Origin of the sequence: Shewanella frigidimarina (assembly GCF_003797125.1) — a bacterium.
In the GTDB taxonomy this organism is placed as follows: Bacteria; Pseudomonadota; Gammaproteobacteria; order Enterobacterales; family Shewanellaceae; genus Shewanella; species Shewanella frigidimarina.
Genome location: NZ_RKKE01000005.1, coordinates 115,343 through 173,013, shown reverse-complemented (window position 1 = coordinate 173,013; position 57,671 = coordinate 115,343). Strand labels below are relative to the sequence as shown.

The 57,671-nt window shown below is 41.8% G+C and carries 52 protein-coding genes (2 of these 52 running past the window's edge); 22 read left to right on the top strand and 30 right to left on the bottom strand.

The annotated features are described in order from the left end of the window. A protein-coding gene (locus EGC86_RS15710) for a 3-deoxy-D-manno-octulosonic acid kinase (RefSeq protein WP_123778171.1) crosses the window boundary here: on the bottom strand, window positions 1-37 show its 5' portion. Its footprint begins 692 nt before the window's first position; the window shows 37 of its 729 coding nt (coding positions 1-37); its start codon is at window positions 35-37; its stop codon lies beyond the left edge, outside the window. Window positions 38-147: 110 nt separating this feature from the next. On the opposite strand from EGC86_RS15710, the gene EGC86_RS15705 reads away from it, so the two are divergent. Beyond that, window positions 148-1,182: a glycosyltransferase family 9 protein gene (locus tag EGC86_RS15705; RefSeq protein ID WP_123778170.1), complete on the top strand. Its 1,035-nt coding sequence runs from the start codon at window positions 148-150 to the stop codon at window positions 1,180-1,182. Between the two features lie 78 nt (window positions 1,183-1,260). Continuing rightward, window positions 1,261-2,256, top strand: a complete 996-nt coding sequence (locus EGC86_RS15700; RefSeq protein WP_123778169.1) for a glycosyltransferase family 4 protein — start codon at window positions 1,261-1,263, stop codon at window positions 2,254-2,256. Window positions 2,257-2,323: 67 nt separating this feature from the next. Here the strand turns inward: EGC86_RS15700 and EGC86_RS15695 are convergent, their stop codons facing one another. The 5 genes from EGC86_RS15695 to EGC86_RS15675 all read right to left on the bottom strand — a co-directional run bounded on the left by EGC86_RS15695 (window position 2,324) and on the right by EGC86_RS15675 (window position 7,238). Next, a complete protein-coding gene (locus EGC86_RS15695) occupies window positions 2,324-3,463 on the bottom strand; it encodes a glycosyltransferase family 9 protein (RefSeq protein WP_123778168.1) in 1,140 nt (379 codons plus the stop codon). Window position 3,464: 1 nt separating this feature from the next. Next, window positions 3,465-4,247 (bottom strand): glycosyltransferase family 25 protein, encoded by a 783-nt coding sequence (locus EGC86_RS15690; protein WP_123778167.1) that lies wholly within the window; start codon window positions 4,245-4,247, stop codon window positions 3,465-3,467. Between the two features lie 92 nt (window positions 4,248-4,339). Continuing rightward, entirely contained in the window at window positions 4,340-5,209 is an 870-nt protein-coding gene (locus EGC86_RS15685) for a glycosyltransferase (protein ID WP_342634236.1), read from the bottom strand. A gap of 21 nt (window positions 5,210-5,230) precedes the next feature. Then, window positions 5,231-6,184, bottom strand: a complete 954-nt coding sequence (gene rfaD / locus EGC86_RS15680) for an ADP-glyceromanno-heptose 6-epimerase (RefSeq protein WP_123778165.1) — start codon at window positions 6,182-6,184, stop codon at window positions 5,231-5,233. Window positions 6,185-6,236: 52 nt separating this feature from the next. Next, the gene (locus EGC86_RS15675; protein WP_123778164.1) at window positions 6,237-7,238 is read right to left on the bottom strand and encodes a glycosyltransferase family 9 protein; all 1,002 of its coding nucleotides are present in this window, start codon (window positions 7,236-7,238) and stop codon (window positions 6,237-6,239) included. A gap of 505 nt (window positions 7,239-7,743) precedes the next feature. On the opposite strand from EGC86_RS15675, the gene EGC86_RS15670 reads away from it, so the two are divergent. From EGC86_RS15670 to EGC86_RS15660, 3 genes are all read left to right on the top strand, one after another. Beyond that, complete coding sequence (locus EGC86_RS15670; RefSeq protein WP_123778163.1) at window positions 7,744-8,496, top strand: glycosyltransferase family 25 protein; 753 nt, start codon at window positions 7,744-7,746, stop codon at window positions 8,494-8,496. Window positions 8,497-8,601: 105 nt separating this feature from the next. Beyond that, window positions 8,602-9,108 (top strand): pantetheine-phosphate adenylyltransferase, encoded by a 507-nt coding sequence (gene coaD / locus EGC86_RS15665; RefSeq protein WP_011639335.1) that lies wholly within the window; start codon window positions 8,602-8,604, stop codon window positions 9,106-9,108. Window positions 9,109-9,112: 4 nt separating this feature from the next. After that, window positions 9,113-10,612, top strand: a complete 1,500-nt coding sequence (locus tag EGC86_RS15660; protein WP_123778162.1) for a capsule assembly Wzi family protein — start codon at window positions 9,113-9,115, stop codon at window positions 10,610-10,612. Window positions 10,613-10,706: 94 nt separating this feature from the next. Here the strand turns inward: EGC86_RS15660 and mutM are convergent, their stop codons facing one another. The 8 genes from mutM to EGC86_RS15620 form a co-directional block, all read right to left on the bottom strand. Further along, a complete protein-coding gene (gene mutM / locus EGC86_RS15655; protein WP_123778161.1) occupies window positions 10,707-11,522 on the bottom strand; it encodes a bifunctional DNA-formamidopyrimidine glycosylase/DNA-(apurinic or apyrimidinic site) lyase in 816 nt (271 codons plus the stop codon). Between the two features lie 9 nt (window positions 11,523-11,531). Beyond that, a complete protein-coding gene (locus EGC86_RS15650; protein WP_123778160.1) occupies window positions 11,532-11,990 on the bottom strand; it encodes a hypothetical protein in 459 nt (152 codons plus the stop codon). Between the two features lie 106 nt (window positions 11,991-12,096). After that, complete coding sequence (gene moaA / locus EGC86_RS15645; protein ID WP_123778159.1) at window positions 12,097-13,083, bottom strand: GTP 3',8-cyclase MoaA; 987 nt, start codon at window positions 13,081-13,083, stop codon at window positions 12,097-12,099. Between the two features lie 8 nt (window positions 13,084-13,091). Beyond that, on the bottom strand, window positions 13,092-14,909 hold the full coding sequence (locus tag EGC86_RS15640; RefSeq protein ID WP_123778158.1) for a bifunctional molybdopterin-guanine dinucleotide biosynthesis adaptor protein MobB/molybdopterin molybdotransferase MoeA: 1,818 nt from the start codon (window positions 14,907-14,909) through the stop codon (window positions 13,092-13,094). 17 nt (window positions 14,910-14,926) lie between these two features. Then, window positions 14,927-15,517 carry a molybdenum cofactor guanylyltransferase MobA gene (mobA, locus tag EGC86_RS15635; RefSeq protein ID WP_011639329.1) on the bottom strand — a complete coding sequence of 197 codons (591 nt, stop codon included), beginning with the start codon at window positions 15,515-15,517 and terminating at the stop codon, window positions 14,927-14,929. Next, window positions 15,501-16,250 (bottom strand): energy-coupling factor ABC transporter ATP-binding protein, encoded by a 750-nt coding sequence (locus EGC86_RS15630; protein WP_123778157.1) that lies wholly within the window; start codon window positions 16,248-16,250, stop codon window positions 15,501-15,503. The genes mobA and EGC86_RS15630 overlap by 17 nt, the downstream gene beginning before the upstream one ends. 1 nt (window position 16,251) lies before the next feature. Continuing rightward, window positions 16,252-16,959, bottom strand: a complete 708-nt coding sequence (locus tag EGC86_RS15625; protein WP_123778156.1) for an ABC transporter permease — start codon at window positions 16,957-16,959, stop codon at window positions 16,252-16,254. Then, the gene (locus tag EGC86_RS15620) at window positions 16,956-17,720 is read right to left on the bottom strand and encodes an ABC transporter substrate-binding protein (protein ID WP_404948481.1); all 765 of its coding nucleotides are present in this window, start codon (window positions 17,718-17,720) and stop codon (window positions 16,956-16,958) included. Before EGC86_RS15620 ends, EGC86_RS15625 begins: the two co-directional genes overlap by 4 nt. Window positions 17,721-18,074: 354 nt before the next feature. On the opposite strand from EGC86_RS15620, the gene EGC86_RS15615 reads away from it, so the two are divergent. Together EGC86_RS15615 and EGC86_RS15610 are read left to right on the top strand one after the other, a co-directional pair. Continuing rightward, the gene (locus EGC86_RS15615) at window positions 18,075-19,463 is read left to right on the top strand and encodes a sigma-54-dependent transcriptional regulator (protein ID WP_011639325.1); all 1,389 of its coding nucleotides are present in this window, start codon (window positions 18,075-18,077) and stop codon (window positions 19,461-19,463) included. A gap of 56 nt (window positions 19,464-19,519) precedes the next feature. Continuing rightward, window positions 19,520-21,610 (top strand): sensor histidine kinase, encoded by a 2,091-nt coding sequence (locus tag EGC86_RS15610; RefSeq protein WP_123778227.1) that lies wholly within the window; start codon window positions 19,520-19,522, stop codon window positions 21,608-21,610. A 693-nt stretch (window positions 21,611-22,303) separates the two neighbouring features. Here the strand turns inward: EGC86_RS15610 and EGC86_RS15605 are convergent. Both EGC86_RS15605 and EGC86_RS15600 read right to left on the bottom strand, forming a co-directional pair. Continuing rightward, on the bottom strand, window positions 22,304-22,984 hold the full coding sequence (locus EGC86_RS15605) for a 7-cyano-7-deazaguanine/7-aminomethyl-7-deazaguanine transporter (RefSeq protein ID WP_011639323.1): 681 nt from the start codon (window positions 22,982-22,984) through the stop codon (window positions 22,304-22,306). A 305-nt stretch (window positions 22,985-23,289) separates the two neighbouring features. Beyond that, window positions 23,290-24,672 (bottom strand): isochorismate synthase, encoded by a 1,383-nt coding sequence (locus tag EGC86_RS15600; RefSeq protein WP_011639322.1) that lies wholly within the window; start codon window positions 24,670-24,672, stop codon window positions 23,290-23,292. Between the two features lie 320 nt (window positions 24,673-24,992). Between EGC86_RS15600 and EGC86_RS15595 the strand changes: the two genes are divergently transcribed. Continuing rightward, window positions 24,993-26,186 carry a cyclic di-GMP phosphodiesterase gene (locus EGC86_RS15595; protein ID WP_011639321.1) on the top strand — a complete coding sequence of 398 codons (1,194 nt, stop codon included), beginning with the start codon at window positions 24,993-24,995 and terminating at the stop codon, window positions 26,184-26,186. 31 nt (window positions 26,187-26,217) lie between these two features. Here the strand turns inward: EGC86_RS15595 and EGC86_RS15590 are convergent, their stop codons facing one another. The 4 genes from EGC86_RS15590 to EGC86_RS15575 are packed head-to-tail and all read right to left on the bottom strand — an operon-like array spanning window position 26,218 to window position 30,494. Continuing rightward, entirely contained in the window at window positions 26,218-26,649 is a 432-nt protein-coding gene (locus EGC86_RS15590) for a group I truncated hemoglobin (protein WP_011639320.1), read from the bottom strand. After that, a complete protein-coding gene (locus EGC86_RS15585) occupies window positions 26,649-27,491 on the bottom strand; it encodes a DUF3034 family protein (RefSeq protein WP_123778154.1) in 843 nt (280 codons plus the stop codon). Before EGC86_RS15585 ends, EGC86_RS15590 begins: the two co-directional genes overlap by 1 nt. Continuing rightward, window positions 27,491-29,821, bottom strand: a complete 2,331-nt coding sequence (locus EGC86_RS15580; protein WP_123778153.1) for a putative bifunctional diguanylate cyclase/phosphodiesterase — start codon at window positions 29,819-29,821, stop codon at window positions 27,491-27,493. The genes EGC86_RS15585 and EGC86_RS15580 overlap by 1 nt, the downstream gene beginning before the upstream one ends. Window position 29,822: 1 nt before the next feature. After that, window positions 29,823-30,494, bottom strand: coding sequence for a methylamine utilization protein (locus tag EGC86_RS15575; RefSeq protein WP_123778152.1), 672 nt, complete (start codon window positions 30,492-30,494; stop codon window positions 29,823-29,825). 154 nt (window positions 30,495-30,648) lie between these two features. Between EGC86_RS15575 and EGC86_RS15570 the strand changes: the two genes are divergently transcribed. The 3 genes from EGC86_RS15570 to ccoG all read left to right on the top strand — a co-directional run bounded on the left by EGC86_RS15570 (window position 30,649) and on the right by ccoG (window position 34,543). Then, window positions 30,649-31,287, top strand: a complete 639-nt coding sequence (locus EGC86_RS15570; RefSeq protein WP_123778151.1) for a paraquat-inducible protein A — start codon at window positions 30,649-30,651, stop codon at window positions 31,285-31,287. Window positions 31,288-31,463: 176 nt separating this feature from the next. After that, window positions 31,464-32,906 (top strand): sigma-54 interaction domain-containing protein, encoded by a 1,443-nt coding sequence (locus tag EGC86_RS15565; protein ID WP_011639315.1) that lies wholly within the window; start codon window positions 31,464-31,466, stop codon window positions 32,904-32,906. Window positions 32,907-33,079: 173 nt separating this feature from the next. Next, window positions 33,080-34,543, top strand: a complete 1,464-nt coding sequence (ccoG, locus tag EGC86_RS15560; protein WP_011639314.1) for a cytochrome c oxidase accessory protein CcoG — start codon at window positions 33,080-33,082, stop codon at window positions 34,541-34,543. Window positions 34,544-34,691: 148 nt separating this feature from the next. On the opposite strand, the gene EGC86_RS15555 is transcribed toward ccoG, so the two are convergent. Beyond that, on the bottom strand, window positions 34,692-35,204 hold the full coding sequence (locus EGC86_RS15555) for an aldolase/citrate lyase/malate synthase family protein (RefSeq protein WP_049763561.1): 513 nt from the start codon (window positions 35,202-35,204) through the stop codon (window positions 34,692-34,694). A 153-nt stretch (window positions 35,205-35,357) separates the two neighbouring features. Between EGC86_RS15555 and EGC86_RS15550 the strand changes: the two genes are divergently transcribed. After that, window positions 35,358-36,893, top strand: a complete 1,536-nt coding sequence (locus EGC86_RS15550) for a DUF3612 domain-containing protein (RefSeq protein ID WP_123778150.1) — start codon at window positions 35,358-35,360, stop codon at window positions 36,891-36,893. Window positions 36,894-36,990: 97 nt separating this feature from the next. Here the strand turns inward: EGC86_RS15550 and EGC86_RS15545 are convergent, their stop codons facing one another. The 5 genes from EGC86_RS15545 to EGC86_RS15525 all read right to left on the bottom strand — a co-directional run bounded on the left by EGC86_RS15545 (window position 36,991) and on the right by EGC86_RS15525 (window position 41,647). After that, window positions 36,991-38,331: a sensor histidine kinase gene (locus EGC86_RS15545; protein ID WP_123778149.1), complete on the bottom strand. Its 1,341-nt coding sequence runs from the start codon at window positions 38,329-38,331 to the stop codon at window positions 36,991-36,993. Beyond that, on the bottom strand, window positions 38,295-38,972 hold the full coding sequence (locus EGC86_RS15540; protein ID WP_102035867.1) for a response regulator transcription factor: 678 nt from the start codon (window positions 38,970-38,972) through the stop codon (window positions 38,295-38,297). Before EGC86_RS15540 ends, EGC86_RS15545 begins: the two co-directional genes overlap by 37 nt. Window positions 38,973-39,015: 43 nt before the next feature. Next, window positions 39,016-39,774, bottom strand: a complete 759-nt coding sequence (locus EGC86_RS15535; RefSeq protein ID WP_123778148.1) for a COG4705 family protein — start codon at window positions 39,772-39,774, stop codon at window positions 39,016-39,018. 25 nt (window positions 39,775-39,799) lie between these two features. Next, window positions 39,800-40,609, bottom strand: a complete 810-nt coding sequence (locus tag EGC86_RS15530; protein WP_123778147.1) for a COG4705 family protein — start codon at window positions 40,607-40,609, stop codon at window positions 39,800-39,802. A gap of 180 nt (window positions 40,610-40,789) precedes the next feature. Continuing rightward, the gene (locus EGC86_RS15525) at window positions 40,790-41,647 is read right to left on the bottom strand and encodes a hypothetical protein (protein WP_123778146.1); all 858 of its coding nucleotides are present in this window, start codon (window positions 41,645-41,647) and stop codon (window positions 40,790-40,792) included. Between the two features lie 331 nt (window positions 41,648-41,978). Here EGC86_RS15525 and ardA point away from each other — a divergent pair, with 331 nt between their 5' ends. From ardA to EGC86_RS15500, 5 genes are all read left to right on the top strand, one after another. Continuing rightward, the gene (gene ardA / locus EGC86_RS15520) at window positions 41,979-43,499 is read left to right on the top strand and encodes an acrylate reductase flavoprotein subunit ArdA (RefSeq protein WP_011639306.1); all 1,521 of its coding nucleotides are present in this window, start codon (window positions 41,979-41,981) and stop codon (window positions 43,497-43,499) included. A gap of 28 nt (window positions 43,500-43,527) precedes the next feature. Further along, window positions 43,528-43,881, top strand: coding sequence for an acrylate reductase cytochrome subunit ArdB (gene ardB / locus EGC86_RS15515; RefSeq protein ID WP_011639305.1), 354 nt, complete (start codon window positions 43,528-43,530; stop codon window positions 43,879-43,881). A gap of 291 nt (window positions 43,882-44,172) precedes the next feature. Further along, window positions 44,173-45,417 carry a dimethylsulfoniopropionate lyase DddY gene (gene dddY, locus EGC86_RS15510; protein ID WP_123778145.1) on the top strand — a complete coding sequence of 415 codons (1,245 nt, stop codon included), beginning with the start codon at window positions 44,173-44,175 and terminating at the stop codon, window positions 45,415-45,417. Between the two features lie 40 nt (window positions 45,418-45,457). Further along, window positions 45,458-46,585: a hypothetical protein gene (locus tag EGC86_RS15505; protein ID WP_011639303.1), complete on the top strand. Its 1,128-nt coding sequence runs from the start codon at window positions 45,458-45,460 to the stop codon at window positions 46,583-46,585. Between the two features lie 304 nt (window positions 46,586-46,889). Next, entirely contained in the window at window positions 46,890-48,191 is a 1,302-nt protein-coding gene (locus EGC86_RS15500; protein ID WP_123778144.1) for an anaerobic C4-dicarboxylate transporter, read from the top strand. Between the two features lie 66 nt (window positions 48,192-48,257). On the opposite strand, the gene EGC86_RS15495 is transcribed toward EGC86_RS15500, so the two are convergent. Next, window positions 48,258-49,124 (bottom strand): LysR family transcriptional regulator, encoded by an 867-nt coding sequence (locus tag EGC86_RS15495; protein ID WP_123778143.1) that lies wholly within the window; start codon window positions 49,122-49,124, stop codon window positions 48,258-48,260. A gap of 121 nt (window positions 49,125-49,245) precedes the next feature. Between EGC86_RS15495 and EGC86_RS15490 the strand changes: the two genes are divergently transcribed. Then, window positions 49,246-49,899, top strand: a complete 654-nt coding sequence (locus EGC86_RS15490; protein ID WP_123778142.1) for a TetR/AcrR family transcriptional regulator — start codon at window positions 49,246-49,248, stop codon at window positions 49,897-49,899. A 196-nt stretch (window positions 49,900-50,095) separates the two neighbouring features. Here the strand turns inward: EGC86_RS15490 and EGC86_RS15485 are convergent, their stop codons facing one another. Further along, window positions 50,096-50,620, bottom strand: coding sequence for a helix-turn-helix transcriptional regulator (locus EGC86_RS15485; RefSeq protein ID WP_123778141.1), 525 nt, complete (start codon window positions 50,618-50,620; stop codon window positions 50,096-50,098). 145 nt (window positions 50,621-50,765) lie between these two features. Between EGC86_RS15485 and EGC86_RS15480 the strand changes: the two genes are divergently transcribed. From EGC86_RS15480 to EGC86_RS15465, 4 genes are read left to right on the top strand one after another with little or no spacing between them, the layout of a single operon-like run. Continuing rightward, window positions 50,766-52,004: a TolC family protein gene (locus EGC86_RS15480; protein WP_123778140.1), complete on the top strand. Its 1,239-nt coding sequence runs from the start codon at window positions 50,766-50,768 to the stop codon at window positions 52,002-52,004. Further along, on the top strand, window positions 52,001-53,029 hold the full coding sequence (locus EGC86_RS15475) for an efflux RND transporter periplasmic adaptor subunit (protein ID WP_123778139.1): 1,029 nt from the start codon (window positions 52,001-52,003) through the stop codon (window positions 53,027-53,029). Before EGC86_RS15480 ends, EGC86_RS15475 begins: the two co-directional genes overlap by 4 nt. 1 nt (window position 53,030) lies before the next feature. Further along, a complete protein-coding gene (locus tag EGC86_RS15470) occupies window positions 53,031-56,084 on the top strand; it encodes an efflux RND transporter permease subunit (RefSeq protein ID WP_123778138.1) in 3,054 nt (1,017 codons plus the stop codon). Then, window positions 56,081-56,386 (top strand): DUF3240 family protein, encoded by a 306-nt coding sequence (locus EGC86_RS15465; protein ID WP_011639295.1) that lies wholly within the window; start codon window positions 56,081-56,083, stop codon window positions 56,384-56,386. Before EGC86_RS15470 ends, EGC86_RS15465 begins: the two co-directional genes overlap by 4 nt. A 117-nt stretch (window positions 56,387-56,503) precedes the next feature. Here EGC86_RS15465 and EGC86_RS15460 read toward each other — a convergent pair whose 3' ends face one another. Further along, complete coding sequence (locus EGC86_RS15460; RefSeq protein ID WP_123778137.1) at window positions 56,504-57,547, bottom strand: inorganic phosphate transporter; 1,044 nt, start codon at window positions 57,545-57,547, stop codon at window positions 56,504-56,506. Between the two features lie 11 nt (window positions 57,548-57,558). Further along, on the bottom strand, window positions 57,559-57,671 hold the final stretch of the coding sequence (locus tag EGC86_RS15455) for a DUF47 domain-containing protein (RefSeq protein ID WP_011639293.1). 556 nt of this gene lie beyond the right edge of the window; 113 of the gene's 669 nt are visible here — the last part of the coding sequence; its start codon lies off the right edge, out of view; the stop codon is at window positions 57,559-57,561.

Sequence of the window (57,671 nt, the reverse complement as noted above, 5' to 3'; positions counted from 1 at the left end):
ATGCAATATGGCCAAGTTGGGTGTTTTTTATTTGCATCTAATTATCAATAGCATTGGTTAGATTGTGGATCGAAATAACATTATACCTTAAGATCACTAACTTGCCTTCACCGCCTTAATTCTTCACTCAAGCATATTGGATAATCAATGAAAGCTGACTTTAGTGCGATACGTTCATTATGTTTACTGCGTTTGTCTGCCATTGGTGATGTTTGCCACGCAGTAGCAATGGTGCAGGCTATTCAAAAACAGTATCCAGACCTGAGTATTACGTGGATTATTGGTAAGGTTGAATATCAATTACTCAAGCATTTGCCTGGGATCCAGTTTGTTATTTTCGACAAGTCCAAGGGCTGGCGTAGCTATATTCAGTTACGTCGTGATTTACAAGGCCAACGTTTTGATGTGCTGCTACATATGCAAGTTGCACTTCGTGCGACCATAGCCTCATTAATGATCAAGGCGCGAATTCGGGTCGGATTTGATAAGGCCAGAGCCAAAGAAGGCCAGTGGTTGGTGACCAATCACGCCGTTGACCCCTTGGCCACACCGCATGTATTAGATGGTTTTATGGGCTTTGCTAAAGCCATTGGTGTAGAAGACTTAACTCCACGCTGGAATATTCCTGTACCACAAGCCGACACCGACTTTGCCAAACAACTGGTGGGCGATGATAAAGTCATGGTGATTTGCGCAGCAGCCAGTAAGGCCGAACGTAACTGGCTGCCAGAGCGTTACGCTGCCGTTGCTGATTATGCTATTACGCAGGGATTCAGAGTAATGTTGTGCGGTGGCCCAACAGTGTTAGAAAAAAATCTAGCGGATGTGATTCAATCTCATAGCCAACAGCCATTGGACAACCAAGTAGGTAAGACATCTTTGACTCAGCTGCTTGCAGTGTTAAAACAAGCCAAGCTAGTGCTAGCACCAGATACCGGACCCTTGCATATGGCTGTTACTCAAGGTACGCCAGTGATTGGTCTATATGCTCACTCAAACCCAGGACGAACAGGACCTTACTTTTATCGTCAATACACCGTAAGTGTTTACCCACAAGTGATAGCCAAGCAATTTGATGCTCCAGTGAAATGGGGCACGCGTGCTAAAGGTGAGCATTTAATGGTGATGATAGAAGTTGATCAGGTTATTTCGGCGTTTAAACAACTTTGTGCAGATCAATAAATACTCTCAGTGGGTTGCTTGACGGTGAAATATCGCCGTTTATTTTGTTCCGCCACAGATTCAATATGGAAAGGCTAAATGAAAATCTTACATGTACTACTTTGCCGAGGACCGTTTCCGGCGTTTAAGTTTGGCGGTACTGAGCGCGTAGTATGGTCATTGGCCTCTGCACAAAAGCAGCAAGGACACGAAGTAAAATTCTTAATGCGCCCTCATGATGTCAGGCCTGAAGGAACGCTGTTTTACGATAAAATAAAGTCATTTAATCAACAGATTACCGATTGGCCTGATGTGGTACATTTTCATTGTGCTTTTACTGGTGAATTAGATAAGCCTTTTGTGTGTACCGAACACGCCAATGCAGATGAAGCTAAACAATATGACAGCAACACTATTTTTATTTCCCAGCGTCATGCCAATAATCATCACAGCGACTGCTATGTTTATAATGGCCTTGACTGGTCTGAGTATGGTCAGCCTAATTTTGAATCAAATAACCATTATGTACACTTTTTGGGTAAAGCGACGGTGCGTCATAAAAACCTTAATGGCGCCGCTCAAATTGCTAAAAAAGCGGGTTATAAATTAGCTGTACTGGGCGGCAAACGATTTGAGCTTGGTAAAAAAGGCTACCTTAATTTTGATATGAATATCGATTTTAAAGGCATGGTGGGTGGTGATGATAAATTCAATATAATCAGGCAGTCAAAGGCACTTTTATTTCCGGTAAGATGGCATGAGCCTTTTGGCTTAGCGATTACCGAAAGCCTCTTTTTAGGTACTCCTGTTATTGGTACACCATTTGGATCATTACCTGAGATTATCACCCAACCTGAAATGGGGTTACTGACGACAGATTATAATGAAATGGTTGATGCGCTGAAGCACCTTGATCGTTTTGACCGTAAAGTGTGCCATCAAGTGGCAAGGGATGTGTTTAACGCCGATGTGATGGCGCAGCAGTATCAAGGTATGTATGAAAAGGTGCTCAACGGTGAGTATTTAAATAAGGTTGCACCTTATTCAACCCAGAGTTTGTTAGATTTACTGCCAGTTACCGAATTGACGTCATAACTCGTATTCTTCACAGTTCACAACAGCAATAAAAAAGGCCAATTTGGCCTTTTTTATTGATTCTCAATTATGCTCGTTCAGCTAGTTTGGGCGTGCCACTGAAATGCTGCTGAAGCTGCTTCGTAAAAGCATCCACAATCTGTAGTGGCGTAATCGATTTAGCTTGGCCACTACCGGTTAAAATAATGCTGTCACCTTGTGGTTGCCAAAGAGTTAAATCATTCGACATTATGGTCACTTGTGGTTTACCCATGCATACTGCAAGGTGAGCCGTTGCCGTTTCGGCACTTATAACAATATCGCTTTCAGCAATTAAGGCTGGTAATTGAAAGAAATTTTGCTTGGCAGTAAAGGTGGTCACAGCCAAACGGTTTAAGTCACTATCTTCAGCAACTTGGGTGGTTACTTCATTCAATTTATCTGGCGGACAGTTGAAAATGTACACCAAGTTTTGGTATTTTTTTTCTAGTCCTAGAATGACTTGTTTAAGTTGAGCAAAAGGGTAATCACGCTTATCGGCTGTGGATAAATGATTGACAAAAACAATGAGCTTATTGTTATCGTTTTGAGTTGATTTTTCGATAAGTATGCGGGCTTGTTGCTGATAAACGTCATCAACATTAAAGACTAATTGCTTTTTCCCATCGACTAAATCATCACAAGTAAGATCCAATGCACGCTCAAAACATAGTGAGTATAAATCGGTAATATGTTTACTGCGTTTGGCTATGTCATCGTAACTGAAGTGTGCATCTATGTTTTTGAAATATAGCCATTTTGCAAGCGGGTTACTCAATGGTTTACTTTTCGAGGCCACCACAAAGGCTGATGTTGATATTTTTCGGGCTATTTTTGCAAATTGCTCACTGCGATTCTTACCTATAAATACGATTAAATCATAGTTGAGCGCTTGAGCCTGTTTAATATAGCCTTGTCTTTGAGCAAGGTTGCCCACAATTGGATAAGTATTGTCGATAATACCTAAAGCGTCTATCCATTCGTTGAGCACTTTATTGCGACCAGTTGCCCACGATTGCGGACGACTGCGGCAATCGTCAAACCACACATCAATAACCAAATGCGGATATTTAGCTTTAAGTGCTTTTAACCAAACACTTTGGTAAACAAAATCACCAATGGCTAAGTGTGTCATATACAAAATACGCTGCGCACTCTGTAATTGTGTGTGGCTTATTAATGAAGACACATTAATCCTTTTTTAACGCTTGAGTGAATTGACGAAATTGTTTTTCCAGCTGAGGCGTTGCAATAAATCGCATCAAAGCTCGACTCCAGTTTAACATTAACTTAGTGACGCGACGTTGAGGTGCTCTTTCTAAGTTACCGTCTGGATTAATGTCTGACGGGCCTTCTATGTCGACTGAAATACAATAAGGTAGCAAACCAAAAGGTCTTATTCCGAGAGTCCACCAAGACTTTAAATGACCATCAACTGGCTGGACAATATAAGGCATATGGCTAATCAGCGACTCTGCACCACGACGACTAATGGCTTGAGCCATTGCCCCTAGTGGAAACTTTTTATAAGTTACAAATTCAAACTCACCATATTGCATTGACGACTGAATATTTTTGCGACTTTTTCGAGTCAGTGGATATAACTTGATAAAGTCCCAATCCATGGTGGGTAGATTGAGGATCATGTTAATGGTGGCTGCAAAGTTAGCTTCAAGATGAATATCATCTTCAAACACAAAAGCTAAGTCTAAATCATCATCGATAATTTTTTGCCAAGCTCTTTTATGGCTTAAGCTGCAGCCGATTTCACCTTTACTGAGATCGCGATAATAATGCTGTTTGGCTATACGTGCAGGTGACACCGCTTCGATCTCATCTGCTGATAGCAGCTTTCCTTCAACGGCATCTATGCGTTCGAATTGAATATTGACCTCAGCGAGTTGTGCTGCAATTTGTGTTAGCCTCTCTTGCGAACGGGCCAAATTAATAACAAATACTTTGTATTTCAACATGAATAATTAAGCCTTTTCACTAAATACTTTGCTGCTAAATACGTTAAATCACAATGGCTATTTAGCTAGGTATAAGGTAAATAACCTTTTGGTTAAATTGTCACGAAGCGCTTGGCTATCGCATTGATTATAGGCTTAGGCAGTTTGTAGCGTTGCTGAACTTTGTTGATAAACAGATCCCAGCCACTTTGTTTTATATCAGCTAATACCTGGTCATCAATATGACCTTTGAACAGTTCGCAAAAGTCATTTACAAATCTCACTTCACGCTTAAGTGACGAATTACTGTAGCCTCGCCCCGCGTAGTGAATAAAACTGGCATCGCGATAGTTTTCTGGGCCCATAAAATCCATGCGATTAAACTTAGGCGAAATACTCTGATGCGCTAAGCCGTCTCTGTGCAGCAAGTAGTTTACATATGTTTGCTCGTAATACTTGATGTGGTTGCACAGCAGTTGCAGGTCTTCAAGTTTAGCGATGTCAAACAATCGGCTTTGCTTTGAAATAAGCATGCAACCAAGGTTGTAGTAAACTGAACGATTGTTGACGACCGGCCAATTATCGAGCGGCCCCATAATTGAGGTTATTTTATCAATCACATTTTGACGTTCTAAATGCTCGCCCTCATTAAATAAATAAACCGTGTTTACATCATCATAAACTTCAAAGATATTCTCCGCATCTGGTTGAATGATAATGTCAGCATCGACATATAACACCCGGTCATATTGTTTAAGGAGCTCTTTAATGTACAGTTTTTCTGTCCATGCCGGGCTGGCAGTATGTTGAGGGTCTTTAATGCTAATCGGATAATGAAACTCTTTAGATACAATGAGATCCGCGCCGACTTTTTTTGCATATTGCTCAAAGCTGAGCAGTGCCGCGCGGTACATCGGATTTTCATCACCAATCGCAAGAGTGAAAATAGCTTTTTTCATCATTGTATCCATGTAAAGTAAAATTGAGCTGACAATTGTTTGTTATTATTGACCAATGAAATGTTGGGTTTTAAGCCAATCTAAATATTCAGGTACGGCTTGCTCAACTGTTTTAAACTCAGCTTGGTAACCTGCAGCTCGCAATTGAGTTAAATCTGCTTGAGTATAACTTTGATAAGCGCCTTTCAATTTGTCTGGGAAAGGAATGTATTCAATGTGCCCTTTACCATGATAAGCAATCACAGCATTGGCAACATCATTAAAGCTTTGTGCTTGGCCCGTCCCGCAGTTATATATGCCTGATACAGATGGATTCTGCCATAGCCATAAATTGACGTTAACCACATCTTCGACAAACACAAAGTCACGAAGTTGCTGACCATTTTCATAACCATCAACACCTTCAAACAAACGACACACGCCATTAGCGTTAATTTGATTGTTAAAGTGGAACGCCACACTGGCCATGCCACCTTTGTGTTGTTCACGCGGACCATAAACGTTGAAATAACGTAATCCAGCCACTTGACCAGTGAGTTTTTGCTGTCTTACATATTGATCAAATAAGAACTTAGAGTAAGCGTAGACATTGAGTGGCTTTTCAAGTTCACGTTGCTCAATAAACTTTTCGCTGCCACCATAGACAGATGCAGAAGAAGCATAAATAAATTGGCAGTTATTAGCTTGGCTGTAATGCAATAATGTTTTTGAATACTCGTAGTTATTGGCCATCATAAACTTGCCATCCCACTCGGTGGTCGATGAGCAAGCGCCTTGATGGAAAATGACTTCAAGTTTGTTATCAAAATCGCCCGCTTTGATTTGCTTGATGAAATCATCTTTATCAAGATAATCAGCAATTTCACGATCGGCTAAATTGAACATCTGGGTGCCGTCGGTTAAATCGTCAACGGCGATAATGTCATTTCGGCCCATGGCATTAAGTTGTTTAACTAAATTACTACCAATAAACCCTGCTGCGCCTGTAACCACTATCATAATAATACTTCCAATATTTGTGCTCTAGATGAGCTGGCTGAATCCATTGCGCTTAAAATGGCTTATTTAAAAAGTCTGCAATTTCTTGGGACACTTGATCAAAATCGATTAAAGACATATTACGGCCCGTTTTCTTGCCTATCGGTGGCGTAAAAGTGAGTCGCTTGCTCGATTCTGTTAACGTTTGCCATCTTATATGCGGTGCTGAGCGTCTACCCGCATAAAAACCTACCGTCGGAACATTGTGTAATCCAGCAATGTGCAATGGGCCTGTTGAACCAGCAATAAACATGTCTGCTGCCACTAACGACTCTGCAAAATCGCGCAAACTGGCTAATGGTTTGGCTAACGAAACACGAATAGGTTGGTCTGCTAGTAACGCTTGAATATTTTGGGCTAAAACCAGCTCGTCACCATTATAAGTTAATACAAAATGACAATCGCTCTTTGTAAGACGATTGATATGACTAATCATCTTGGCCAGATCCACTTCTGCCACACTGCCAGAAGAACCTCCAGTACCGGGATGAATAAAAATCAGTTTTTCATCTGCTTGTTGGCCATAATATTGTTGCCACTTAGGCTTGTACTCACTCATATCCCAGTATTGCTTCGGTAAACTAGGGATAGGGTAACCATGGTGCGATAAAAAATGTTCAATCAACATACAACTGCCACGCCAGCAACCTTCGCCTTTCTTATAATCAGTGCTTGCACGGTGCTTGTAAAGATATTGATACCAATTATGTTTTGGCGCCAGCTTATATGGAATGTCGATATTTTTTAAGATCTTATACATTCTCATTTCAGAATGAGCCACAATCACCGCATCGTAATCTTGTTTAGTAATATACTCTGCGATGGCGGCATCATCACCAGAATCTGCAATGGCATTATCGATGTAGGGACATGCTTCAGCAAAAGGTGTAATTACCTTGGCAACAAATACGTCAATAATTGCATCTGGCATGGCTTTTTTTAGCAGATAGAATGCAGGCCATGTCAGCACAAAATCGCCAATTTTATCGTGTTTGATGACTAAGATTTTTTTCATATGACTGTCTGAAAGATAAAATATTAACTTAATTCCATCGGATGATGGGGCTCATTGTATTGTGACTTTTAACGATTTTCTCAACGACCATGATGATTGGCGCAAGAGCTGTCACAGAGTATATCAACTCAAGACCGTTTGTTCATCGTTTGCATGCGGAATTGTATCAAGGGTTAACAAATATCGGTTGCTATTGTTAACTAATCTGGCCATTGTGATGAATTTTTTGACAACAAGCTCAAGCCAGAATATTAGTGATATACTCCCAAACCTCTCACTGTAAAAATGGTGAAATGCATGTGAGTGAAAGGACGCAAAATAGCCATGATTTTATTAAAAGGGCTGTTTTAAATTTATTCAATGGATTAAATCAAATGTCACTCGCAAAAGTAACCTAACGGTAGCATCAACCATTTTATTCAGCAGATGTCGCCATTACTGAATATTCTAGGGTTAAATATCAGTAGTTGAACATGATTAAATTGGGTGTTTGGGTTAGTAATATATGAAATGTAAAGTTTTTCTCATTAATTTAGATAGCAGTACTGAACGATTTACGTTCATGGATGAGCAGCTAAAACAATTAGGTATCGAATACCAACGTATTTCCGCCGTATACGGTAAGGATTTGCACGATACCGATATTGCTAAAGTGTATGATCCTCAAGCAAACCTTCAAAAATACGACAAAAAGCTCAATCTGGGTGAAATTGGCTGTTATCTCAGCCATGTTCAATGTTGGCAAATGATTATTGAACAGCAGTTAGATTACGCATTAATTCTTGAGGATGACTCTGTGTTAGATCCTGCGTTAATGACGGTTATAGAGCACATTGAAAACCTTTCTACTGATTGGGACTATATTAAACTGTGTCATGGGCGTAAACGAAAGGGCGTTGTAAAATCGATAGATCTTGATGATCGTTTTAGTTTGTCGACCTGTTTAAAACTACCGTCATCTACTCGCGGCCAATGTGTATCGCTTGCTGGGGCACAAAAATTATTGGCTACGGCATACCCTATTGCTCGTCCAGTTGATATTGATATTCAGTATTGGTATGAAAAACAATTGCGTTGTTTTGTCGTGAGACCTTTTCCTGTGATTGCGACCGATTTAGACAGTGATATTAGTCGACTGGGTAGACGTAATAACGCTAAGCGTCATCATTTACTGCGTATTTGGCAAAAAGTGAAATACGAGCTGGAGTTGTTAAAACATAAACAACATCTACCATCACTTCCCAAAATACAAAAATAGTTATGTCGCCATGTGACATTAACCCATAGCTAAACCAAATGATGTACATTCTGGTGATAAAAGTCGCTAAACTAGCGGCTACAAATGATGTAAAGGCGAAATATTATGCACAGAAGAGCAATTTATCCAGGTACTTTTGACCCTGTGACTAATGGTCATGCCGATTTAATCGAACGTGCAGCACGCTTATTCAAGCACGTGATTATTGGTATAGCGTCAAACCCTTCTAAGCAGCCTCGTTTTTCTCTCGAAGAGCGTGTCGCTCAAGTTAACTTAGTGACAGCACATTTAAAAAATGTCGAAGTTGTCGGCTTTACTGGGTTGTTGGTTGATTTCGCCAAAGAACAGCATGCGAGTGTGTTGATCCGCGGCCTTCGTGCGGTATCCGACTTTGAATATGAGTTTCAGTTAGCAAATATGAATCGCCGTTTAAGCCCAGATCTTGAAAGTGTTTTTTTGACACCTGCGGAAGAGAACTCATTTATTTCTTCTACGTTAGTGAAGGAAGTGGCATTACACGGGGGGGATGTGAGTCAATTTGTTCATCCACAGATCGCAGCAGCATTAAAGCTGAAAGTAGCCCAAATTCAATTAGATAAAGAAGGTAAGTAATTTCATGATAAAAGGATTTAAGTCAACTAAGGTTGCTGCTGCACTTGGATTAAGCGCGATGATGCTCTACAGCAGTGCTCAAGCTGCACCATGGGTCGATACCTCTGATATCTATTTGCGTGCGGATATTCAAGCCTTAGCAGATGCCGGAGTGATTAGTGGGCCTATTAATACATTTCCATTGATGTGGTCTGGTATTGGAGCTGATTTGGCTCAAGCGGAACCTGCTTTGTTAACGCCTGATTTAGTGGATGCATTTGCACGAGTTAATTTTTACTACCAAAATGCTGTTGGGAATCGTGGAAACACCAGTATAAAAGTAGTGGCTGCATCTGATGAGGCGCGTTTTCAGCATTTTGGCTCTGATTATCGTGAAAAGGGCCAGTTACAAGGCTCACATGAATACACTGGAGAGCGATTTTCTTATAAGATTTCTGCATCGGCAAATTATAACCCTGCGGACGACGAAGAAATCCGTTTAGATGATTCTTATATTGCTGTGGTGTTAGGCAATTGGATTGTCACTGCCGGCAGCGTAGGCCAATGGTGGGGACCGGGATTTGACTCATCATTGCATAAATCAAATAATGCTCGTCCAATGCCATCCTTAATGATTAGTCGTAATAATTCACAAGCATTTGAAACGCCTTGGCTGTCATGGATAGGCGATTGGAGTTTAACTGGTGGCGTGAGTGTGACCGAAGAAGATCGTTATGCTCCACATACCCTATTATGGAATCTTCGTGGGGCAATTAAGCCATTTAGGCAGTTAGAAATTGGTTTGTCTTGGACTACACAGTTTTGCGGTGAAGGCCAAGAATGTAGCTTCAATACCGCGGTTAAATCCATTACTGGTCAGCGTGATTGTCGAGCAGATAATGTCGATGAATTTGGTTGTTCAAACTATGGTAACCAGATGGCGGGCTTTGATGTCCGTTATGCAGATACCTGGTTTGATGTGCCTGTTGGTTTGTACTTAGAACGCACCTGCGAAGATTCAAAAGGTGATCCATGGCAAATCGTTGATTGCGGTAAAATGGTTGGTGCAGACACACGCTTTAATATTTCCAAACAACAGTACAAATTATTTATCGAGTACACAGATACTATGGTGTATTGCGGTGAAGACAAAAACCAGTTTAACTGTTTTTATGAGCATTCTACTTACCAAAGTGGCTCGCGTTACTATGGTCGTGCTTTTGGCAGTACCTATGACAGTGATGCGAATGTTTATGCATTAGGCTTAATTGGGCAGTTCGATAATAGTCATGGTTTTACTTCAATACTCCGTTATGCTCAACTGAATAAAGACGGTGCTAATCGCGGTGGTGTATGGGCTCCACAGCCATTAAAAGAAGATATCATGATGCTGGAATTGTCGTATCGTTTGCCGATGTTTAATGGCATGTTGACCTTAGGTGGCAGTGTGGCTAATTCAGAGTTCGAAGTACAAGATGATGACACTCAAGGCACTGTGTTTTCGACTTACGAATATAAGTTTTAAGCGCTATGGTTGATTAACCCGAGTTGAGGTTGATGTTATGAGGGAGCCAAATGGCTCCCTTTTTTATGTGTAAATTTAGGCGTTATTTATCCGACTAACGTTGTTGGCATAAACCACAGAAAACCGTGGTACGTTGGCCAAGTTTTATCTCACTTAATAAATTGCCACAGGCTGTACAGGTTTCGCCACCACGACCATAAACATGCAGTTTTTGCGCAAAATATCCTGGCTTACCATCGGCATTAGTAAAATCTTTTAATGTTGTCCCACCTTGTTCAATGGCGTGAGCCAAAATTTGCTTAACCTCGCTGACTAGAATCGTTAACCGTTCTAAATCAATGCTTCCCGCCGCGGCTTCAGGATGGATCCCGGCAGCAAATAAAGCTTCGTTGGCGTAAATATTACCGGCTCCAACCACGATGTGATTATCCATTAAGCACAGCTTAATCGCCTTTTTCTTGCCCGCAAGTGCTGCTTGCAATTGCAATGGCGTAAAATGAGGGCTTAGTGGCTCTGGGCCAAGCTTTGATAGTAGTGAATGGGCTTCTTCTGGTAACTCATACCATAACCAAGCTCCAAAGCGACGTGGATCGTTAAAACGTAACATGCGCCCATTTTCGAGTACTAAATCAATATGGTCATGTTTTTCGATTGGGGTATTGCGCGGTAAAATACGTAAGCTGCCTGACATGCCTAAATGCACGATTGTCATCCCTGCATCGGTATCAATGAGTAAGTATTTAGCTCGTCTGCGGACATTGGTAATACGCTGACCAACAATGTTTTGAGCTATAGCCGGTACAGGCCAACGAAGTGAGGCATTGCGCACAATCAATTCACTTACCGTTTGCTCAATAAGATATGGACTGATCCCTAGACGGGTCACTTCAACTTCTGGTAATTCGGGCATAATGACTCATTATTTTGATTGAGGAGGTATGGCTAATATAGGTTGTAACCCAGCTCGTAAACTCGGCGGTACTAGATACCAATTTTGACTGGACGATTGCAACAAACCTTCATTTGGGAAATAGCGCCATAATTGTGTCGTTTGCATATTATCGATGGCAATAGACAGTGTTTGCTCATTAAGGCTATGTTCAGGCTGATTTTTTAATGGTGATACACTAATATTTTGCCACGATAAAACCCATTGCTGACAATTGAGCACCTGCGAATGACACTGCCACTGTCCGTCTTGTTGACTTAGCCAAATACCATCAAGTTGTAATTGTTTCAACGGCAGCTGCGGATCAAATAAAGGCACTGTATCATCTGGGACATCGGCGGTTTTATCATTGATAAAAGACAATACCGCAATCATAAATACACTGGCACCAATAATAATATAGTTCCAACTTTTACGTGACAGAGCCATAAATCACCTTAATGTGGATAAAAACTATCTCAAACTGGTAATGTAACGCGCAAGTTTGAAGTGGCAAATCATGACATAAGTGTACCATTGGCGATAGCAAAAACAATTAGCCGCCAGTGGCATTCATAAAGCGTAGTATTTGTGGAGCAGCGTTGAGGTTAAAGTGGTGAGATTGCGGCTTGTACTGCATTCCATCGGTAATGGCTTGTTTAAGACGTTCAATGTCGGCGGGGAATTGTCGCACAATTGATTTTAAATCAATGGCATTCTCATTACCTAAGCACAACAGTAATTGCCCTTCAACGGTTACTCTTACGCGATTACATTCATGACAAAAGTCATTGCTGTGTGGCGATATAAATCCGATACGAATCGTGCTGTCGGCCATCTTTACATATCGAGAGGGGCCACCTGTGCGTTTAGATGAAGCGATTAAGGGATAGCGCGTTTCAATAATGTTTCGGACTTCGTCACTTGAGCAATGACGGTGACGATGACGATCATCAATGAGTCCAATTGGCATTTCTTCAATAAAAGCAATATCGAGTTGACGTTGGCGGCAGAACTCAACTAAATCTAATACTTCATGCTCGTTTCGTCCACGCAGAATGACCGCATTAATTTTGATGTTACGAAAGCCAGCCGCTATTGCGGCATCAATGCCAGCGATGACACGCTCTAGTTTTCCGTTACGCGTTAGCTGCGCAAACACATCGGGGTTTAAGGTATCAAGGCTGATATTCAATCGGCTAAGGCCATTATCAAACAGTGGCTGCGCTAGCTTAGATAATCGAGACCCATTAGTGGTCATTGAGAGTTCTTCCAGTTGAGGCAGTTTTCTCAATAATTTGACCAGTTTGTCACAGTCGGATCGCACTAGTGGCTCGCCACCGGTGAGGCGTATTTTTTTTACCCCAAGCTCAGTAAAAGCTTGGGCTATCCACGACAACTCTTCCAAACTAAGTACATGTGACTTAGGTAAAAAAGTCGGATCTTCGCTCATGCAATATACACAGCGAAAATCGCAACGATCGGTTACCGATAAGCGTAAATAATCAACTTTTCGCTGAAAGCTGTCGATAAGTTGGCTCATATCAGCACTTACAGTAAATCAGCAAAGGGTTGAATAAACACAGACTCGCCAGCAGGTATGGTGGCAGTATCATCACCAATGACAATTAAACAATTAGCGCTGACCATTGAACTGAGCATGCCAGACCCTTGCGCACCAGTGGTGCTTACCTTGATTCGGCCATCTGAGCCAATAGTATAAATACCGCGTAAAAACTCAGTACGCCCCGTTTTACTGCGTAATGCATGCTGGGCAATGGCAGGAATAAATTGTGGTTGCCAGTGAAGTTCGCCAGCTAATTTACGGATAGCAGGTTGCACAAACTGTAAAAATGCCACCATAACCGCCACAGGGTTACCCGGTAAGCCAAAAAATAGGCTGCGATCAATATTCCCTACCGCGAGAGGGCGACCAGGTCGCATGTTAATTCGCCAAAACTGAGTGTTGCCCACATTGGCGAGTGCCGTTTTAATGTAATCGGCATTACCCACAGATACGCCGCCAGAGCTGATGACGATATCTGCTTGCTCTGCCGCACTGCGTAACGTCGCGGTGAGTATGTGTTCATCATCTTCAATAATGCCTAAATCGATAACCTGACAACCGAGCTTTTTGGCCATCGATAATACGGTATAGCGATTTGAGTCATAGATGCAGTTTTGTTTGAGTATTTGCCCTGGTTGGCTGACTTCATCGCCAGTTGAAAATACCGCGACGGTAGGGCGTTTAACTAAAGGTAGTCGATCAAATCCAAGTGATGCTAGTAGGCCTAGTTCAGCGGCACCTAAGCGTTTTCCTGCCGCTAAAGCGACGTCACCGCTAGCAATATCTTCACCCGCCAGACGTACATGCTGACCTTTAACGATGTGCTCATGCTCAAGAAGGGTTAACAGGTTATCTTGTTCGTTTGCTAGTTCTCGTGGCTGAATGGTGTCAGCGCCTTTTGGCACTGTTGCTCCGGTCATAATGCGCACGGCTTCGCCGTCTTGCAGCATATTGGGGTAATGATGTCCTGCTAATACTTCGGCCACGACTTTAAGAGGCTTATTAGATAAGTTACTAAACGCAAAGGCATAACCGTCCATTGCTGAGTTAGTTTGTTGAGGTACGTTTATTTCAGAAATAATATCATGTGCCAGTACGCGATTATCAATATCGAAAAGACTGACTAATTCAGTGTCCACAATAGGGGTAACTTGGCTTAATACCGCCGCAACGCCTTGGGATACACTAATAGCGTTTGGACTGTTTTCCGTATCGTCCATTTGAGCTGCTTTGCTCGCATCAATCGGCAAGCTGACCTCTTCTGCCTGCCAATTTTGTTGATAGTGTTGTACAAAATCAGCAATTTGCGCCACGTTGTTTAAATCTAATCGCATTAATGAATCAGGTACTGTGGTTTCATCACAACAGGCAATCGCAACGATATTGTCATCATGTATATGAATCAAAGGTTTATTATGTGCTGCACGGTGTAATTCAATTTTAGGTAATGCCAGTTTTTTAAAGCCTTCTACCAGCACGATATCGACTTTGTCGGCTTCAATTTGACGCAGTAAATGTTGTAATTGTGGGTCATCATCAACTGGGTCTTCAGTCATTAATGCCCAGCGTACATGAGATGCTACCAATACTTGCCTTGCCCCAGCTTTGCGCATTTCGAAACTGTCTTTACCCGGAACATCAACATCAAAATTATGATGTGCATGCTTAATAACGGCTAAACGTAAACCGCGTTCAATTAAGGCAGGAATAAGCTGTTTTAGTAGAGTGGTTTTACCTGTGCCACTGTATGCACAAAATCCCAAAACGGGAATGGACAATGGATTAGAAAATAATGCTGTCATGAAGTACCTCTACTGAATTACTTGGCAATTTGCGTTGCTAACTGCTGTTTTTGTTCTGGTGTATTGATGTTAACGAATGCATTGGGTTGGTCAGCAAAACTTTCTACTGCCACTTTATGTTGGCGATACCAAAAATCAATTTTGCGCTCTCCCGCATCTAAAAAAGCCTGCATTGATGCTGCCAGATGTGGTTTTAGCAATAACACTACGGGTTGTTCATATTCACCATCACTAGCAACAGCAAGGTCGGCTTGTTGTTGCTCTAAAGCAGCTAATAATCTTGCTGTTAAGTCGGTTGGTAGCATAGGACAGTCACAAGGGACCACAAGTAAATAATCAGCTTGAGTCTGTTTTAAGGCTGTAACCATTCCAGCTAAAGGGCCTAAATAACCGCTGTCTTGATCGCTGAAAACGGTGTAACCCCATTGTTCATATTGAGCTTGGTTTCGATTTGCGTTAATCAGGATCTGATCCACTTGAGTCGACAGCTTATTAATTGTATGACAAATCATCGCTTGGCCATTGAGATCCACTAAGCCTTTGTCATTGCCGCCCATTCGTCTTGCCATGCCGCCAGCTAAAATCACCGCATCAATTTGAGGTGCCATAATGTAATTCCGTTGTGTGGGTATCATGTAAATCATCTGTTTGGGGTACATGAATACTGGTATGAATTGTGCGTTGCTTTATATGCCAATGTTGTTGACACAACGCGGTCAGGCCACAGGTTTGATGACTGCTAATTAACAGTCCTGTGCCGTCTTGTTTGAGTTGATTAATCATCGCGAGCACTAAGCGCTGTGAGTGCTTATCCATATTCGAGATCGGTTCATCAAGCATTAATAGTTTAGGTTGCGCAATCCAAGCTCTGGCAATGGCAAGACGTTGTCTCTCGCCCCCGGATAGATCGCTAGCATTATGATTCAGTAAATCGGTGAGTTGAGCCATATGAATGGCTTGTTTGATCCGTTTTTTACGTTGTTCCGGCGCTAAAGCCCGCTGATCCAAGGCGTAGGTTAAGTTGTACTTTACTGTGCCTTCAAAAAGATAAGGATGTTGATGTAAATAAACCGCTTTACCTAAAAGAGATGACGGTCGCCACCACGTTTTAGGCGCAAACCCCTGGCTGGTGATCTGACCTTGATTTGGTTTAATTAAACCCGCGAGGAGTTTCATTAAGGTCGATTTACCCGAGCCATTGTCACCTTGCAGGTAAATGACATCACCTTGGCTAAAATGCAAATCGGCTGCGCTAAAGAGTATCTGCTGATTAAAAGATATCAGTAGGTTTTTTGCATGAATACTGGCTAAAGAGCGGTCTGAAGAATGTGATAATGTCATCTTAATGACTCCTTGGGAGGGCTTTGCCTCGCAATGAACCTAAGATGAAGTTTAACACTACCGCTAATATTAATAAGACTAATCCTAGCGCGATAGCTTGTGCAAAATCGCCTTTGCTCGTTTCAAGTGCTATTGCAGTGGGAATATTACGGGTGACATTCATAATATTGCCACCAACCATCATCGAGCAACCCACTTCAGTTAAAATGCGACTAAACGCTGCGATAATGGCGAGCAGTAAGGGGCCTCGTAGTTCACGGCATAAGGTCCAAACCGCGCGTAGCCATGAGGCTCCTAATGTACGAGATGTTTCCCACGCTCTACGATCCACACTGGCAAAAGCGGCCTGTGACAATGCGATTAATACTGGAGCGCAAATTAAAATCTGTCCTAAAATCATTCCTTTTTGGGTGAATAGCCACTTTAAATCGCCTAAGACACCATTGCGAGTTAACAATAAATACACTAATAAACCAATCACTACAGTGGGAATAGATTGCAATGTTTGCACTAAGTTAGTGACGATCCAGCGGCCTCTGAAATGACTAAAAGCGAGGATAAAACCTAACATCATCGACGGAATAATGGTGATCAACAGCGCGGCAAAAGACACCGAAAATGAGATGTTAATAATTGCCCATACATGTGGGTCAAAAGATAGCAGCAAGCTAAATGCTTGCTGCAATAGGGCTAACCAGCCATCACTCATTTTTTATAAGTTGCCTTAAACAATTGCTCTCCTTGCACTTTATAATTATTGATCATAGTTTGTGTTGCAGGGCTGATAAACCAATCGCTTAATGCTCTTGCCCCTTTATGATTCAAGTCTGGGTATTTTGTAGGGTTAATCAAAATAATTTGGTAAGGGTTAGCTAATTCCGCGCCACCTTCAAAACTAATATTAAGGTCTAGCTTAGCTTTATAAGCAATAAACGTACCGCGATCCGCTAATGTATAAGCCTGAAATTCATTGGCCATTAATAAGGTTTTACCCATGCCTTGGCCAACTGAGGTATAGCCAGTAAATTCAGGTTTAACGCCCGCATCTTTCCAAATGGCTAACTCTTTCATATTAGTACCAGAGTTATCACCACGAGAAATAAATTTACTTGGCTTATTAGCAATTTTGCTGAATGCTTCAGTGGCATCTTTGCTCGACTTGAGCCCAGCAGGATCATTTTTAGGCCCTAATACAATGAAATCATTCTCCATAATACCGCGAGGCTCAATACCATAACCGTCAGCAACAAACTTTGCTTCTGCAGCTGGAGCATGAGTCATAACGACATCAACATCTCCCTGACTTGCCAGCTTCAATGCTTTACCTGTACCCGTAGCAATCACTTGTACACTATAGCCTGATTCCGCTTCAAATTTTGGTAACAGCGCCCCAAGTAATCCTGAGTTTTCAGTGCTAGTAGTGGTCGCTAACTTGATCACTTCATTTGCGAGTGCTGTTGGGCTGAACATTGCTCCGCTGAGTACCGATGCTGCCAACAGAATACTAACGCTTGCTTTGAGTTTTAACATTGCCGCTCCTTGATATATTAACAATCATGATGTTCATACTGAAAAACGTGTACAAAACATTAAGCCGTTTTGCTTAATTACCAATGCAATAAGCAAGTTAGATGCCAAGCAGTGTTAATGCAAATACAGTTCACGCATAAAATCGAAACTGTGAACTTGCTCCCAAGCTTTAATCATTTATCTTAGACAAATTGTCCCATGATCACTTTTCTGTGGTTCATAGTGACCAAGTGATGTGAATTCGATGATACAGTGGTGAAAAGCGCGACAAAATGTCCAAATAAGAGTCCATTTATGAGTCCAGATGAACATATCTCCCCAGTAAGCAAGACCACTATGTCGGTTCTTATCGTTGATGATGAGCCCGGTATGCGTAGTTTTTTGATGAAAGCCTTGGCAAAAAAGTTTGCCTTGGTAGAAACCGCCTCCACAATTGCCCAAGCAGAAGAATTACGCAGTCACGGCCATTTCGATTTGCTAATTGTTGATATTCGTTTGCCCGACCGTTCAGGTATTGAGTGGCATGAAGCGTTAGATGATCCCGAACGTCAATCTGATATCATTTTTATGACCGGTTATGCAGACATGGATGTGGCAATCAAAGCATTACGTGCAGGTGCCTCTGATTTCATCATGAAACCGTTTCACTTAGAGCAAATGATTACCGCCGTTGACCGCTGTATCGAAAAACGACTGCTAAAGCGTGAAAACTTTATGTTAAGGCGTGAACTGTCGCACGGACAGTCATCCACCATTATCGGCAACAGTGAAGCCATCCGTGATGTTAAAGAGGTCATTGAGCGAATCGCACCGACTAACGCAGTTGTATTAATTGAGGGCGAATCAGGCACAGGTAAAGAGCTGGTGGCCAGACAATTACATCAACAGAGTGGCCGAAGTGGTGCGTTTGTACCAGTAAACTGTGGTGCCATCGCTCCTGAATTGTTAGCAAGTGAACTGTTCGGCCATACAGCGGGCGCTTTTACCGGGGCTAAAGGTAATCGTGAAGGGTTATTTAGTTATGCCTCGGGCGGCACGATATTTCTGGACGAAATTGGCGAAATGCCGATGAACATGCAAACCGCCTTACTCAGAGTGCTCGAACAACGTGCTATTCGTCCTGTAGGAAGCGAAAAAGAAATCGACATTAATGTGCGCGTTATCGCGGCCACTAATCGTTTATTAATTGATGAAGTTGAAGCGGGTCGTTTCAGACGTGATTTATTTTATCGTTTGAATGTATTGAACATTGTTATTCCATCTTTGCGCTCTCGGCCAGAAGATGTTGTTGAGCTTACCCATTATTTTACCTTGCAGTTGTCACAAGAGTTGGGCATTAAAGATGTTATTTGGAGCCACGAAGACCTACAAGTACTGCAACAGCATGATTGGCCCGGTAATATTCGTGAACTGCGTAATATGATTGAACGATGCATCCTATTAGGTAAACCGCCTGCGGAATATTGGAAGAAACCTGTGTCTGTTATGGTTAATGATGCGATGGGCTATCCGCTAAGTTGGCCATTAAAAGAAGTTGAAAAACAACATGTCACCAAAGTGGTCGATAGCCATAGTGGTAATAAATCTGCTGCAGCGCGAGATTTAGGTGTGTCACGAAAAACCTTAGATAGAAAATTTAAAGATTGGCTAACTCACGAAAAACAAGGTCTTGAGGAAGAATAAAAGTGGTGCATTCTACTGGTATTTTTACGCGAGTTTTTGGTATTAGTTGGCAGCAAATGCAGGCCAAAGTGCGTTATCGCATTTTGTTTTTGACATCATTACCTATTTTATTAACCTTAGTTAGCTTGGTGTTTATTACCATTTATTGGAATGTAATATACACAGGTAAACAATTGTTTATGAAGGTAAAGGCTGACTTGGTTGTCGCGAATAGTACTTTAGTGCAAGTGCAGGAACGCCAACAAGATAAGCTCGACTCGATAAGTGAATCATGGGATTTTCAACATGCATTTAGGCTAATAAAACACAGTGATCAACAACCAAATCCGAGTGCGATTAGTGCGTTAAATATGCTATTGGCGCAACAGCAAAAAGAATTAGGTTTAGACTTTTTACGTTTAATTAGTGTTGCCGATGCCGCTGGAGACCCTGATTTACGTTTGATGTTACATCAAACCAAACAGAAGGTTTTTTCGGGGTTAATGGTATTGCCAGCAAAACGCCTCGAAAGAATTAACTCAAGTTTAGCAAAACAAGCTCAAATTACATTGATCCCGACATTGCATGCGAAAAAACCTAAGCAAAGCATGGAAACCCGTGGCTTATTAAGCCGAACTCTACTGCCAATAGCCGACCAGTCGGGAAATGTATTTTGGTATTTAGATGGTGGGATGTTGTTTAATCACAATACTGACATAGTCGATAATATTCGTGACTTGGTGTATGGCAAAGGCACGTTGCCTGAACGTTCAATCGGTACTGTAACCCTTTTTCTGGATAATATTCGCATTAGTACCAATGTACCGATGGATCTATTTCCTAAAGACAGCAATAAACCCAATAGAGCCTTGGGGACCTTAGTGTCTGATGAGGTTTATCAGCAAGTACTCATTGAAGGCCAAACGTGGATAAATCGCGCCTTTGTTCTTAATGATTGGTATATCTCGGGTTACCTTCCTTTACTCGATGTTCGTGGTAAAAGGATTGGGATGGTGTATGCCGGCTTTTCTGAGTCGCCTTTTTTACATAACTATTTACTCAATATTATCGAGCTCGGCACCATTTTAGTTTTCGTATTATTAATTTCAGGTTTTTTGGTTTATCGCGGCGCGAACAGTTTGCTACAACCTATTGAATATATTCACCAAGTTGTTACTGCGGTACAGTCTGGTCGAAATATCAGAATTGGTAAACTAGACATGAATGGTGATAACGAACTAGCACATTTAGCGGAGCAATTTGATCGAATGTTAGATCAGTTGCAGCGAAGAAATGCTCAAATTCAAGCGGCAGCAGAGCAGCTAGAAATCAAAGTTGAACAACGAACCCGCAGCTTGCAAGATAAAACAGAAGAGCTCGAACGCAATGTGGCGTTGTTGCATGCCACCAGACAGCAATTAGTGACTAACGAAAAACTCACCGCACTAGGCGAACTGATTGCTGGTATTGCCCACGAAATTAATAATCCTACAGCCGTTATCTTGGGAAACATGGAGCTATTAAAATATGAACTCGGTGACAACGCTGCAATAGTCGAAGAAGAAATTGAATTGGTTATTCAACAAGTCGGTAGGATAACGACTATCATCCGTAGCCTGCTGCAATATAGCCGTCCTGGTGAGTTTAATGCGCCAATAACATTACAACCTGTGACGCCAATCGTTGAAGAAATGCTGTTATTAGCTCGTCACTCTATTGAGCAACAAGAAGTGAAGTTGATTAAGGAGTTTACGGCTACAGGTTCAGTAGAAGTCAATCGACCTCAGCTATTACAAGTGCTGATTAACTTAATGGTTAATGCTGCCCATGCGATTGAGAATAAAGGTCGAATTTGGCTACGAACTTACGACTGGCTAGAAGACGGAATCGCTATTGGGGTAAAAATTGAAGTTGAAGATGAAGGGATGGGGATTTCGAAACAAGATTTGAGTCGTATCTTTGATCCATTTTATACCACCCGTAAAGATGGTACTGGTTTAGGGTTATCTCTGAGTTATGGGATTATTAAACGACTTGGCGGTACGATTGAAGTGAATTCGACGGTAGGAAAAGGCACCATATTTACCATTGGGCTTTACCATAAAGCAAAAGATGATCAGCAGCTTGGGCCTTATGAAGGCTTACATTTTGGTGACAGAACACAGTAAAGCACGTGACTAAATAGGCAAGGAATAGACAAAAAATAGGCAAAAAAAAGCCGGGTGATTAACCCGGCCACAAAGAGTGTGTGAGCAATGTCGTGCTTGCGAACTCTGCAGACTAATTAAAGGTGATGAAGTCTCTATTTAGTAAACCGAGTTTTGGAACGCAAGTTAATAATAATTATTCTCATTTGTATTTGCAAGTGTTTATCATCATAAATTTCATTTTTATATTCAACTTATTAAAAATATTACATTAGTCATTGATTAATATAATAAATATTCTTAGTCGATTGGTTTTTTTATCATTCTATTTAGATGAGTTTATGGAATAAAGCTATTTCATTTAGATTTAGGTGTTGTTTAACGTAGAGAGGAATGGGTTTGTGCTGGTTTACTACAGCTATTAGCCTTACTAAAGCTAGCGCGGGGATATATAGAGCGAAGTTTTGTTTAAACCCGTTTTAATTTACAGCTTCAGTTTATATGAGTCCTAAAATGGAAATCTCATGCATTTAGGTTGGGCATCACAATGGTCGAAAACGCTGAATGAATAGAGCGTACCGTCGGCATGACTGATGAAGCCGACGGTACGCTTTTATTGATTAACCACTTTTACATCACCAATTATTTACATTAACCAATTACTTGCACTAACTATTCTAAATAAAACGTTTACGCAATTAATAATGATGATGCTTATTTGGATGCTTGGATAATAACGTTGTCACTATCGCTGCCGCCATTAAGTAAAATTTTGTCTTGCAGGATTTTGAGTAACACACCATATGCGGGTAAAAACAAACCTAGGCTCACTATCAGCTTAAAAGCGTAATCCACCGTGGCTATTTCTGGCCAGTGTGTTGCCATAAACGCATCGTTTGAGGCATAAAACGCTACACTGAAAAACACTAAGGTATCAACTAAGTTACCAATTAATGTTGATGCAGCAGGTGCAACCCACCAAGCTTTGGCCTGACGTAATTTTGCAAATACAGTGATATCCATGAGCTGACCAATTAAGTAAGCCACAAAGCTGGCAAAGGCGATGCGAAATACAAAACTATTCCACTCAGCTAAGGCGCTAAACGCTTGTAATTGACCTTGATGAAACAATACGCCGACTAAATACGACACTACAAGTGCAGGTATCATGGCTTTGAGGATAATGCCTCTAGCGGCTTGCTGACCAAACACTCTCACCGTTAAATCGGTAGCTAAGTAAACAAATGGAAAGCTAAAAGCACCCCAAGTGGTGTGGTAGCTAAACAGCTGAAATGGCAGTTGGACAAGGTAGTTGCTTGCGCAAATAATTAAGATATGAAAACTGACTAATAGCATCAGTGCTCGGCGATACTTCGCCTGGGTTAACGTCAACATATTGTGGCCTTTTTAATTGGGTTAGCGCGGGGTGAGGGAACCCGCTATTAGTTTGGTTAACAGTATTTACTAGTGTTAACGAGGCTATTTAGCCACAGTTAAACAGATAAGCTAATGTCTGTTATAGAGAATATTATTATTTTAGTTTATTGGCAGTGCTTGCTTTAAACACACCTGTTAGCAGGCCTATTTCAAGGCAATACCAAGGTATTGGCAAACACGGGGGCGGGATAATAGCATGTGTTTTGCACAAGCGAAAGATTCTGCTGAGGTTAACATTATTGGTGATGGTCAGTAGCGGAAGACTAAAAGTCGATCAAAATAGACAATACTGTAGCTAACTTATTTTCCAGTTCTTGCCATTCAGCTTCAGGATCTGAGCCCGCAACAATGCCTGCACCAGCAAATAAATTGATTCTTCTAGGTTCTATCAGTGCACTTCTAATTGCGACAGAGAATTCTGATTCATGATGATTTAAATAACCACAAGCTCCAGCATACCAACCTCTAGCATAGCCTTCTCGTTGGCGAATAAAGTTCAGTGCGGCATCGCGTGGTAACCCACCTACGGCGGGAGTTGGGTGCAGTGCACGTAATAATTCAAAATCACTAACACCTGGCTTTAACTGCGCTCGAATAGCGCGGTGCAAATGTTGAATATGATTAAGCTTAAATATTTTAGGTTGCTCATCAGCACCTACATATTGGCTTAACGGTGTGAGCACATCGACAATATGTTTTCTGACCAACTGATTTTCATGGCTATTTTTAATGTCATCTAATAATGCCTGCGCCAGTACATTATCTTCTTCTGGATTAAGCCCTCTGACAGTTGTTCCCGCTAATGCTTCGGTAAACAGTTCCTGTTGGCGGCGTAAATATAACCGTTCTGGTGAGCAAGAAATAAATGCGCGTTCAGGGCTAAATTGGAATCCAAATTGAAAACTATTCGGATTACGACCTTGCCAACATGCTAACACTGTCCAAGGGTCAATATTGTCATCTACATCTATTTGGCTGTGGCGTGACAATACGACTTTAGGTGTTGATTTGATAAAATTTGCTTGAGTGACTTGTTCTACTAATTCTTTCCAGCGTGCAAAATTAGGTAAATCACTCCGGCCCATTAAGTTGAGTTTATTCGGCGGCGACAAGGGACGCGGCTTTTGCACCATTGCGATAGCATTAAGAGCGGATTGTATTTCGTCTTCAGGCTCACCATTTTCAAAATTTAAATTCACCAATACTCTAACGTGATTACCGCTACGGCGTAATTCAATTCTGGGTAATATAAAGTGTGCACGGCCAAATTCAGGCCAACACTCTACGGTGCGATCAAACGCTAAACCGCCATAATAACGAATATCTTGATGATTGGTTTTATTGCGTTGCTGTTGATAAATTTGTGCTAGGGCATTGTCGTCAACTTGGTCGGCAAAATAAAACGTCTTGCACGAGCCGATGGCGGCGACATCTTCGTTTCTATCGCGGCCGTGCCAATAGATTTTTGGGTATAAAGTTTGAGCGCTTAACCAAGATATTAATGGCAGCGCAGGAGCCTCAACAGATAGCTGTACGATAGGGTCACAAATCGGCACATTGCGAAGTTGCTCGAGCTTAGTAATTAATTCGCTAAACTGTGATGAAAAAAAGTGACCAGCCAACCTATACCTCTCGTATAACAACATAAGGTTTAACGTTAATAAACCTAGCAAATAGTGTCAATTGGCAAGATGAAAGCGTGTGATCTGAATTGCTAATATAGCTTACTCTTTACTGGTATCAGTATACGGAAATAATGATCCAATAAGCTGCTCCATATCATCAACAACAGTTTGATTGTTTATCATTGAGGTTTTCTACAGGAATAGTTGTGAACTGTAATGTGACCATACGGTAATATTCTCCTAAAAAGAGTAGGCGAACGAGATAAAGTAGTTCAAAATATAGCTTATATTATGTGAGCAAGATCCCGTTCTTAAATTTCTCTTTCGGAGTAATTGTTACAATGAATGATTCTGTTGAATCAAGCAATGTCATTAAAATCCCCACCGATAAACTTGCTTTAGGCATGTTTGTGACGGCAATAGATCATCAGCAAAGTAAGGTGGCTATTCGTAATCCCGGACAAATCAAACATCGTGATGCAATTTTAAAGTTGAAAAAAAACAACATTTTGCTTGTGTGGGTTGATATTGATCGTTCTTCAGATACTTGCGGGTTAAAAAAAGCGGGTAAATCGAGCTCTGTTAGCAGTTTATTGGTACGTAAAGCGACGGTCACTCGAGATAGTCAGCAAGCGCAGGCTAAAAAGCTACTTGCTGAAGCAAAAGGCTTAATTCAAAAAGTGATGTCTGAAACCTTCAGTGGTAAAGCCATCGAAGTCAATCAATTTGAAGATGTTGCCGACAAAATGATTGAGTCTGTTATGGACGATGCGGATGCATTTAAGTGTATTTCAGCACTGCGTACCAAAGATGCGTATTTACTCGAGCATTCTATTAATGTTGCCTTTTTATTGGTGACCTTTGGCAAACATCTTAAGCTTGATCGCGAACTGCTAAAGCAGATGGCGGTGGGTGGAATTTTACATGATATTGGCAAAATTCAAGTCGATAACGAAATATTGCACAAACCAGGTAAGTTAACCCCAGAAGAGTTTGAACACATGAAATTGCATCAAGTGTATGCAATTGAAATCATGAATGAAACAAAAGGCTTATCGCAAGTGAGTAAAGATGTGTGCTTAATGCATCATGAAAAACTCGATGGCCGTGGTTACCCTAATGGTTTAAAAGATGAACAAATTCCTCAACATGGGCGTATGAGCTGTATTGTTGATATTTTTGATGCATTAACTGCTTCGCGTTGTTACAAAGAAGCCATGAGCCCGGCAGCAGCTTTTAAAATTTTGATGAGCTTGACCCCATTTCATCTTGATCAGAAGCTCGTATACGAGTTCATTCGCTGTGTAGGCATCTATCCAGTTGGTTCATTGGTGCAATTATCGGATGAACGAGTGGGTATAGTATGGGACTCTAAAGGGCGTGATGCGTTGCATCCTGTCGTGAAGTGTTTTTATTCGATTAAGTATAAACGTTACACTGAAGTGACTATGGTTGACTTACTTAAATCTGAATTACATATTGAACGCGGTGTATCACCTGGATCGCTCGATGTAGATCCAAGCCAGTTTTACTAACCGGATATCATCATAAACGGTTTCACAACGACTAATGTTCGATAATATCTTGGTACAGTGGTGCTAATTCAGCCAGTAATGCATTGCGGGTTGCTAGCGGAATATGTTGTTGTTTAAGTGCTTCTATTAAATGACCCACAACGGCATCAAAGTCCGCTTGGCTAATGTGTAATCCAATATGTGCATTGTACATTGATGCACCTTGATACACACATTCACCGCCACTAACGACACATAAATGCTCAATAAGCCGTTGGCGAAAAATTTGAATATCAGTTTGTTCAAAATGATGCAAAATGCGTTTATCTTGGGACAAATTAACTAGAAAGTCATCGGTAATCATACTGACGCCTTTATCCCCTCCAAGTTGCTGATATAAGGTTGTTGGTTGGCTTGCACAGGCAACAGACAGTAATAACAACGCGCCAAAAACGACTACATGATGTTTAACAATCTTAACCATTACAGGGTTCCCTCTACAGATAAATACCACCCCTGTTGTTGCCCAAATCCTGCAATGCTGCCTAAATCAACATAAGCGCCCACAACAGAAAGGTGTTTATTGACAAACCAAGCCATAAAAATATCCTGCCAATCATTTTCTTCTGCAAAACCAAGTTGATCAGGCTTTTGTTTGTATTCATAGCCCAGTGCAATATTATCGGTTAATAACACAGCAATAGAGGCTTCAGCTTGCAGTTGGTAATTGTTGTTTGTAGCAGTGCCAAAACCAAGAAAACCGATTTGATTAGCCTTGGTGGCTCTAAGGGTTAAGTTGGTCACCAGGTTGCGGCCCACAATAGCATCAAAATAGACTTTGCTGGCAGCTAAATAGATATCAACTCCCCAGTCATTCCTTGCCCCAACGGCATGTGGTAACGCAAAATCGTCCACCCGTTTATATTGTAGCCCTAAGCTAATTTGTGGCATGGCGGTATATAACACTTCACCGACTAGTTTGTATTTTACGCCAACAATATCTTGGCCCAGTTTGCCGCCTAGAGTGTCTAGATCAAATGTTTGCTTAGCAATACTGAGTTCAAAGCGATTATCAATGCTTAAGGACGCACCAATAGAATGTAAGGTGAAATCGTCAACATAGACGGCAGTATTCATTGCAGTGAAAGACCATTGGTCTGAGCTTGCATAACCATTAATTACTGCCCACGGCACTATTCCTCCGCCAGCACTGCCCTCAATAGTTGTCGTGCCGCCAGTAGCAATTACTTTGCTTGTTTCAGCTTGAGCACACACGCTGATTAGGCTTAATAGCACCGCTAATATAATGCACATTGGTTGATACATTAGTGTGGCGTATCCTTACTGAGAGTCTGAATATTAGACTGATTAAATTGTTGGAACCACACAATAAAATCATCTGCTTTTAGCGGCTTAGAATACACATAACCTTGAATTATGTCGCAATTGAGTCCACGTAGAATATTGATCCCTTCTACGGATTCAACGCCTTCAGCCACGACGGATAAATTGAGCCCTTTAATTAATCGAATGCTGCTATCCACAATCATTAAATCAGTTGCATCGGTATGAATATCTTTAATAAAACTGCGATCAATTTTCACTTCATTAACGGGCAGTAACTTTAAGTAAGCTAATGAAGAGTGCCCGGTGCCAAAGTCGTCGATGGCAATGGCCAAACCGATATTTCTAAACTGCTGTAAAACAGCAATCACCGTTTGTGCATCTTTCATCACAGCACCTTCGGTTACCTCTATCGACAAAGCATTAATCGGTAAATGATTGCTAATCAGCAACTGTTCAATGTCTAACGGCAGCTGAGGATTAGTGAGATCGTGGGCTGATAAATTAATCGCCACCGTCAGCGAAATACCTTGCAGCTGCCATTGGGCTAGCTGCTTTATGGTGGTATTTAACACCCAGTCACTGATCATCGAGATATTACCTGAGTTTTCAGCTAAGCGAATAAATTCATCTGGCGGGATAAATCCCAATTCCGGGTGTTGCCAGCGGATTAGCGTTTCTGCACCATGGCAATGATTGCTCTGAATATTCACTTTAGGTTGAAACACCAAATGTAATTGCCCTTGTGCTAAGGCAATCGGTAAATCACGAATAATCATTAACTCACGCAGATAACGTTCATCTTCGCCTTGTTGATAAGTGGCAATGCCTAGGGATTCCACTCGGGCCTGATTTAATGCAATTTCAGCATGGCGAATTAACGTGTCGATGTCATTACAGTCATAGTCACTGGATAAATCAACAATCCCTACCCGCACATTGACACTTATTTTTGAGCCCTGAATAGAAAATGGGTTAGTTAATTGACGTAGATAGTTATCAAGCTTTTCAAGCGGAATACTCGGTTGAAATAGCAACAAGAACGAGTCGCCATCCAAGCGCGATATTAATTGGGCCGTTGGGGATAAGCTTTCTAAACGGCTGGCAAACAACACCAATAAATCGTCGGCATTGGCAAATCCAATGATGTTATTTAAATGGCGAAAGTTTTTAATATCTATCATTACTAAGCTGCCATGCATTTTACTGAGCAGCAGGCTGAGTTGTTGTTTAGCAGCCAAGCGATTATATAAACCCGTGAGGTTATCGTGTTGTGATTGATAAACTAAATCGTTTTCGCGCGATTCAATATTTTCACGCATTATCGATAAGGTATTGGCTAATACTTGTAACTCAGCAGGTGCACCTTTAATTGGCGGAGGGTTTTCACCTTGGCCGACTTTGCGTGCAAAATTAACTAACGCATAAATGGGTTTTGTTAAGCCGCCAGAAAACCAAGCGGCAATCATAAACGCCAGTAAACACGTTATCGCGAATATAATTAACATGTTATTGCGCAGCGCATCGTAATTTTGCTGCCACTTAACATTTGATTGATGCAGTACCGCCCACTGATGACCACTATTTTTATCTAACGCAATGGTGGTAGATAAGTAGTTTGATGGTATGTCATCACTGACCTTATCCACTGTTTTTGCTAGTAGGTTAATACGCGCTAACACATCTTGTTGTTGAGCTTGGGCTAGGGTTGAGACAATTTCAATTCTGCCAGCGGACTGGTTGATAAAACTGATATCAATTCCGGTAATGGTTTTGGCTTGGTCTGCGACATTCTTGTCCATAGTGAAGCCCATGCCGACCCAAGCTATTAATGTTGGCGCCTTGACGGGTTGCAACACAAATTGGTAACTACTGTGGTCATAATTAAAAATTTCAAACGTGGTTGAGCGGTTTTTGGTTAATGCAAATAACTCATCAATATTGGCTGCAGTGAGACCTTGTAAGCTTGAAGAAAGTAATTTCCCCTGCGGAGATAATAAAATAGCAGCGTCAGCATTAATGCGCCTGCCATGGTTGGCTAACACTGACGATATTGTATCTTGCTCGCCAGTGGCCACAGCGCGTTTAAAACCAAAGTCAGCACTGAGTAACGACAAACTTTGATTAAGCTGATCGCTTCGATTCGACAACATTTCGACAAAAATATTGGAGCCAATATTAAGATTTTGAGTTTGTTGTTGGCGAAAATCTCGCTGAGTTGCGCTTAATACAAACAACGCAGTAGTTAACTGCATTAAGGTTAATATTAATAGAAAAGCTATTATCAGTCGGTTGCGAAAACTAGTTGGCATGTTATCCCGTGGTATCGCTTGCTTGAAGGTAACTACCAAAGCCGCTAGGTGGTGCCGATGGTTTTTCTTGGTGTTCAACATCAATACTCAGCGTTAGTTGATTATGGTCATTGCTTACTATGACCAAAGATGATGGTGTTGCAGTGATCTGCCAAGGATGCCAAATGTTGACTTGGTATTCGCCTGCAGGTAAATCTGTTAATTGGATTTTACCTTGTGCATCACTCACCGAAAAGTAAGGACTGCTGGCCACATAAATAAAGGCCTGCATGTAATCATGAATATTGCAGCCTATGGCAACTAAACCTGGTTTATCAAAAGTAATCGGGTCTTCAGTTGTGCCTACATACAATTTTAACTCAAATTGTTTGGCTTCAGAAAAAGAATAAACATGGTGCCGAGTACGATCTAAATTAGGAAAATCAACGTTGGCACCTTGTGGTACAGCCAATACAAAAGGTGAGAAAACTCGATTTTGTTGGCGTATTTGGTAATGTGCCAAGGTCGATGGCGTTGTATTAGATGGTGACGTAGAAATTAACTCTACCACGCTATCGCTGAGCATCACGCCTTGCGCATCGGTAACATCAACCGTTAACGTCGCCGCTGTAACTGCCGCTGAAAAAAAATACGTTAAACACAGCAAGCATGTCGTAAATGGATTTATTGGCATGTATTGGCCTCATTATTAAGAGTGTAGCAAGAGTGCCGCGTTGTGGTTAATTATCTACGTAATATGGCATCATAACCTACAAGGATCAAAATACAGCATCATCACAACTTAATGCGACTATTTGTTTCGGTATACATCAGCAAACGAGGTGTTCATGAAAGTGTATTTATCTATCAGTTTAGTACTGATATCGTTAATCCTGCTTATTCCCGGGGTGACAAAACCGATGTTAACGATAACGGGTACCATTGAAAAATCGCAGTTAGTGGATACAGGTAAGGATATGTTAATCCAAGATTTAACGGAAGACTCTCGTGCTAATACCCGTGGAATATTGGATATTGCCGCCAGTATGTTAGGTCTGGATACGCTAGACGGTGAAATAGAGGTTTTTCGTAATAGCCGCAGTATCATCGACACCATTGCAGCACTATATCAGTCACATCATTTTGTCGTGGCCATGTTGGTCGGGTTATTCAGTATTGTGATCCCTGCTGTTAAGTTAATCACCATGCTCATATTACTGCTGCCAGTGACGCCCTTAATTAAGCAAAGATTGAGCAAAATGATCAGTGTTATCGGTAAATGGTCTATGGCCGATGTTTTTGTGGTCGCAATTATTGTGACCTACATGGCAGGTAATGCGTCAGCTGGAATGGGCGACATGCTTAAGACTCAATCCCAGTTTGAAATCGGTTTCTATTATTTTTTAGGCTACTGTATTTTTTCAATCGCCAGCCAGATGATGATCGATATGACACAAACGCAAAAGTCGCAGAATGCCTCTCGCTAATATAGACAGCCGAGGCCGCTAGACTTGTGAGCTGACAACATTGAGATTCAACGTTAATGTAAAAAGGGCCTAAATCAGCTTATTATTTTGATGAGTCATCGAAGTCACGATATTTCGCGACTTATATTTTGCAATGGTTATAATGAGTCTATGCACTAGTAACGTTAAGATTGACCATGACTGACTCTACAACCACTAAATATATTGGCACCGATCATTTTCTGCCTGAAAATACTTTGTTGCTTAATGCCATGACAGAAGGCGTGTATGGTTTTGATTTAGCGGGTAATGCAGTATTTATTAATCCTGCAGCAGAACAAATGACTGGCTGGAAAAGCGCCGAATTAATTGGCAGAAATATTCACGACTGCCATCATCATAGTCATGCCGATGGTAGCCATTATCCTCAACATGACTGCCCCATTTATCGCACCTTACATGATGCTATTCCTCGGCAAGTGAACGAAGATGTATTTTGGCGTAAAGATGGCAGCAGCTTTCCGGTGTATTACAGCTCAACCCCTGTATATGATCAGCAACAACTTGTCGGTGTTATCGCGATATTTCGTGATGTAAGCATGCAAAAACATACCGAGCAATCATTAAGACAAGCATTAGCACAAGTGCAGGCCTTGTCAGAACGGTTAGCATCAGAAAATCAATACTTACTCACTGAGCTACAAGGCCAACAAGGCGCGTCGGGAATATCGGGTAACAGCCAACCTATCAATCAACTCATTCAGCAGATCCACTTGGTCGCTAATACCGACAGTACGGTGCTAATTTGCGGTGAAAACGGCACCGGCAAAGAGTTAGTTGCGCGCAACTTACACAGGCTAAGTCATCGTAAAGACCAGCCGATGGTGAGTGTTAACTGCGCCGCATTTTCGACCGCATTGTTAGAAAGTGAGCTGTTTGGTCATGAAAAAGGCGCATTTACTGGTGCTACAGCACGTCGCAAAGGCCGATTTGAATTAGCCAATAATGGCACTTTATTTTTAGATGAAATTGCCGAACTGAGTTTATCGGCACAATCTAAATTATTACGGGTAATTCAAGAGCAAAGCTTCGAGCGCGTTGGCAGTAGTGAAACCATTAAGGTCAATATTCGCTTAGTGGCTGCCACCCATCACGATTTAGCCGCCCGAGTAGAGCAAGGCTTGTTTCGGATGGACTTATATTACCGCTTGAATGTGTTTCCAATAACGGTGCCGCCGTTACGAGAGCGCCGCGAAGATATTCCGCAATTAGTCAGTGATTTAGTCGCATCGCTGAGTAAAAAGCTTGGTAAAAAAATCACTAAAGTGAGTGCTAAAGGGTTGAAGAACTTACAGCAATACTCCTGGCCCGGTAACGTACGTGAGCTACAAAACCTGATTGAGCGAGAAATGATTTTATCGCAAAGCGGTCATTTGCTGTTTAATACTTTACCTGTAGCGGTTACAACTCCGTTAGCTACCAGCACGTTAACCATGGCACAAGCCGAAGCTGCGCATATTATTGCGATATTAAATGCTAGCCACTGGCGTATTTCTGGTCCGTCTGGTGCTGCTGCGATGTTAGATATGCCTGCGAGTACCTTACGATCTAGGATGAAAAAGTTAGCTATTAGTCGCTAATTTTTTATCATGTATTTTATTAAGTCACGATATATCGCGTAAAAATCGATATGTCGTGACTTGGTTTTATAATCTACTGATTTTAATTGTTGAAAATCAGTAGATTATATTTATATTTGAGTTGGCTTAGTCTTTGCTACAGCAGGGCAATATTGTGTTATAGGAATACATTCATGCCTAAGTCATCATCTCAAACTCCATCAGCGACATCGTCAGTTGATAAAGCTGCCGTTTCACAACGGATTCCAGTGGTGCAAATTGCTACGCCGTCGACAAAAATTCATGTTCGTGAACAGAAAGGCGTATTTCAACGGCTGCGTCAGCACAGTAATACTTTACTGATTGCGATTTTTTTCCTGATCCCATTTATCAATTATCAAGGCCGACAAGCCATTCTGTTTGATGTAACCGAACAGCAATTCTTTTTCTTCAATATCACTTTGTGGCCACAAGACTTTACCGTACTAGCGTGGTTTTTTATGGCTGCTGCTTTTGCATTATTTTTTGTCACCGTTTATTGGGGCCGAGTTTGGTGTGGCTTTTTGTGTCCGCAAACCGCATGGACCTTTATATATATGTGGGTTGAAGCCAAGGTAGAGGGCAATCATCATCATCGAGCGGCATTAGACAAAGCGCCATGGTCACTGAGTAAAGTGCGTAAACGAGTGACGAAGCATGCGGTGTGGATAGTGTTTGCCTTGCTAACCGGCTGCGGGTTTATTGGTTATTTTATGCCTGCACGCGAGTTATATGTTGATATTTTTAGCATGAGTAGTGGTTTTTGGACTGGCACCTGGGTGTGGTTTTTTGCCATATGCACTTATTTAAATGCCGGCTGGATGCGCGAAATGATGTGTTTGCATTGTTGTCCTTACTCGCGTTTTCAAGCGGTGATGTTTGACGCCAACACTAAAACAGTGAGCTATGATGCTGAGCGAGGAGAATCTCGTGGGCCACGTAAGCGCTCACAAACAACGGAGCTAGGTGACTGTGTAGACTGTAATTTGTGTGTTGACGTTTGCCCCACTGGGATTGATATTCGTAACGGCTTGCAATACGAATGTATTAACTGCGGTGCCTGCGTTGATGCATGTAATCAAACCATGGAAAAATTTGGTTATGCCCCCAATTTAATCAGCTTTACCAGCGAAAACGCCTTAAAAGGACAACCAAAAGCCAGCCTGTTGTCGCTAAAATCGCTTGGTTACGCCAGTGCATTACTGATCATGATTGTGCTGATTATTAGTGATTTAAGTCACTTAAGCCATATACAGCTCAATGTGATCCGCGACCGCCAAACCTTATATCGTCAAGTGGGCATCGATCAGGTTGAAAACAGTTATCAACTTAAAATTCGCAATAAAACTCAACAAATGGCTTTTTATCAAATCAGTATCAGCAATGACGATCCCCAAAAGCAAACATTGCAAATAGTCACCGACAGCTTAATTGCGATAAAACCTGCAGAACAACTGGATTATCCGTTGACCCTCAGTGGCCGCCTGAGTGACCGTACGAGTGATAGCACCCAACAAACAGTGCAATTTAAGGTGACCCAAATTCAAAGTTTGGAAAATCCAACGCCAACGGAACCTGCTAATGAGATCTCGCAAACATCACGCTTCTTTTGGCCGTAATCTCAGTATCTCAGTATGACGGCATAAACGCGTGTCGACATTATTGGATGCTACGCAGCAAAGTGGGTAAGTAACAAAAAGGCTTGTCGCATTATTAATGGGACAAGCCTTTTTTGCTAAATAACTACAGTGTTATCGCGATAAACCATTAACGCTGATGTAGTGCGTAGTCGCTACCATCTTTAGCAGTAAACACTTTACAGTTGCCTTCAGTTGGCTGACAACCTGTATGGATTAAGCTAATCCACTGCTTGTATGGCGTCGGCAAATTCTTGATTGGAATCGCAACCTGAATGTCTTCAATATTAGCCTGGTCTGTGGTGCCCATTTGTCCTTGGCGGTCGAAACAAATCTCAACATGGGTATCATTATTCTTTAATACAACAGACGTTGGTTCACTTTTGTGACCAGTCAGTGCCACAAATTGACATGGATTTTGTAAACCACACTGAGAGCCGTCTTTTAAAAATGCCAATAAGTGAGTGTAGTAAACTACATAGCTGCTGACATCTTGGTGCGAGCCTTCAGTTAATGGAAATTGTGCATCCAAAAAGTCTTTGGCGTTTGTGGTGCGATCCTGTTGATTCGTCGTTGCCACAAATTGCTCACCAATGAAGCGGTTAAGGTTTTGGGTGGCAGTTGCGCTTGCTTGAGTAGACATATTCATCGCCTTATTCCTCTTCGTATTGTTGTAGGTCACAAAACCTTTTTCAGTATTGTTTATCATTAAGCCTTGTTCGCAGCTTGATTTTTAGTCTATGCTATTTTTACAAACAATTTCACAATAAAAATTTTACAGTGTGAATTATACAAAATGAGAAATGAAAAAAGCTTAATGCGAAAGACCCATTTTTTGGGCACAAAGATAAGAAACTTGCGTAAACGCAATAACTTAACCATGGAAGACTTGTCTGCTCGTTGTGTGCGTGTTGACTCAGGTAACTCGCCGTCAGTGTCATACTTGTCAATGATCGAGCGCGGAAAACGTGTTCCAAGCGCTGATATGTTGGCGGTAATTGCGGTCGTTTTTCAAAAAGAAGTGGAATGGTTTCTTGATGATGTGCCAGAAGATGAAGCGATTACGCCTGAAAAAGGCAATAAAGGCGGCATTAGTGGTATGCCGCTAGAGCCGAGTTTTTTGTTCTCCAATGACATTTTGCAAATTGCCATCCCTGAAATGTTGTCGCAAACCGGCACCAGTGGCCGCCAATTTGCTCATTTACTGATCCGCGCCCACCAAGAACATCATCAAAACCATTTTCCTGATTTAGAGCGTGCGGCCGAAGAAGTCGGCTTAAAGCGTATGCCGCTTGCCACCGAAGATATTATCGATATTGCCAAAGGCATGGGTTTAAAAATTAAATGGATCGACCGTGCGCCTAAAGAAGTTATCAACGAAATGGGCTTGAGTTCTAAGCAGTTGGTGACCTCATTTTTTGAGCCACCGGGAACCATTTATATCAGTAATATTCTGAAAAATAGACCCAGCAGGTTGAGATATGACTTGGCCGTGCACATAGGTCATTGTGTGTTGCACAATAAAGATGGCTTAAAAAGTGTGATGATGTCTGGTCGCCGTGATGACTTTGATGATGCGCTGGTTCCTCAGTCAAACACCTTGAATGCACAAGATATTTTGCATGCATGGCGTGACTTTGAATCAAGCTTTTTTGCGGGTGCGTTGTTGTGTCCTAAAGTGCCGTATCGACAGTTACTTGACCGACATGGCTATGAGATTAGTGTGCATAAACAACTGCAAGTGTCAGCGTCTGTTGCTATGCGCCGCATGACGGTAGTGTCGCCTTATCCGCACTGGCATTACTTTGATGCCTACGCACCGGGTAAGCTAAAAGCGGTTTATCGTGGTAATGGTATTCCTTTGCCTTGGGGTAACATGCGCCTGGTAGAAGATCCTTGTCAGCACTGGGCTGTGTTTAGAATGATCAACGAGCCAGTTGCAGGTACGTCTGCGCAAATATCGATTTTAAATGTCGGTAATGAACCGCGCATTTATTGCTGTGAATCGATTAAGGTTGATGACTCGGCAGGTAATCCGCATGTGTTATGTGCGGGTATTGATTTAAACCCGGCGATTGAAGCGCAAGGCAAAGATGCGCAGTCGATTGCACATGAATTAAAACAAGCTTGCTCAACGGGCGGCGGTTCAATCATTATCCCCAAACATATCCAAAAAGATCTCACTAGTGTGGCGAAAATCCTTAATATTAACTGGATTGAACGTGGGATTAAAAAAGATGCACAACTAATTTGTTCGCGTGGAGCTGTGTGCCCACGTCAACCAAGCTGTTATGCCACAGGGCGTAATTTATGCGAGGGAGATCAAGGCTAAGTTGACCTTTGTTGATGCCGCATCTGCATAAGTTGATGCCGCATCTGCATAAGTTGATGCGGCTAAACAGGCATTATTAAACGGCACCTCAGTCCTGTTAAAGAGGAAACCGCACCGTAATGCAAAGCCCGCAGTTATTGACGGCATCGGTTGGCGCTAAGCTAATTTTTGCATCCATTTGCTGCACAATACTCGCCACAATCGCTAATCCCAACCCTGAGCCATATTCGTTACTGCCCAATACTCGATAAAAGGGTTCAAACACTTTTAGAGCTTCATCTGTGGCGATACCAGGACCAGTGTCTTTGATGGTCATCTCAATGTATTGATCTGTTTTAGTAATGCTTAAATCAATTTTACCGCCATTTGGGGTGTAGCGAATCGCATTGTCGATAAGGTTGTGAATTAAGGTTTTTAAACGAACGGGATTGGCATTGAGTTCGGCGTCGTTATCTTGGCTAAAGCCCAAATCAATCTCTTTCGCTTCTGCAAGTGGGTACAGATCTTCAATCACCTCAACGAACACCATTTTTAACGATATTTTTTGAGGTTGTTGGACGCTGTTATCTTGTTGACGCGCCATCGACAATAGTTGTTCTAGTAGATGAATACTGCGACCTATTCCAGCTTGTAGTGCATTAAGCTTCTGGCGCGCATCGTCCGTTAACTGTGTCTGCTGAAGACGTTGTGCCTGTAACGACAGTGCAGTTATGGGCGATCTTAATTCATGAGCAGCATCGGCAATAAAGCGCTTTTGGCTAGCAATAACCTGGCTATTTTTGCTGAGTAAACGATTAATTGCCTCAACAAAGGGCACTATTTCACTCGGTAATTGAGTGGTGGGAATTAGCTGTAGGTCGTGCTCAGTTTGACGGTCAACTTCGTGGGCTAAAATACTAATCGGGCCAAGAATTTTGCCTAAAATATACCCCAGTAATAACAGTAAAATTGGAATTAATACTAACAATGGCATCAGAGTGTGCAGCGCGGTTTCAAACGCAATATCGTCACGAATAGCAGTATCTTGGGCGATGGCGATACGTTGAGTGGATGACAAGGTGCGTACAAACACTCGCCAAGATTGGGTGGCTAAATTAACCGTATGAAATCCATCGGTTAAATTGTTCGGCAAGGCTAGGGTATTTTGGGCTAAGGCATTGCTTGCTGAGTTACTACCCAATAACTGCACTGAAACCTGAAACTCCAACTGATCTTGGCTTAACGGGGTGAGTGTTCCGTCGTTTAGCGTAAGCGAGTAATGGTCAAACAGCACGGCCATTTGTTGCAATACATCATCTTGGAGCTCATGGGCTTCTTCAAAGGCACTGCTAAAGGTAAAGCTGGCTGCTATTATCGCAACAGACAAAATGGCTGCTGAAATCCAATAAGATAAGCGTGTTTTTAACGAATTACTGGGGCGTTTTTTGACACCATCCATCCTACACCTCTGACATTTTTAATGGTTTCTGTACCCAATTTTTTACGCAAACAATGAATTAAAAACTCTACAGCATTACTTTCTACCTCTTCACCCCAGCCATAAATTCGTTCTTCTAAATCACTTTTTGAATGAATCGAACCGGGTCGAATAAGCAATGTTTGCAGTAGGGCGAACTCGCGGTTAGACAGTAAAATATTATCTTGAGTGAGGGTTTTGGCTTCATGTGTGGCTGGATTTAGCCAAACAATATTATTGGTTAATTCTGATGTATGTTGGTTGGCATTGCGCCTTGTTACTGCACGGATGCGTGCCAGTAGTTCGGTTATATCGAAGGGCTTAACGAGATAATCATCGGCACCTAAATCGAGCCCTTTGACTCGGTCTTCTAGGCTGTCTCTGGCGGTAATAATGATCACCGCCAGTGCGGGATGCTGAGCTCGAATATATTGCATTACTTGCAAACCATCCAGTTTCGGTAAGCCAAGGTCGAGCAACACCACATCATATTGCTGGCAACGTAAACTGTGTAAGGCCGCTTCACCGTCGCATATCCAATCGACCGCATAGGCGACATCTTTTAAGGCGCTCTGCATGGCATCGCCAATCATTTTATCGTCTTCTACTAATAAAATACGCATAGCACCTCAATCGGACATAATGACACAAAATGAAAAGTCTTTATTAATGATGTGTTGTCGCGGCTTGCTGCTTAAATAGCATTAAACACAACACCATACCAAAGAGTAATGCGGCCGACGCACTAAAGCGACTAAATTCTAATCCACCATGGCTAATGGGTTTATCTAAAAAATCACCCACCACGGCACCTAAAGGTCTGGTTAAAATAAAGCTTAGCCAAAACAACAGAGTGCGAGATATTGAGCTCCAAAGATAGGCAGCTAATAACACTAATAACAGGCTACCAAAGATTAACGCACTGACATCATAACCAAGGCCTGCACTGTCTACTGTCCAGTCGCCTAGCGCTGTACCTAAGGTTTGTGACAGTAAAATCGTCACCCAATAAAAACATTCGGTTTTGGTATTGTTTATCGATTGATTAGACAGGCTACCTGCACTGACGTACCAAATTGAAAATGACATACACAACAAGCTCACTAGTAGCAATGTGCCGCCGGTATAGCCAATGCCTAAAGAGCGGTCGGCAAAGTCAGCCATCGTTGTGCCAGCCGTCGTTGTAGCGATAATGGTGGCCCAATAAATACTCGAAGAATAATGTTTACTGCGAATGTGTATTGCTACCGCTATCGCGAATAAACCGATAAAAATAACTGAGCTAACTAAATAGCCGAGGTTAAGCGACATCGATAAAGCATCTCCTGCCGTTTCACCTAAGGTGGTGGCCAGTATTTTTACCAACCAAAATATTAAGGTGACTTGTGGCACTTTAGTCAGCGCCTGCTTTTGTAGTGTGTCCATATCGATGCTCACTTTTGTTGATAGATTATTGGCTTTTTTGCTGTTTGGCGCGAACTGATAGGTATGCCACAAGTGCAATAATAATCGCTAAAAACACAATGCTGGTGCTGGTGGTACCAAACCCTAGGCCGCCTTTACGAATGGGTTGTGACAGTAAGTCGCCGATAGATGCACCCAGTGGACGAGTTAATATATAAGCCAGCCAAAAGCACAATACGGCGTTCGCCTTGAAGCGATAAAAGGCTAGGCTTATCAGCGTAATTAACCCACCAAATACGATTGCCGACATGCCATAACCTACATTCATATCTTCCGACACCCAATCGCCCACAGCAGTACCAAGTGCGAAGGTAAATAGAATGGCCAACCAATAAAATAGCTCACGTTTAAGAGTGACAATGGAGTGGATAGATAAGGTACGTTCTTTACTGAACCAGTATGAAAATGTTGCCGCTAATAATACGCTAAACACCGCTGTCGATACCGGTAGAGGCACATCGAGTTTGTCTGTGAGAATGTCGGTGACTAAGGTGCCAAAAATACTGATAAGCACCACAACACTCCAATATGCACCTGGGCGATATTGGCTTTGTTTAAGCTGTATCCATAAGGCGAAAAGTAAAAATACTCCCATGATGATGCTGGTATTAATCATGCCTACGTGGAGATGGAAGCTAAGATAATCTGCTGTGGTTTCACCAACGGTGGTCGACATCATTTTTATGACCCAAAAAATCAATGTGATTTCGGGCACTTTGTTGAGCCAACTGTATTGCGGTGCATTGCTGCTATTTGGGGTATTGCTGGTTACTGGTGTTATGACTATTGGTTTCATGTGGACTCCTGATCCAGTAGTGAAACATGCTGTAGTCATATAATGCCGAGCAATACTTAGCCCAAACATAGGGCTAAGTATTAAGTGACTTTTTTACTTATTTTGTAGAGTTAGTCCATGGTGCAATTCTGCCAATACCTTCAGCGGGATGATGCTGAAATACTACAATCGTTTTGCAGATCATTTCAGTTCATCCAACTCTATATACACTCTTGAAACCGTAGTCATTGGACTAGTGGTTTTTAGCTTTGTGCTTGCGGATGATAAAGTCGTGTTTTTAGGTGCCGTATCAGGCAAAGCTGCATGCAGTTGGGCTTCATCATTAAATAACCTTGCCGCATCAATAGGGATAACAATTTCTGCGGGTAAGCTATTGCCGACATTATCGAGGCGTACAATGTGATCGGCATCAGGTCGAGTCGTCAGGCGTTTAACAAGAAACTGCACTTTATCGTCAGGGGTATTATTAACCTTAAGGTAAGTATTGTTGTTGGTTTTTTGTTGTTCGAACTGGATATCTAATTCATTGAATATTATTATTTTATTTACGGTTAACCCTTGGTTTTTCCATTGAATTTCACCGCCGCGTTCAAAATGGCCTTTAACAATATCCACGTTTAAATGTTCAATATGGCTAGGGTGATCAGGAGATAACATCGATAGGTCAAATTGTTGCGGCACTATGGTCCAAATTGGATATCCACTAGCAGCCGATAACGTTAAGCCGTTGATTACTGCAGTGTTGATTTGAGGATCATCAAAGGTTAGCTGTAACACGACTTGAGCATTATGTGGGGTATGAAACATCGGTAAATGCGAGGCAAATAAACCATATTCACTGCCAAACAATAGCATGCCGTGAAGTCCAACTCGAACTTGAGGCGTTATAGGACTATTCGATGAGGTATCAACTTGTGTCGCGTTGGTGGTCAGTGGCAGTAGCATCAAAATGGCCAATAAACTCCGACTGAAATATTTGTAAAAGCGGCGTATGAATAATGGCGAAAACACTGTAGTGATATAGCGATTTAGTAGCATATTAGCGGCTCTTCTGTGTAGATGGCAGATGGGGCCGTCCCCGATGTGAATACCTGTCGATGAAAAGTGGTGCATGTCAGGCTGAGGTCGTCCTCAATGGGTTAATCATATCGATTAAATAAAGAATAAACCAGCTGTTATGCGGGGCGGTTCACAATTTGGATTCAATTCCAAAAGCAAGCCTATGCAGTAATTTCCTTGAAAGTCCTACCTACAATTGATTAGTTGATATTCGCTGTTATTTTCACCAAACATTAACAATAGTTCCCGTTTTGGAATTGATTCCATCGATATGATGAAGCGTCAATAATATAAAAAGGGGTGATAACCTATGAGCAATATAGATCTATTAGGGCGCCGTAAGTTTATTGCAGGTCTAGGTATTGCTGCTGGTGCAGCGATGGTAGCACCAGCAATGGCTGTGTCTGAAAAGGCGGATGGTGTTAAATGGGACAAAGAAGTTGAAATCGTCATTATTGGTTCTGGTTTTGCGGGTTTAGCTGCCGCAATCGAAGCCACCAAACATGGTGCAAAAGATGTCCATATATTTGAAAAAATGTCCTATTTTGGTGGTAACTCGGCTATTAACGGTGGGCTTTTTGCCGCACCAGGCACGCCGATGCAAAAGAAAGAAGGCGTTGAAGACTCAGTAGACAGAATGGTTAATGACCAATTATTGTCTGGTCGCGGCATTGCCGATGAAGGGTTATTACGCCATGTCGCATCTCACGCGGTTGAAGCGTTACAAATGACCTTAGATGCGGGTTCTGAATACCATCCTTACTTACAACAACTAGGCGGTCACTCGGTTGCACGTACTTACCAAACCTCAGTAAGTTGTGGTGCTGGTATCACCCAACCATTGTACAAAGAGTGTAAACGTATTGGTGTAAACACCCACAATCGTTCAAAATTTGAAGGATTTCTCGTCGGTAATAAAGGCGAAGTTGTTGGTGTTAAAATGCGTCAAAACTATCACTTTGGCGAAGACCAGCCTGGTAAAGTCCTCAATATTCGCGCCAAACGTGGTGTGATTATGGCTACCGGTGGCTTTGCGCAAAATGTTGATTTACGTATGGCTCAAGATCCTACTTTAACTGCAGACGTTGGTTGTACCAACGCACCAGGTGCAACAGGCGAGGGCATGTTCGAAATGTTCCGTTTAGGGGCTATCCCTGTGCATTTGGCTCACATTCAATCAGGTCCTTGGGCTTCACCTGATGAAGGTGGCTTTGGTTATGTGTCTAACTATTCAATTTTCAACTTACCTCATTCAATTGCCGTTAGCCGTACAACTGGTCAGCGTTTTATGAATGAAATTGCCGATCGTAAAACACGTGCTGATGCTGAATTAAGTAACCGTGATGAAAAAGGTAATCCTGTACCACCACTGTTGATTTCAAGCTTTAAAGACTCTAAAGCACATCCAAATACCGAAAAAGTGATTAAGTACAATGTCGGTTGGAAGTTTGAAAGCCTTGAAGAGTTGGCAACACACTTTGGTGTGCCTTTAGCCGGGTTAAAAGCACAAATCGCTGAATATAATGGCTATGTAAAATCTGGCGAAGATAAGCAGTTTGGCAAAGATATGACGTTGGCTAAAAATAAAATGATCGAAGCGCCATTTACTGTCGTTCGCTTGTGGCCAAAAGTGCATTACTGCCAAGGTGGTGTAAAAGTTAATACCAAAGCCGAAGTAACAGATAGCTTTACAGGTAAGTCTATTACTGGTCTTTATGCCGCTGGTGAAGTGTGTGGCGGTATTCATGGCGTTAGCCGTTTAGGCAGTTGTTCTATTCCAGAATGTATGGTGATGGGCATGACTGCTGCTAGAAGTCTCATGAACGTTTAACCAGACCAGTGAACAAGAGGAATCATTAATGAAAAACTTTAATATTATACTTGGGCTGGTACTACTTGGATTAACCAGCTTATCAGTACAGTCAGCAGAGATCCGTGACTACCATAAAGAGGTTATCGGTAAAGACTGTAAAACTTGTCATGATAATGGCATCAAGCAGTTTCCATCTGACCAATCCTGTTTGCAGTGTCATGATGTTGATGACTTAGCAAAGAAAACCGCCAGAAGTGAAGAAGACAAGTGGCAGAACCCACACAATAACCTTCACTATGGTAAAGATGTACCTTGCCAAGAGTGTCACAGCGAACATAAAACTAAACAACCATTATGCAGTAACTGTCATACATTTAAGTTTGATAAGCATAAAGGGTAAACTAATTTAAATTGATATTCGTTTTAAAAGCCGCATATTAATGTATTAATATGCGGCTTTTATATTATAGGTGATTATTTTTAATTATTTTTAATTTAGGTTTTAACTTATTAGATGTTAAGTTATTAGATTTTTAATTATTAGAAATTTAAGGTTGAACGCCTAAGGTTTTTACAATCACTTTTTAGATGTTAATTGTATTTTTGTTGTAAGTATGTTGAATGTAATTTTTTGGAATTAATTCCAAGGGTAATATCAATTCGTCTTAAATAATAAAGAAAGATGGATGATATGAGATATAATACCTTGTTAGTTATGATGTTGTTATCTAGTTCTGCTATGGCGAGTGAAATACCTAGTTTTTTAGATAAGAACGATGTTGATAATGCTGAGTTCACTTGTTTAGGAGCGGAATCTCAGTACGATAAAAATGATCAAAAATATGTCGATATTTTATGGAATGAAACACTGCAATATTTACAATCTTACGCGTTAGCATTAACCAATAGTGAAAATGGTCCATGTTTAAATTCAGACCAAGCAATGTACGATTCTACCGAAGGTGGTAAGAATATGTGCATCATGGATCGCAGAGACATGAAGCTATTAGTTAAAAACATTTATCAAGTTATTAATAATCCAGATAAAGCGAAAAAGTGTTTTGGCGCACGCCAAGACGTCGATTGGATTTACAGCCCTGGTGGCCAATTAGCTGAAAAATCCCCCGTAGCTAAATGGCTTAAACGTGCAACATTCGATTCCTTTTTTGACACAAAAGTCACTAATAAAGACGTGCGTAAACTCGGCAAAGAGTTTACTAAAAACTTTACTAAAATGGTGACGGGTGATGAAGTGAAAATGCCCTCAGCTTTCCCAACAGATATTAGTGCCAATGCATTACCTAATTTATGGGCTGCAGCAGGTTGGTACCCAATGTATGCTGAAGAAAGTAAACGCAATGATAAAAACTTCAACAACATTCGTGGTGGTTATGCCTATGCCGAAATTTTTGGTCACTGGGGTCTATTACGCATAGACGAAATTAATGGCGAAAAGGTTGGTGCAGAAGTCGGTATGACAGTGCAATCAGTCGATACCTTATATCCCTATCATAACCATGCAATATCTGAAATTTATTACAACATGCGCGTACCTGCGTGTGCGAATGAGTTTAAGAGCTTTGCCGTGCGTGAAGATTCACCGTTAATTAACACCGTTAAAGAAGACGACAAAGTTAGACAAGTTCAGTTTGATGCAGGTCAACACAATGGGCAGACTATGTGGCTGTCGAGCAGTGCTGATATCGATCCGCTAATGTATTTCCATCAAAATACTATCCATGCCTTTGAAGTCGATGGCAGCTGCGAAGCTAAGCCAGAAGAGCGCGCTATCGTGTCTGTTTGGGCAAGAAGTAATGCCAACGACAAGCGTAATGACTATGGCACCACATTGCTTTGTGAGTCAGCTAAAAACCCCGGTACACCTGCTCATAAAGATGAAGTTATTCAATGTGACTTAACAAAAATAAAATGGTAACGGCCAAGTTATTAATTATCGAATTGGGAAATACAATAAAATGAAATTATTAAAGTTATCTTTATTATCTACTTTAGTATCGCTATGCATGGTTTCTTTTTACTCTACAGCACAAGATGTTGAAGATGGAATTAACGTATCCGGTACCTTAAGAGCTAATTATTCATATAAGCAATATAGTGATAGTTCTAAAGATAAATCAGGTGATTTAACCTTTGAGATGGCATCCGTTAAATTCAACGGTAAATTAGATAACTGGGGGTTATCATCTGAATATCGTTTTTATGATGGATGGGAAGCACTACGTTATGGTTATGCCTTTTATGATTACTCAGAACAATTGCAAATTCAATTTGGTATAAATCAAGTACCATTTGGTAACCCGGGTTTTATTTCAAATAGTTTTTGGTTTGGCGTACCGTATTATTTAGGTTTTGAAGATGATTATGATGCAGGTATTAAAACGGTTTATTCAAATAATGGTTGGGGAACTGAGTTTGCGTTTTATAAAGGCGCTGAATATGGTGCCAGTCGTAATGAACGATATTCAACAGACTTATATTCTGGCCAAGTCAACGGCACTGACTATTACAATGAAGAAACTAACCAATTAAATTTACGCCAAACCTATGCGATGGAGTATGAAGGCGGTAAAACCGTGGTGGGTGCTTCGGTCGAGGTAGGGCAGATTTATAATAGTAATACTGGCAATAATGGTGACCGATATGCCGTCGCGTTACATCTCGACAGCAGTTATAAAGGTTGGGCGCTGCAGTTACAGGCAATGCAATATGAGTACAATGCTGCTGATGCGTTAGACGATAACAAGCTTGCGGTATCGGCTTACGATTGGCAGTACGAAATTGCTTCTAAAGCGCAAGCTTATAGCATTAACATTGCTAAAACGATCACTACCAGTTGGGGCAGTGCAAAGATCTATAATGACTTCGGCGTGGTAACCCCCGATGTTGACAATGAAGGCTATGACAACAGCTATCAAAATGTCACAGGTGTTGCCCTGTCTTCCGGTCCAACGTACACCATGATTGATTTTATTATGGGTAAAAATATGTATGCCTCTACGCGTGATAATGGCCATGTTGGTTTACCTGAAATCGGCGACAGCTGGGATCATCGTATTAATATCAATTTTGGTTACTATTTCTAATCGCTGGTTTTCATCGATAGTTTTAATCGTTAGATAGTTACGTTTCACTTTTATCTCCTTTTAAATGCCAATCATTGATTGGCATTTTTTTATTTCCACTTGGAGTAATCGCTGACTTTTATAACACCTGTAACAACAAAATGGTTAATAAAGCTGCTGATAAAACCCCTCTTATGCCTTTGCGTAGCGTTAATTGATCCACGTCTACATTCGTAAAATCTCAACAGAGTACTATCACGATCTCTAAAGCAGTAATCCCTGCTATTTCATTCAAGACATTTAGGTTTTAAACAGAGTTAACATTATGATGATTTTAGAAATAATTATTGTGCTCGGGGCAATTTATATCGGCGCAAGAATGGGCAGCATCGGGATAGGTTTTGCTGGAGGTGTAGGGGTATTAATTCTTACCGTTGGATTAGGGTTAACACCAGGTGCTATTCCCATCGATGTGATGCTGATTATTATGTCGGTGATTACCGCCATCGCTACGATGCAAGAAGCGGGTGGCATGGACTATTTGGTGTCTATTGCAGAAAAATTGCTGCGTAAGCACCCTAAGCATATTACGTTTTTAGCACCTATCGTCACGTATTTTATGACTTTATTTGCAGGTACTGGTCATACAGCATTTTCGACGCTGCCTGTGATTGCTGAAGTGGCTAAAGAGCAAGGTATTCGTCCATCTCGGCCTCTATCTATCGCAGTTGTCGCCTCACAAGTTGCCATTACAGCATCACCCATTTCTGCCGCTGTGGTGTTTTTTTCGGGTATTTTAGAACCCTTTGGTGTGGATTACTTAGTGTTATTGGCTGTGTGTATTCCATCGACGTTTATTGCTTGTTTAATTGGCGCTGCAGTTGCGTCTATGCTCGGCAAGCCGCTAGCACAAGATCCTATTTATCAGCAGCGTTTAGCCAGTGGATTGGTGAAAACCCGTGGTGAAACTCAAGTGACGTTATTACCGGGCGCTAAGCGATCGGTAGCCATATTCTTAATTGCGATAGTAGCTGTGATGTCTTACGCCACCGTAATCTCTGATAAGGTCGGCTTAATTACGCACCCAGTACTGTCACGCGATGTGGCGATTATGTTGTTTATGCTATCTGCCGCTGCAGCAATAACGTGGTTTTGCCGTTTAGATGCCAGCAAGATTTCTAATGCTTCGACCTTTAAGTCAGGCATGTCGGCGTGTATTTGTGTGTTAGGTGTAGCCTGGTTGGGCGACACTTTTGTGTCTAACCATATTGACGAAATTAAAGACGTTGCTGGGACCTTACTTCAAAGTCAGCCTTGGCTGTTATCGGTAGCATTATTTTTTGCCTCAATGTTATTGTATTCACAAGGTGCGACCACTAAAGCATTAATGCCTGCTGCATTAGCAATAGGGGTGAGTCCATTAACGGCGATAGCGTCATTTGCCGCGGTTAGCGCGTTATTTGTATTACCTACTTACCCAACGTTGTTGGCTGCAGTAGAGATGGACGACACTGGCTCAACGCGGATTGGCAAGGCGGTTTTTAACCACCCATTTTTGATCCCTGGCGTAGTGACAATTGCATCGAGCGTGTTATTGGCCTTTTTGTTTGGCAGCCTAATGTTGTAAGTCACAGTAGAAACGATAGTAGATATGTAGATAGTAGAGCAGGCAGAGTGGTTGGCATGAGAACGGCTAGTCGAGTTGATAGCCCTTTTGCTCAACATTGGCTTTAATCAAATTAATCAGCTGCAACGTAGCGTAGGTTTGTGTATCTGGGTTGAGGTATAGCGATTCATTAAACATGGGCAGTATAGGTAATCCATGTTCAATCGGGTCTAGCACCTGCATTTGGTCAGTGATTCTAAATTCGGCTATTGGCGCAATCACTAAGTCATTCTCAACTGCCATGCACAAGGCTTGTGGTGATGGAGTCGACAGCAACACATTAATAGGTCGCATTGAGAGTCGATGGTTAGCAAACACTTGCGCTCTAATCGGACAATTTTCTGGGTATAATCCCATCGGAATCGTTTTGCGCTTATGAGCGTTGCCTTCGACCGCCGAAACCCATTTAAAACGACGTGTGAAGAGTAACTCGCCGTTCGTAGGCACTTGCCAATGGGTTGCGACAATGACGTCAAATTCCCCTTGGTGTAAGCGTTTGTATAAATTGCCACTTACGTCGGTGTCGATAACAAGCTCTATGCTCGTAAATTCACGGATAAATTCTAACAAGCAGCTGCTTAAGTAACATTTTATAAAATCGGTGGGTACACCAAGGCGGATCACTTCACGGTTTTGACAGTCTTTTAACTCATCAATTGCTTGCGAGTTAAGTTGCATCATTTTATAGGCGTAGTTAAGCAGCGTTTCACCAGACTCGGTCAAGGTGACGCCTTTGTTGTCTCTAATCAGCAAGGTTTGGCCGACACTTTCTTCAAGTTTTTTAACTTGTAGGCTAAGTGTTGATTGGGTTCGGCAAATTTTATCGGCTGCTTTAGACAAGTTGCCGCATTCAGCAACAGCAATAAAACTTTCAAGTAATTCTATTTTTAACATGGGCTATTGAATAAGTTCATAGTGGTATCAGTATTACTCAATAAAGGGTATCCACAAAGCCTGCTATAGTGTAAATGTGAACTGTTAACGCTTTATTAACCCAAATAAGATGAGGCCCGAAATGAGCAGCTGGGAACAACGTGGCAACTATCTGATAGAAGTATCACAACGTTGTTTAAAGGGGCGTAAAACCTTTGATTTGTGCCGCTCGCATTTAGTCCAAGCTAGCCAGATATCCAAAGGCACAATTTACAATCACTTTACTTCAGAAGCAGACTTAATTATTGCTGTTGCCTGTGCTGATTATCGCCATTGGCTAATGCAAGCTGAACAAGACAATCAACAGTATAGCGACCCTTATTTACGGTTTATTTTTCATCATTGCCAGCGTTTGTATCGTATTTTGTCTGAGCAAGCATTTGTCATTGCCCGAGTGGTTCCTAACGAGGCCATTTTATCACAAGCTAGTGATTACTATCGTGAGCGCTTTGAGCGGGTTCTTGAGCAATATCAGCAGTGGAATGCACAAACCTTAATGGAAATTGGTGAGGTCAGTGGCTTTAACCGCAGTGAGTTACTGTGTGACTATTTACGCGGTGCGATGATCAATAGCGATGATGCGCAAAAACATTACAACGATGCAGAAATGTACTATCAACATAGTTTTGCCATGACACAACTGATGGGGCATTCACAAAAGCGGCCCCCTAACATTAAGGTCTTTTTGCAGTGGTTAGCTGAAAAACAGACAGAAAACGCGTCAGTTTCTGGGTAACACTCATCCTTTATCTCATAAGGTTATTTAGCGTTAGAACAATGTTTTCAAGGTAAAAGGCACATATTGCTCTAGCGCCTAAAATGCCAGAATCAGGCCAGAGTCATACCAAGTTTTATCATCTAGCAGCATCGTATAATCAAAGTATTATAGGATGCTGTTTGTAAGCATAAAACTTATGCTTTTTACTTGATAGTTATTGATAGTTATTGACCAAGTCTTGGTCATGTTCTTGAATGAAATCTTCCATAAACCAAGCACAAAAAGTGTGTCGCCCGTCCACAGTCGCTTTACCGTAAATGGATGAAGCTTGTTGTCTTACTGTTTTTTCTTTGGTTTGACGTACTTCGGCAATCTCTTTAAAGCTAAGGCCTTTTAACAATAAAAATGCCACTTGTTGTTCGCTTTTGGTAAAGCTCCATGTATGAAATTGGATCGACACGGCTTTACTGTACTCTTGTCTCGCAGATCGCATATGGCTCGAGAGGTTGTCGATTTTTTTATCTGCATTGATGAGTTGTTTCGCTAACTGTTTCATTTCTCGTGAGCGACGAACTAAATCATAACTCAAATAAATTGTTCCAATTGCAGTTAACAAAATCAGCATAATTTCTAGCAATATATGCAATTCTGGCGCGCCAAATTGGGCGTCAGCGATGGTGTCAAAAAGTTTAAACAATATGTTTAATCCTAGCAAAGAGATAATGACAACATCCTTCATGACAACTCCTAAATAAATGTAATATCAATCAATTAATTTATAGGACATATGTACCATAGAACCTTTTATGATACATATATCCAAAGATTTTCAAGCTGTTAACACCGACAATAAAGACATACTGTATTACTCAAAGAAACGTCTTATGTTTAAAAATTCGTCTGGTATCAATATAGGTTTGTTGGCAGTGTTTATCTGTAGCATTGGCCTTAGCCATGCCGCTGACAATACTGAGCTGGGACAGCTACTCAACATGAGCCAAGTTCGATTAAATAATCCTACCCAAACGAGTAATAGCCATTCAGTAATGACCGTAAGCAATGAAGCAAATTTAACTAGCTCTACTTGGCTTAACGGTTTACCTAATATCAGTTTAAAGCACCTCGGTAGCACCGATAATAGTAACATTCATGAGCAAGAACTTTCACTTAATTTGCCCATAAAATCCCCGAGTTTATATGCCAGTGATAAACAGCTAAAGCAGCTCACGCAAGCCATAGTGGCTCAACAACGGGCCTTACAAGGTTTGTATCTCTCGGGCTTACTCAGACAAAGCTTGTGGGACCAACGCTTAGCCTCGGTAAAATTTTCCCAGCTTTTACGTAAAGCAACATTACTTAATAAATTGTACGCCCAGCAAAAAAAATTAGCGGAGGTGGGAGAGCTGCCTATTGCTAATTCTTTATTGCTGGAACGAGAATTAATCGACATTGATCTTGAAAAAATAATCATTAAACAGTCGAAAAATGAAGCGATGACCTTATTTACTCAACTTACTGGCCAAAGAGATGTGCCGCAGAAAATTGCCGAAACAGCCCGCTCTCTAGTGGGCTCTTCTCAAATAGAAAATGATCTGAGTCAACATCCATTATGGCAATTACAGGTACTGCAACAGCAACAACAAATGCTGATCATTAACAGCCAACAAGCTGGCGAACAAGACCCATGGACGGTGTCATTAACCGCTAAAAACACCTCAGATGGGCCTGTTGATGATCAACAATTGGGTGTCGGTATCACAGTGCCTATCACGTTTGGATCAGCGTTATCACAAAGCGAATTATCTGGATGGCAACAATCTCAAGCCGAACAAATGATTAATCGCGATCGCACTTATTTAGAATTAACCAACCAGATTGAGGTATTGCGTCAGCAGCAACAAAATTTGCTCGACCAACAAGCATTACTCACCCGCGCACTATCGCTTAGTCGCACCATTACCGAAGAACTTGCCAAAGTAAAAGATCAAAGCCAAGTCAGTTATGAGGTGTGGCTGCGCCGATATATGGACGCCCTCGATACTGAGTCTCGTCTGGCCATTAATATGGTCATGCAACAGCAACTTCATTCCCAGCAACTTCAAGCTTTAGGTATCCCATTATGATGGTCAAATACGGCGTAGGCCTTAGTTATTTAATTGCCAGTATTTTCAGCCTAGCTCAGGCCGAATCTATTGATATCAAGTCATTAGGTAATATTCAGCTTAGCTATGCGCAGCCGCAAAAAGTGGCCAGTTATGAAGGTAGTGCACTGCCAGCACAAATTAGCATGCTACCCGGTAGTGAATATTGGGTCAGCACGCCGGAAAATATCCAGCAAGTCAGTTTTTTGGTTACTCAAGGGCAAATGGTCAGCAAAGGCCAGGCGATTGTTAGGTTAACGGGTCCTGAAGTGTTTCATTACCTCGCCCAAGTCGAGGCTGCGAGCAATTTGTATCAACTGGCCAACACTCGTTATGAACGTAATAAATCCTTATTCAAAAATGGCAGCATTAGTGCTGATAAGTGGCGCGAGATAAGCCAAGACTATTTTGCCAGTTATCTAGAATACGAGCATATGCATCATTTCATGGAGATTGTGCTAAGTACCGATGCTGCAACCGACTCTTTTATTGTCAGTACCCCAATGGCAGGCATGGTGAAATTCAACTTACTTAGTGGCCCATATATGACGGGATCGCAGCTTTTTTCATTGGTGCCCAGCGACAGTGTGCGTGTCAAAGTTAATGTGCCGATGAGTCAGTCTTTATCACTTTCTGCAGTGAACATTAACCAATGTCATATTGCCATCGATTCCATTTCGGCAATCGCAGATGGCGCATTTGTTACTGCATGGTCATTGCCTGTGCCAAAGGAGTGTAACTTACTCTTAGGTCAGCAACTTACCGTCATTCCTGAGTATCAAAAATCTGTGTATATGTTGCCAAAAAATAGTGTGTTTAGTTGGGACCAAGACAGCCAAATATTGACCAAAACAGGCGAGACATTGACGTCCCTCACGATTGATATTTTAGGTTCTACACCAGAGCAATACATTGTTGCCAGTGACCAAGACCTCAGTAAAATTGAGGTGTTAGCGGAATCGGTAGCGGCAGTTAAAGGGATATTACTTGGCTTAGGAGGCGAATAATATGCTGACATCGGTGATCCGATTTTCGCTTACTCAGCGTTTATTTGTGTTAATTGTGGCGCTGTTTCTAATGTTAGCCGGTGTTCGTTCTTGGTATTCCATTCCATTAGATGCCTTTCCTGATATTTCGCCAACACAAGTGAAAATCATCTTAAAAGCGCCGGGGATGACACCTGAAGAAATCGAAGCGCAGATTACGGTGCCGATTGAAACTGAGCTGTTAGGCATTCCCAATCAAGCGATTCTGCGCTCTACCACTAAATATGCCATCAGCGACATCACCTTAGACTTTGTTGAGGGCACCGACATCTATTGGGCTCGTCAGCAAGTTAGCGAGCGCATTTCTGCTGTGTGGGGGAGTTTTCCTGAAGGGGTTACTGGTGGTGTAGCGCCGATGAGTACACCGCTGAGTGAAATTTTTATGTTCACTTTGGAAAACCCTAATCTGTCATTGATGGAAAGGCGACAGTTATTAGAGTGGGAAATTCGTCCTCTATTACGCACCGTTGTGGGCGTGGCAGATGTCAATATTTTAGGCGGTTATGCCAAAAGCTTTAGCATCAATCCAAATCCTGCAGCTATGTCTGCGGCGGGCATTAGTTTTGCGGCTTTGCAACAGGCTATTGTCGAGAATAATCATAATGAGGGTGCAGGTAAACTGACCATTGGTACTGACACTATTATCGTCCGCGCCGAAGGCCGTATCGACGACATTGATGAGTTACGACAGTTAGTGATAAAGGCTGATGATGCCAAGGTTTATCGTTTGAATGATTTGGCTGATATTCAGATTGGTCACTTAGCCCGTTATGGTGCCGTGACTAAAGATGGTCACGAAACGGCAGAAGGATTAATCATCGCGTTAAAAGATGCCAATACGGATCAGGTGGTTAAAAATATTAAACAAAAGATTGAACAAATCAGCCTGACTTTGCCAAAGGGCAGTCAAATCAATACCTTTTACGATCGGGCGAATTTGATTAATACTGCAATCGGGACCATTTCTAATGCACTATTTGAAGCGGTGGTATTAGTGATCGTGCTACTGGCATTGTTTTTAGGCAATGTGCGTGCTGCGTTAGTGGTTTCTCTTTCTTTGCCTCTCGCTGCCTTGATGACCTTTTTAATGATGGATTTTTTCAATTTATCTGCGAACTTGATGAGTTTAGGCGGCTTAGTTATCGCCATCGGTATGTTAGTGGACTCCTCGGTGGTGGTGGTCGAAAATATGGTTAACCTTATTGCGACCAAACAACGATTGCCACGACTTCATCTCATTTTTCGAGCCACGAAAGATGTCGCCATTCCCGTGGTATCAGGTACAGCTATTGTGATGATCGTATTTTCGCCATTGCTGACCTTAACTGGGCTCGAAGGTAAGCTTTTCACTCCCGTGGCGGTCACTATTGTATTTGCGATGCTGTCCGCTCTGGTGTTATCACTGACGGTTATTCCTGTAATGGCGTCTTATTTAGTCAATGAAAAGGCGGCCAAAGAACCAAAAGCAATCGAAAAGCTCAAGCGGGTATACCTTAGCAGCCTTAAAGCAATATTTGTTTATCAAAAACACTTTATTGTTATCGCGTTAAGCTTGTTGATTGTCAGTTTTGGGCTGTTTAGTTTTGTTGGTAAAACCTTCATGCCGACGTTAGATGAAGGAGACATTATTTTACAGTTAGAGAAGTCACCGTCGATTTCTCTGAATGCATCGATTGCCATTGATAAGCAAATTGAACAAACTCTGTTGGCACAAGTACCTGAAATAAAACAAATCGTGGCGCGTACTGGCGCCGATGAAATTGGCTTAGACCCAATGGGGCTAAACGAAACCGATGTTTTTTTGGAGCTTATCCCTCGTAGCGAGTGGCGTTTTGCCAATAAACAACAACTGATAGAAGCGATTAGAGCCGTACTCGTGGACTATCCAGGGGTTAACTTTAACTTTACTCAACCCATTCAAATGAGAGTATCCGAAATGCTGACAGGCAGCATTGGTGATGTCGCGATAAAAGTCTTTGGTAACGATATTGAGACGTTAGGCAACTTGACCAGTCAAATTCAGCAGCTTGTGAATACCACTCAAGGGAGTGTCGACGTGAAAATGTCGATGATTGAAGGCAGCTCTTTTATCAACCTCACCCTAGATAATGAAATGGCACGAGGCTTTGGTATGAGTACCATGGAGTTTGCCCGTTATCTCAAGAGCCAACTCGAAGGCGTGATAGTGACCGAAGTGTTACAAGGCAAAAAACGTACCCCAGTGCTGATTGCCAGTAACCCAAGCAGCTTAAGCAGTATTAATGAGCTGCAAAACCAATTGTTAGTGATGCCTGATCATAGCCTTAAACGGGTTACTGATGTGGCCAAGCTAAGTTACAAAAAAGGTCCCATTCTTATTGAGCGTGAACAAGGCAATCGTTTCTCTGTTATTACGACCAATGTTAATGGCCGTGACATTGTTGGATTTGTTGAAGAACTCAATGCAAAAATTACTAATGAGGTTCAATTACCCAGTGGTTATAGCGTCAATTTTGGTGGTGAGTTTGAAAATCAACAACGTGCTACTAACAATCTGCTGCTGGTTATTCCTATCGCCATAGCGCTCATCACGTTGATTTTATTTACTACGTTTGGCTCACTCGCCAAAGCTGGATTGATCCTCGCCAACGTGCCTTTTGCCATGATGGGCGGTATCGTCAGTTTATATCTGTCGGGTGAGTATTTATCTGTACCTGCATCAGTAGGTTTCATCGCTCTGCTAGGTGTTGCCGTGCTTAACGGTGTGGTGATGGTGAGCTATTACGAGCAAACTAAGCATATGTTCAGTAGCCTTTTGGAAAGAATTGAACAAGGCGCCGTACGTCGTTTACGACCTATTTTAATGACGGCCACCACGGCGATGTTTGGCCTTATGCCACTGGTGTTTGCCACAGGCCCTGGCGCTGAAATTCAAAAACCGTTAGCCATAGTGGTTATCGGTGGTTTACTTACCTCAACGATTACCACGCTTTACTTGCTGCCAATTTTGTATTTCTGGCTGGAGAAACGTAAATGAGCACAGAGCAACTCTTAGTGTTGATTGCCCAAAATGATGTTAAGGATGACATCGTTGATACCTTGATTGAACTGGATTTTTTGTCAGGCTTTAGCCTCGGTGATATCTGTGGATTTAGTCGCGAACACAGTCATTTCAATATCAAGGAGCAAGTAGAGGGCTATAGGGAATTTTACAAGTTTGAAATTATGCACCCTCAAGCTCAGCAGACGGCACTTCTTGAAGCGCTCGCGTTAGTCTGCAAGCATAATCCTTGTCGCTACTGGATTATGCCTATCGATCAAACCGGCACCCTATGTTAACGATTATATTTTAAGCGATTAATGTTAAACGATATATTAAGCGATAGGTTAAGTTCGATAAGTTAAGCACGATAGGTTAACTAGGCTATAGGACTAAGCTTTGCAGGCTTAATAGAGTTACAACACGACTTGATTAAACAGGTTTTGCACAATAAACAGACCGATGAAACACGAGATAGCCGACATAATGGGTGTTACAACCCAACCCATTAAAATTTTAAGTAATACCCCCAATTGCACCGGTAAACGTTTTAATATGGCAATGCCAATGACCGCCCCAATAAGGGCTTGCGAGCTTGAAACTGGAACAAGTGGAATAGAAGGTAAGCCTATATTGGTAAACGCATCTGAAAGTGATTGCGAGGAAAAAATAAACAGTACAGTTGAGTGAGCCATAACAACAACCCAAGCGCTGATTGGGGTCATGGTGATTAAATTATCCCCCACAGTGAGCATGACTTTTTTAGAGTAGGTGAATACACCAATACTAATCGCAATCCCCCCGATAAAAAATAATTGCATTGAGGCGCTAAATTCCACCCCTGCAATATGCAGTGGATCTAGCGGCGTACTCGGAACAAACACCCCCATCACATTCGCAATATTATTTGCGCCTAAACTGTATGAACCAAACGCCCCCGCAAAAATTAATCCAATGCGAGTCCAATTATCTAGTTGAAATAGTCCTGGCCTCAGTGTGTGCAGCAAAAATGTGACACACTTATACAAGATAATCGCCACCACTGCGGCAAGAATAGGGCACAGAACCCAAGTGGTTAAAATTTTTGTAAGTACGCTTGAGTCTGTTGCCATGTCGCTAAATAAATTCCAACCAATAATGGCGCCAACAATGGCTTGGCTAGTTGATACCGGCAATCCGGATTTTGTCATAAAATACACAGTTGTTGCAGCGGACAGTGCGACAGTAAATGCACCACCCATGGCCGATACTTTGCCTAATGCGCCCAACGTATGAGATGCCCCCGCGCCACTAATGACCGAGCCTAAAATAAGCATAATGGAACAAATAATCGCCGCAGTTGAAAATTTGAGCATTTTGGCCCCAACCGCAGTGCCAAAAACATTGGCAGCATCATTAGCGCCTAATGACCAACCAAGAAACAAGCCACTTGAAAGAAAAATCCAAATTGCAATATCCATGCATCCGTTCCTTATTGCGCACGTTTCAGAGTGAAGATTGCAATACGATCACAGATGTCTTCAGATAAATTGGCAACTTCGTCAATACGGTCAATAAAATATCGTAGTTGAACCTTATTGATGA

Coding starts and splice junctions, on each gene's coding strand:
- EGC86_RS15660 (WP_123778162.1), top strand. CDS start 9,113: ATGATAAAAGGATTTAAGTCAACTAAGGTTGCTGCTGCACTTGGATTA.
- EGC86_RS15690 (WP_123778167.1), bottom strand. CDS start 4,247: ATGTTGAAATACAAAGTATTTGTTATTAATTTGGCCCGTTCGCAAGAG.
- EGC86_RS15565 (WP_011639315.1), top strand. CDS start 31,464: ATGACTGACTCTACAACCACTAAATATATTGGCACCGATCATTTTCTG.
- EGC86_RS15540 (WP_102035867.1), bottom strand. CDS start 38,972: ATGCGTATTTTATTAGTAGAAGACGATAAAATGATTGGCGATGCCATG.
- ardA (WP_011639306.1), top strand. CDS start 41,979: ATGAGCAATATAGATCTATTAGGGCGCCGTAAGTTTATTGCAGGTCTA.
- EGC86_RS15570 (WP_123778151.1), top strand. CDS start 30,649: ATGAAAGTGTATTTATCTATCAGTTTAGTACTGATATCGTTAATCCTG.
- rfaD (WP_123778165.1), bottom strand. CDS start 6,184: ATGATAGTGGTTACAGGCGCAGCAGGGTTTATTGGTAGTAATTTAGTT.
- EGC86_RS15535 (WP_123778148.1), bottom strand. CDS start 39,774: ATGGACACACTACAAAAGCAGGCGCTGACTAAAGTGCCACAAGTCACC.
- ccoG (WP_011639314.1), top strand. CDS start 33,080: ATGCCTAAGTCATCATCTCAAACTCCATCAGCGACATCGTCAGTTGAT.
- EGC86_RS15485 (WP_123778141.1), bottom strand. CDS start 50,620: ATGAAGGATGTTGTCATTATCTCTTTGCTAGGATTAAACATATTGTTT.
- EGC86_RS15530 (WP_123778147.1), bottom strand. CDS start 40,609: ATGAAACCAATAGTCATAACACCAGTAACCAGCAATACCCCAAATAGC.
- EGC86_RS15700 (WP_123778169.1), top strand. CDS start 1,261: ATGAAAATCTTACATGTACTACTTTGCCGAGGACCGTTTCCGGCGTTT.
- EGC86_RS15555 (WP_049763561.1), bottom strand. CDS start 35,204: ATGTCTACTCAAGCAAGCGCAACTGCCACCCAAAACCTTAACCGCTTC.
- EGC86_RS15475 (WP_123778139.1), top strand. CDS start 52,001: ATGATGGTCAAATACGGCGTAGGCCTTAGTTATTTAATTGCCAGTATT.
- EGC86_RS15705 (WP_123778170.1), top strand. CDS start 148: ATGAAAGCTGACTTTAGTGCGATACGTTCATTATGTTTACTGCGTTTG.
- EGC86_RS15460 (WP_123778137.1), bottom strand. CDS start 57,547: ATGGATATTGCAATTTGGATTTTTCTTTCAAGTGGCTTGTTTCTTGGT.
- EGC86_RS15480 (WP_123778140.1), top strand. CDS start 50,766: ATGTTTAAAAATTCGTCTGGTATCAATATAGGTTTGTTGGCAGTGTTT.
- EGC86_RS15610 (WP_123778227.1), top strand. CDS start 19,520: ATGCAGGCCAAAGTGCGTTATCGCATTTTGTTTTTGACATCATTACCT.
- EGC86_RS15600 (WP_011639322.1), bottom strand. CDS start 24,672: ATGTTGTTATACGAGAGGTATAGGTTGGCTGGTCACTTTTTTTCATCA.
- EGC86_RS15505 (WP_011639303.1), top strand. CDS start 45,458: ATGAAATTATTAAAGTTATCTTTATTATCTACTTTAGTATCGCTATGC.
- EGC86_RS15500 (WP_123778144.1), top strand. CDS start 46,890: ATGATGATTTTAGAAATAATTATTGTGCTCGGGGCAATTTATATCGGC.
- EGC86_RS15620 (WP_404948481.1), bottom strand. CDS start 17,720: ATGTTCAGCCCAACAGCACTCGCAAATGAAGTGATCAAGTTAGCGACC.
- EGC86_RS15650 (WP_123778160.1), bottom strand. CDS start 11,990: ATGGCTCTGTCACGTAAAAGTTGGAACTATATTATTATTGGTGCCAGT.
- EGC86_RS15575 (WP_123778152.1), bottom strand. CDS start 30,494: ATGCCAATAAATCCATTTACGACATGCTTGCTGTGTTTAACGTATTTT.
- moaA (WP_123778159.1), bottom strand. CDS start 13,083: ATGAGCCAACTTATCGACAGCTTTCAGCGAAAAGTTGATTATTTACGC.
- EGC86_RS15595 (WP_011639321.1), top strand. CDS start 24,993: ATGAATGATTCTGTTGAATCAAGCAATGTCATTAAAATCCCCACCGAT.
- EGC86_RS15585 (WP_123778154.1), bottom strand. CDS start 27,491: ATGTATCAACCAATGTGCATTATATTAGCGGTGCTATTAAGCCTAATC.
- EGC86_RS15495 (WP_123778143.1), bottom strand. CDS start 49,124: ATGTTAAAAATAGAATTACTTGAAAGTTTTATTGCTGTTGCTGAATGC.
- EGC86_RS15675 (WP_123778164.1), bottom strand. CDS start 7,238: ATGAAAAAAATCTTAGTCATCAAACACGATAAAATTGGCGATTTTGTG.
- coaD (WP_011639335.1), top strand. CDS start 8,602: ATGCACAGAAGAGCAATTTATCCAGGTACTTTTGACCCTGTGACTAAT.
- EGC86_RS15545 (WP_123778149.1), bottom strand. CDS start 38,331: ATGGATGGTGTCAAAAAACGCCCCAGTAATTCGTTAAAAACACGCTTA.
- EGC86_RS15525 (WP_123778146.1), bottom strand. CDS start 41,647: ATGCTACTAAATCGCTATATCACTACAGTGTTTTCGCCATTATTCATA.
- EGC86_RS15605 (WP_011639323.1), bottom strand. CDS start 22,984: ATGTTGACGTTAACCCAGGCGAAGTATCGCCGAGCACTGATGCTATTA.
- EGC86_RS15470 (WP_123778138.1), top strand. CDS start 53,031: ATGCTGACATCGGTGATCCGATTTTCGCTTACTCAGCGTTTATTTGTG.
- mobA (WP_011639329.1), bottom strand. CDS start 15,517: ATGGCACCTCAAATTGATGCGGTGATTTTAGCTGGCGGCATGGCAAGA.
- EGC86_RS15625 (WP_123778156.1), bottom strand. CDS start 16,959: ATGAGTGATGGCTGGTTAGCCCTATTGCAGCAAGCATTTAGCTTGCTG.
- EGC86_RS15580 (WP_123778153.1), bottom strand. CDS start 29,821: ATGCCAACTAGTTTTCGCAACCGACTGATAATAGCTTTTCTATTAATA.
- EGC86_RS15490 (WP_123778142.1), top strand. CDS start 49,246: ATGAGCAGCTGGGAACAACGTGGCAACTATCTGATAGAAGTATCACAA.
- mutM (WP_123778161.1), bottom strand. CDS start 11,522: ATGCCCGAATTACCAGAAGTTGAAGTGACCCGTCTAGGGATCAGTCCA.
- EGC86_RS15590 (WP_011639320.1), bottom strand. CDS start 26,649: ATGGTTAAGATTGTTAAACATCATGTAGTCGTTTTTGGCGCGTTGTTA.
- EGC86_RS15640 (WP_123778158.1), bottom strand. CDS start 14,909: ATGACAGCATTATTTTCTAATCCATTGTCCATTCCCGTTTTGGGATTT.
- EGC86_RS15550 (WP_123778150.1), top strand. CDS start 35,358: ATGAGAAATGAAAAAAGCTTAATGCGAAAGACCCATTTTTTGGGCACA.
- EGC86_RS15465 (WP_011639295.1), top strand. CDS start 56,081: ATGAGCACAGAGCAACTCTTAGTGTTGATTGCCCAAAATGATGTTAAG.
- EGC86_RS15670 (WP_123778163.1), top strand. CDS start 7,744: ATGAAATGTAAAGTTTTTCTCATTAATTTAGATAGCAGTACTGAACGA.
- EGC86_RS15630 (WP_123778157.1), bottom strand. CDS start 16,250: ATGACATTATCACATTCTTCAGACCGCTCTTTAGCCAGTATTCATGCA.
- EGC86_RS15615 (WP_011639325.1), top strand. CDS start 18,075: ATGAGTCCAGATGAACATATCTCCCCAGTAAGCAAGACCACTATGTCG.
- dddY (WP_123778145.1), top strand. CDS start 44,173: ATGAGATATAATACCTTGTTAGTTATGATGTTGTTATCTAGTTCTGCT.
- ardB (WP_011639305.1), top strand. CDS start 43,528: ATGAAAAACTTTAATATTATACTTGGGCTGGTACTACTTGGATTAACC.